Genomic DNA, 55,379 nt, shown 5'->3' with positions numbered 1-55,379 from the left:
GAGCCTGCCGCCCGCGCTCATGATCAAATCCGGCGACACGGTGGTCATCGAGACGCTGTCCGGCGAACCCGAGGACATGCCGGACCCCGCGCTCGGCTTCACGCCGGTGCCGGGCCAGGCGGAGGTGTTCGCCAGCACCTTTCGCGGCCCCGGCCCGCACATGCTGACCGGACCGATCTTCATCGAGGGCGCCGAGCCCGGCGACGTGCTGGAGGTTCGGCTGAAGGACATAAAGTTCCGCGCCGACTGGGGCTGGAACATCCAGATGCCGTTCTGGGGCACGCTGCCGGAGGATTTCCCGGATCTGCGCCGCCTGCACATTCCCGTCGATGCCGCGCGCGGCGTTGCCACCATGCCGTGGGGGCAGGAGCTGCCGCTCGAACCCTTCTTCGGCAATTTCGGCGTGGCGCCGGCGCCGCAATGGGGGCGGCTGTCCTCGACCGAGCCGCGCGTGTTCGGCGGCAACATGGACAACAAGGAACTGGGCGTCGGCTCCATCACCTATTTCCCCGTTTTCACCAAGGGCGCGCTGTTCTCGGTCGGCGACGGTCATGGGCGGCAGGGCGATGGCGAGGTGTGCCTCACCGCATTGGAGACCGCGCTGACCGGCACCTTCGAGTTCCATCTGCGCAAGGACATGAAGCTCACCACGCCGCGCGCGGAGACGGCCGACAGCTGGATCACCATGGGTTTCAACGTCGACCTCGACGACGCCGCCAAGGAAGCCCTGCGCGACATGATCGTGCTGATCCGCGAGGCGTCCGGCCTCTCGGCGCAGGACGCCTACACGCTGTGCTCGCTCTGCGCGGACCTTCGCGTGACCCAGACCGTCGACCTCAACAAGGGCATCCACTGCGTGCTGCCAAAGAAGTATCTGCCGACCGCGTTCCACCTGAAGGAGCACGGTGGTTGATGACGGTTGCCTTCTCCCTCTCCCCGTCGGGGAGAGGGCTGGGGTGAGGGGCCTTCGATGCTCCGCCATCGTGTCACCCCTCACCGACCCGCTTCGCGGGCCACCTCTCCCCAATGGGGAGAGGAATTGAAATCACCGCTCGCACCGGCGAGCCGGATTGTCAGGAGCCTTACGATGTCCGCCGTCACGGCCCATAAAGACCCCAAGCTGCCGCCTCCCGTGGACCTGCCGGAGGATGAAAGCTGGGTCGGTGCGCTCTCTTTGTTCGACGCGCATGCGGCCGAAACGCTGGTCGCGGCGGTGCGTACGCTCTACCCGCATGACGGGCTGCCCGAGCGCATCTACCGCCGCACCGTGTTCCATTTCGACGCCATGGCGGCGAAGGCGCCCGCGGCGGCGCAGTCGTTCGCTGAATTCGTCGACCTCGTCGACGGCGCCTTGCCGCTGCCCTTCCGCGAGCTGTCGGAGAGCTACCGCGTGCAGGTGCTGAAGGGCGTCGAGGGCACCTCGGCCTTCCGCCTCGTCCAGCGCTCGGCCGTCCGCTTCCTCTATGACGACATCGAGGTATGGCAGGCCTTCGGCTATGAAGGCGCGTCGGTCCATCTCGGCGGCTATGTGAACCGCGGCTTCAACGACCTCGACTGGCTGCCCGATCCGCCGTCCGGCGTCTGATCGCGAGCCCCTGCGTCCTGATTTCGGAGCGACATTCCATGACGGCCTACGAACTCGACGACGATGGCGTCGTCGTCATCATCGGTTCCGGCGCGGGCGGCGGCACGCTCGCCAACGAGCTGGCCCAGCGCGGCGTCAAAGTGGTGCTGCTGGAAGCCGGCAAGCACCTCACCGCCGACGACTTCGTCAATGACGAGTGGGGCGGCTACGAGATGCTGTCCTGGCTCGACAAGCGCACCTCGTCCGGCACGTGGCGTGTCGCCAAGGACCATCCGCTGACCCCGAGCTGGAGCTGCCAGGTTGTGGGCGGCACCACCACGCACTGGTCGGCCTGCTGCTACCGCTTCATCGAGGACGAGCTCAGGGCGAAGACCGTCTATGGCGACATTCCCGGCGCCACGCTGATCGACTGGCCGATTACGCTGGACGAACTGAACCCCTATTACGACCTCGCCGAAGCCAAGATGGGCGTGACCCGCACCAATGGCCTGCCCGGTCTTCCCGCCAACAACAATTTCAAGGTGATGTATGCCGGCGCCAAGGCGCTGGGGCTCAATGTCTCCACCGGCCGGCACGCCATTAACAGCGTGCCCTATGACGGGCGGCCGGCCACCATCCAGGACGGTTTCACCATCACCGGCGACAAGACCGGCTCGCGCTGGTCGACGCTGAATGTCGAGATCCCGCGTGGCCTCGCGACGGGCAAGCTGGAATTGCGCCCGCAGGCGCGCGCGGTCTTCATCGAGCATGACGCCGCCGGCAAGGCCTGCGCCGTGGTCTACGTCGATGGCGCTGGCGTCACCCAGCGCCAGAAGGCGCGGGCGGTGGTGCTGGCCGGCAATTGCGTGGAATCCTCGCGCCTGCTGCTGCATTCGAAGAGCGCGCGTTTCCCGGACGGTCTCGCCAATGGCTACGGCCATGTCGGCCGGCATTATCTGCGCCATCTCATCCAGACCGTGTGGTCGACCTTCGACAAGCCGGTGCACATGCATCGCGGCGAGATCATGGGCGGCATGATCGACGATTTCGTGCGCCACGATCCCTCGCGCGGCTTTGCCGGCGGCTACTATATCGAGATGAACTCGATGGGCCTGCCGACCACCGCCGCCTTCATGGACCCCGGCTGGTGGGGCCGCGACTTCGCCTCGGTGATCGAGCAATACTCAAAAATGGCCGGCATCTTCATGTCCGGCGAGGACATGCCGCAGGCGGACAACCGCATCACCCTGACGGACGAGCTCGACGCCTATGGCGTGCCGGTCGCCAACATCCATTATGACGACCACCCGAACGACCTGAAGCTGCGCAGCCATGGCTACAAGGTGCTGACTTCGATCCACAAGGCGGCCGGCGCGAAGCGCTCGGTCGAGGCGCCGGCCTATCCCGCCAGCCACAATCTCGGCTCCAACCGTATGGCGGGCAAGGCCGAGGACGGCGTGCTTGACGGGAATGGGCGGGCATGGGAGGTGCCGAACCTGTTCATCGCCGACGGCTCGAATTTCGCCACCGGCGGCGCCTGCAACCCGACGCTGACCATCGTCGCCCTCGCCATCCGGCAGGCGGATTTCATGGCGGGACGGATGGCGGCGGGCGAGCTCTGAGGCCGGAAAGGTGTCCGAAGACTTCACCGAACCGACGCTCGCCTACTGGCAGGAGCTGCATGACGCGGTGCCGGCGCGGTTCTCGCCCACGCCGCCCTACCGCTTCGGCTACCCGGTCACGTTGCCGGACGGGCGCATCCTCGTCCTGCCGCTACGCCGCCTGCCGGACGGCAAGCATGCCGTCGCCTCGCTGATCGCCAACCAGGCCTCGCATGCCGTCGTCGCGGCGCTGGCGGAGGCGATGGCGAACGAGGCGAGGGGGCTGGGCGCGCAGATCGTCATCGGCCTGCCGACGCTCGGGCTTGCCTTCGCCGCCGAGGTGGCGGAGCGGCTCGGCCAGCCTCGCTATGTCCCGCTCGGCTATTCCCGCAAGTTCTGGTACGCCGACGAACTTTCCGAGCCGGTCTCCTCGATCACCAGCCCCGAGGCCGGCAAGCGGCTGCGGCTGGATCCCAATCTCCTGCCCCTCATTGAAGGCCGGCGCATCGTGCTGGTGGACGACGCCGTCTCCACCGGGGCGACCGCCATCGCCGCCTGCCGGCTGCTCGCCCGTGCGGGAGCGCATGTCGCCGGCATGGTGGTGGCGATGAAGCAGACCAATCGCTGGGTGGCGGCGATGGCGGGCGTGCCGGTGCGCGCCGCCTATGGCTGCCCGCGCTTCGTGCTGCGCGAGGATGGCTGGTGGCCGGAGGAGGGGACGCTGCCGGTCGTGCCTTAGCCCCGCGCCGTCGTGATCGCCTCCCACACCCGCGAGGGCGTCAGCGGCATGTCGAGCTCGGTGATGCCGAGCGGGGCGAGTGCATCGATCACCGCATTGACGAAAGCCGGCGGTGCGCCGATGGCGCCGGCTTCCCCCGCGCCCTTGATGCCGAGCGGATTGGTGGTGCAGGGCGTGTTCTGCGTCGCGACGGAAAAGAACGGCAGATCGTCCGCACGTGGCAGGCCGTAATCCATGAAGGAGCCGGACAGCAACTGCCCGCTCTCGGCATCGTAGACCACGCGCTCCAGCATGGCCTGGCCGATGCCTTGCGCGATGCCGCCATGGATCTGCCCGCTCAGCACCAGCGGATTCAGCGTACGGCCGAAATCGTCGACCACGGTGTAGCGCTCTATGCGGATGGCGCCGGTTTCCGGGTCGACCGCGACCTCGCACACATGCGCGCCATTAGGGAAGGTGCCGGCGAGCTGCTCGAAATCGCCGACGCCCATCAGCCCGCCGACCTGTGCGGCGATGTCGAGCAGGCCGACATGCCGGTTGGTGCCCGGCACGCGGAAGGCGCCGTCGTCGAATTCCAGCTCGCGCGTGTCGACCTCCAGGTGCTTTGCCGCCGCTTCGCTCGCCTTGGCCAGCACCGCGCCGGTGGCGAGCTTGAGCGCGCCGCCGCCATGCACCATGGAGCGCGAGGCGACCGTGCCGCCGGCGGAAGGGATCGGCTGGTCGGTGTCGCCGGTCTTCACCGTGATGCGCGCGGGATCGATGCCGAGCGCCTCCGCGGTCATCTGCACATAGGTGGTCTCGTGGCCCTGGCCGGTGGACTGGGTGCCGACATGCACGGTGACGCGGCCGTCGGCGCCGATCTCCACCGCCGCGCCTTCCTTGCCCGGCACGCCGGTGCGCTCGATGTAGTAGCCGAGGCCGATGCCGCGCAGGAGGCCATCGTCCTTGTTCCGGCGCCCTGCAAAGCCGTGCCAGTCCGCCTTGTCCAGCGCGCTGCGCATGACATGGGCGAAGTCGCCGGAATCGTAGCTCACCCCGGTCGCCGTCTTGTGCGGCATGGCCTCGGGCGCGATCATGTTGCGCGCGCGCAGTTCCTCCGGCGGCAGGCCAAGTTCGCGCGCGGCTTTGTCGACGATGCGCTCGATCAGATAGGCCGCTTCCGGCCGCCCGGCGCCGCGATAGGCGTCCATCGGCGCGTTGTTGGTGTAGGCGATGCGCACATCGGTAGCGACGACCGGTATGTCGTAGACGCCCGGCGCCATGGGCGGGCCGGACAGTGTGGGGCAATAGACGCCGAAGGCCGAGAGCGCGCCGCCGGCGCTCGCCAGCGTCTCCACCTTCAGCGCGGTGAAGCGGCCCTCCGCGTCGAGCCCGAGCCGGGCGGTCGACTGATTGTCGCGGCCCTGCGTGTCGGAGAGGAAGGCCTCCGCCCGGCTCGACTGCCAGCGCACCGGCCGCCCGAGCTTGCGCGCGGCATAGAGCACCAGTGCCTGCTCGGGATAGGGGATCGCCTTCATGCCGAAACCGCCGCCGACATCCGGCGTGATGACGCGCAGCTTGGCGGAGGGCAGGCCGAACACGCCCTCGAACATGAAGTCGCGGATCATGTGGCTGCCCTGGCTGCCGGTGACGAGGGTGAAGCTCTCGCTCTCCGTGTCATAGAGGCCGATGGCGTTGCGCGGTTCCATTGAGGAGACGACGATGCGGTTGTTGACCAGCGCCAGCTCGACCACGCGGTCGGAGGCTGCGAGCGCGGCATCCGCCGCCTCCACGTCGCCCAGCCGCCAGTGCAGCGCGAGATTGCCGGGGGCTTCCGCGAAAAGCTCGGGTGCACCCTCGGCCAGCGCGCTCGCCGGCTCGACCACGGCCGGCAGGTCCTCGATGTCGAGCATCACAGCCTCCGCCGCCTCCAGCGCGGCGCGCGCGGAAGTGGCGACGACGAAGGCGACCGGCTCGCCGAGATAGCGGACCTTGCCGCTGGCCAGCAGCGTGTGTGCGGGCAGCGGCATGCGCCCGCCCTCCGCATGGTCGAGCACGATGATGACGGGGAGCGAGCCGATGCCGTCGGCCACCAGTTCGTCCGCGGTATAGACGGCGAGCACGCCGTCCATCTCGCGGGCTATGCTCGCATCCACGCCGTTCAGCACGCCATGCGCGACGGGAGCGCGCACCACGGCGGCATGGAGCTCGCCCTCATAGCGGAAATCGTCGGTGAAGCGGCCAGTGCCGGTGATGAAGCGCATATCCTCGACGCGCCGGAAGGGCTGGCCAACACCGAATTTCATCGTTCCCGCTCCACGTCGCTTGCCTGCATATTGGCCAATGATACTATTTGTGCAAAGATCAGCACATATCGTACGATAATGTCTATATCCGAATAAGATAGCTTATCGCATGAGTGGTTCCGCCGGGGGAGTTCATGGTCGGCCCGCACGCTGTTGACGAGCAGAAGGCGAAGGCACGCGGTGTCGGCGCGTCCATCCCGCGCAAGGAGGATGCCCGCCTCCTTGAGGGACGCGGACGCTTCATCGGCGACATGCGATTTCCGGGCCAGCTGGAAGCCGCCTTCGTGCGCTCCACCCTCGCCCATGCCCGCATACGGGCGATCCACATTCCTGCCCATCTGCAGGGCCGCGCCTTCACCCATGCCGACATGGTGGGCGTGAAGGACATCCTCGCCAAGACCGGCCTGCCGGGCTTCCGCGTCTCCGCCCAGCCCTCGCTGGCCAGCGACAAGGTGCGCTTCGTCGGCGAGCCGGTGGCGATGGTGCTGGCCGAGACGCGCGCGGAGGCGGAGGACCTCGCGGAGGAAATCACTGTCGACTACGAGGAATTGCCGGCCAATTTCGACATGCTGCGCGCGGTCGCGCCCGAGGCGGCGCGCATCCATGACGACTGGCCGGACAATGCCTTTCTCGTCTCGCAGACCGACCGGAATTTCGACGCGCGGCTGGCGGACGCCCCGATCAAGGTGACGCGCGAGGTGCGCACCAGCCGGCAGTGCATGGCGCCGCTGGAGGGCAAGGGCTGCATCGCCGTGCATGAGCGGCATACCGAGCAACTGCACCTGTGGACCTCGACGCAGATGCCGCACATCGTGCGCTCGGGGCTGGCCGAATGCCTCGGGCTGGACGAGCGCAAGATCCGCGTCGTGGCGCCGGATGTCGGCGGCGGTTTCGGCTGGAAGGGGCTGTTGCAGCCGGAAGAGGTGTGCTGTTCCTGGGCGGCCTTGAAGCTCGACCGGCCGGTCAAATGGCTGGAGGACCGGCGCGAGCACCTGATCGCCGCCGCCAATTGCCGCGAGCACCATTACATCATGACCGCCTATGCCGACGCGGACGGCATGCTGCTCGGCCTTGAGGCGGTGGCGCATGTCGATGCCGGGGCCTATTCGGTCTACCCGTTCTCGGCCTGCCTCGAAGGCGCACAGGTCGTCTCCAACCTGCCGGGGCCGTACAACCTGCCGGCCTATCGTTGCCGCGCGACCTCGGTCTGCTCCAACAAGCCGCCCATCGTGCCCTATCGCGGCGTCGCCCGCACCGGCGTGTGCACGGCGATGGAGCTGATGATCGACGCCGTCGCCCGCGCCGCCGGCCGAGACCCTTATGAGGTGCGGCTCGCCAATCTGGTGCGGCCGGAGCAGATGCCGTTCCGCTCCATCACCGGCAAGGATTTCGACATGGGCGACTATCCCGCGAGCCTGACGCGGGCGCACGCGATGATCGGCCATGCGGCGGTCCGTGCCCGCCAGAAGCTCGGCGAGGCGGACGGCCGGCGCATCGGCATCGGCTACGCCACCTATTGCGAGCAGGGCGCGCACGGCACCTCGGTCTATCATGGCTGGGGCATTCCCATGGTGCCGGGCTTCGAGCAGTGCGGCGCGCGGCTCACCCCGGACGGCACGCTGGAGGTGCGGGTCGGCAACCAGAGCCACGGCCAGTCGATGGAGACCACGCTGGCGCAGATCGCCTGCGAAATTCTCGGCATCGACCCGGACCTTGTGAACGTCGTGCATGGCGATACCGCGATGACGCCCTATTCCACCGGCACCTGGGGCTCGCGCTCAGCGGTGATGGCCGGCGGGGCGGTGGCAAGCGCCTGCGAGAAGCTGGCGGAACGCATCAAGCGCATCGGCGCGCATCTGCTGCAGGCGCCCCCCGAAGCCGTGCGCATCGAGGACGCCAGGGTGGTGGGGCCCTCCGGCTCGGTCACGTTCCGCGAAGTGGCGTTCACCTTCTACCGCGCGCCGCAGAACCTGCCGGCGGATGCCGATCCGGACGGGCTCGACCTCGTCGCCGGCTATCGGCCCGCGGTGGACACCGGCACCTTCTCCTATGCCAGCCATGCCTGCGTGGTGGCGGTCGAGCCGGACACCGGGGAAGTCGAAATACTCGATTACGTCATCGTCGAGGATGGCGGGGTGCTCTTGAACCCGATGGTGGTGGACGGCCAGATCTATGGCGGCACCGCGCAGGGCATCGGCACCGCGCTCTATGAGGAGATGGCCTATGACGAGAACGGCCAGCCGCTCGCCTCGACCTTCGCCGATTATCTGCTGCCGGGCGCCGGCGAGATGCCGCAGGTGCGCATCGCCCATATGGAAACGCCCTCGCCGAACACCCGCTTCGGACAGAAGGGCATAGGCGAGGGCGGGGCCATCGCGCCGCCGGCCGCCATCGGCAATGCCATCAACGACGCGCTGGCCGATCTCGGCGTCGAATTGACCTTCTCGCCGATGACGCCGCGCCGGGTGCGCGAGGCGGTCGAGGCCGCGCGGGCGGGGGCGGCATCGTGAAGCCGGCGCGTTTCGATTATCTCCGTCCCGCCGACCTGACCGAGGCCACCGCCGCGCTGGGCGATGGCAACGCCAAGCCAATCTCCGGCGGCCAGAGCCTCGGGCCGATGCTCAATCTGCGCCTCGCCCGGCCCTCGCTCCTTGTCGATGTGGCGAAGCTGCCTGAGCTGCGGCGGGTGGAGGAGAGGGCGGGCGGCATCCTCTATGGCGCCGCCATCACCCATGCCGAGTTCGAGGACGGCGCGGTGCCGGACCCCACGCCCGGCTTCCTCGCCCGCATCGCCCATGGCATCGCCTATCGCGCGGTGCGCAATCGCGGCACCATCGGCGGCAGCCTCGCCCATGCCGACCCGGCGGCGGACTGGCCCACCACGCTCATGGCGCTCGGGGCGGTGGTGCATCTCGCCGGCCCGGACGGGCGGCGCGAATTGCCGGTCGAGGACTTCATCCTCGGCGCCTTCGAAACGGCGCTGGCCGAGGGCGAGATCGTCACCGGGGTCTTCGTGCCGTGCCGTTCGCCCTCGGCGCGCTTCGGCTACCGCAAGTCCTGCCGCAAGGTCGGCGAGTTTGCGGAAGCCATGTGCGCGGTGCTGTCCGATCCCGAGCGCGGCGTGCATCGCCTCGTCATCGGCGCCACCGAGGCGCGGCAGCTGGTGATTCAGGATGCAAGCCGGATCGTCCAACATCCTGACAACGCTGATGAAGTTCTGCGTGAAGCGGGACTTGCCCATGATCCCGCCACCTTCCGCCTGCGCCGTGCCGTGATCCGTCAGGCCATCGCCGCGCTCGAGCCCGAGGGCCTGCCCGCATGAAGCCGATCCGTATCGAGATCAATGGCCGCGCCATCGACAGCGCGGTCGAGCCGCGCCAGAGCCTCGCCGATTTCGTCCGCGAGGAATTGCTGCTGACCGGCACGCATCTGGGCTGCGAGCACGGCGTGTGCGGCGCCTGCACCGTGTTGATCGACGGCGCGCCGGCGCGCTCCTGCATCGCCTATCCCGTCGCGCTGGACGGGGCGCGGATCACCACCATCGAGGGGCTGGCCGACGATCCCGTCATGGCGCGGCTGCGCGCGGCGTTCACGCGCGAGCATGGGCTGCAATGCGGCTTCTGCACGCCGGGCATGCTGGTGATGGCGCGCGACATCGTGCTGCGCCGGCCCGGCCTCGACGACGAGGCGATCCGCCACGAACTGGCGGGCAATCTGTGCCGCTGCACCGGCTATACCGGCATCATAAGGGCGATCCGTTCGGTGGCGGCCGAGCGCGCCGGCGAGGCGCCGGTGGTGACGCGCGGCTGCGCGGTAGCGCCGCCGGTGCAGGTCTCGCCGCTCACCTTGCCGGTGACGCCGTCGCGGATCGCCGCCGTCGCGCCGGCGCCGGTGATCGATGCCGCGCCGCTCGCGGCGGTGGACGTCCGGCCGGAGCCGCTGCGCAATCCGGTGGAACTGGTTGAGGAATTTGACGTTCCCGCGCCGCGTGAAAAAGTCTGGGCGCTGTTCCAGGACCCGGCGCGGGTCATCGCCTGCCTGCCCGGCGCACGGCTCGCCGCGCCGTCCGACGGGCGCAGCATCAATGCCGAGATGGTGGTGAAGCTCGGCCCGATGCAGGCCGCCTTCGGCGGCACAGGCATCATCGTGCCCGATCCCGAGAACTGGTCCGGCACCATCCATGGCCGCGGCATCGACACGCGCAGCGCCAGCCGGGTGCAGGCGCGGCTGAGCTATCGGCTGGGGAAGGTCGCGGACGGCGCCGGCACGCGGGTCGGCGTCGAGGTCGCCTATGTGCTGCAGGGGCCGCTGGCGCAGATGAGCCGCGGTGCCATCGCCCGCGACCTCGCGGCGCGTCTCACTGCCGCCTTCGCCGCCAATCTCGACGCGGCGCTGAAGGGGGAGGCGCCGGCAAGCGCCAGCGCGCCGCTCGATGCCGGCTCGCTGTTGCTGGCGATGATCAAAGGCTGGTTGAAACGGCTGTTCGGGCGCCTGAGCGGGTGAATCAGGTTGTGCGCAAGCGCCGCCAAGTCGCCGAATCAAGCTGTTTAAAGCACCACGCAAGCCGCTGATGCGACTCGTGCTTTCCGCTTCAGCGCAGCAGGTCGATATCCAGTTGAACGCAGTCGCCGCGATAGATGATGTCGGCGACGTAGACCACCACGTCATTCTCGTCGACGACGACGAGATGCGCCTCCACCGTGGGGAAACCGATGCCGATGGCGAGCAGGTTCGCCACGCGCGGTTCCACCGTGCCGACGATGAAGGACTGGCGCGCCTTCTTCACCTTCAGATCGCCGGCTTCCTCCAGCGTGGCGATGACGGCGATGGTGGGTTCGCGCTCGAAGCGGGTGGGGGCGAGGTCGAACAGCCGCGCATCGAAATGCACCCGCGCGAAGGAATAGGGCTGGCCGCGCCGCGACTGCACGCTTTCGAGATAGCGGTAATGCGGGGCGGCGACGCCATCCTCCGCCCGGATCGCCGGCGCGGGCGGGTTGCTCGGCACGGGCAGGAAGCGCGGCACGTTGGCGCCGATGGTGCCGGCGAGCGAGCGCCATTTCAGGTCGAGCTTGAGCCAGCGCTTTTCCTCGACCGAGCCGGAGACGAAGGTGCCCTTGCCCTGGATGCGGCGGACCAGGCCCTCGCTCTGCAACACTTCCACCGCCTGGCGGACGGTGACGCGGGCGACGCGGAACTCCGCCTCCAGTTCCTGCAGGGTCGAGATCTTCTCGTTGGGTCCCCACACGCCGTCCTCGATGCGGCGGCGGATGACGCCGGCAATCTGCAAATAGCGCGGCACCGGGCTGCGGCGGTAGTCGGGATTGGCCAGCGCGGCCGAGGAGTCCTTGAGCATGTCCGTGTCGGTTCCCGTGGCCGGCGCGCGATGGCCGGTCAGATTCGGTCGAGAGTTCCTATCTTCAGTATCATGTAATCCTATCCGCGGCTCCGCGCCGTTACTCGCTTTCCAAGCCTGAGACGACGCCGGAGATGAGATTTTCGCCCATGAGCGACGCCAGGTCGATTTCGGCGACCTCGCGGACCGGCGACAGCGTGCGCAGCAGGCGAGTAAGTTCCCGTTCCTGCTCGCGGCGTGCCTCCTCGGCCTCCGCGACGGAGAGGGCCTCAAAGCGGATTTCCGCCCCCGGCAGCAGGCGTCCGGCGGCGGGCAGATCGGTGGAAATCACCGTCGCCACCTTGGCGTAGCCGCCAATGGTCTGGTGGTCGGCGAGCAATACGATGGGAAGGCCGGAGCCGGGCACCTGGATCGAGCCGGTGGCGATGCCGTCGGAGACGATGTCGGCGCCGGCCCGGAACGCCAGCGCCGGGCCTTCGAGCCGCATGCCCATGCGGTCGGCCTCGCGCGAGACGCGGTAAGGCGAGCCGAGGAAGCTGGCCAGCCCTTCCTCGGTGAAGGCGTCCTGCTGCGGGCCGAGTACGACGCGCAGGGTCCCGGAAAAGCCGAGCGGAGGCGGGGAGGGCAGTTCCAGGCAAGGGCCGCCCGTCTTCGCCTCGCCAATGGCGAGCGTGTCGCCGGCCGCCAGCGCGCGGCCCTCATGCCCGCCGAAGCGGCCCTTGAGGTCGGTGGCGCGGGCGCCCAGCACCTGCGGAACATCGATGCCGCCGGCTACGGCGAGAATGGCGCAGCCGCTCTTCTTCAGCGCGCCGATGCGCACGCTGGCGCCGGCCGGCACGTCGATGGCGCGCCAGGCGGGGTAGCCGCGCGTGCCCTCGCCGGTGGTGACCTCAATCGAGACTTCCGCGCCCGTTACGGCGAGACGTAGGACGTCATCGGTGACCTTGAAGCTCGGCCCGGCGAGGCGGATCTCCAGCGCGGCCGCGTCTTCACCATTGCCGACCAGCGCATTGGCGAGGCGCAGCGCGACCGGATCGAGCGCGCCGCAGACCGGCACGCCGAACGCCTGGAAGCCGGTGCGGCCGAGGTCCTGCACACTGGTCTGCGGTCCCGGCTGGAGGATCGAGAGACGCGCGCTCATTCCGGCGCCTCGCAGACCGGCTCATAGCGACCCTCGTTCACCGCCTGCCGGATCGCCGCATGCTCGGCGGCCTCGATGGGCACGAAGCGCACGCCGTCGCCGGGCGAGAACAGGGTGGGCGGCGTCAGGCCGGGATCGAAGAAGCGCAGCGGCGTGTTGCCGATCAGCCGCCAGCCGCCGGGGGATTCGACGGGGTAGACGCCGGCCATGCGCTGGGCGATGGCGACCGAGCCGGCCGGCACCCGCACACGCGGGATGGTGAGGCGCGGCAGGTCGAGCGCGGCCGGCAGATCGCCGAGATAGGCGAAGCCCGGCAGGAAGCCCTGCACATAGACCCGGAACAGCGTGCCGGAATGAAGGGCCATCACCGCGTCCTGCGAGAGGCCGGTCGCCGCCGCGACCTCGGCGAGGTCCGGTCCCGCCTCGCCGCCATAGAGCACCGGGATGCGCCAGACACGGCGCGGCGCGTCGAGGGCGGCTTCGCCCAGTTCCAGCTCCGCCAGCGTGGCTTGCAGTGTCGACGCCGAGGTGAGGCGCGGGTCGTAATGCACCAGCAGGGAGCGGAAGGTCGGCACGGTCTCGGTCACACCCTCCAGCGTCGCATCCGTGACGAGGGCGGCGGTGCGGTGAACGAGGGCGTTGATCTCCGGGGCGATGCGCGCGCCGAATTCGATGGCGAAAGCGGTGTCACCCACGTCGAGAAAGCGCGCCAGCGTGCCGATCCGCCTGTCCCTGCCGTCCTGTTCCCTCACTGTCAGCCCTTCAGTCACATCGCGCGGCAAACATACTAATGTTAGTATCTTTGAGCTTGAATTCCATTATTATTTAATGTGTTAATAGGAAATTCCAACTGATCGAGGGAGACGGCGCCGTGGCTCAGCGTATCAATATCAATGCCGATATGGGCGAGGGCTACGGTCACTATAAGATCGGCAATGACGACGAGATCCTGAAGATCGTGCAGAGCGTCAATGTCGCCTGCGGCCAGCACGGCGGCGATGCCACGGTGATGCGCGACGTCTGCCTCAAGGCCAAGGCGAACGGTGTCTCCATCGGCGCGCATCCCGGCTTCAACGATATCTGGGGCTTCGGACGCCGGCAGATCCGCATGAACGCCAACGATCTCGAATATCTCGTCGCCTACCAACTCGGCGCGCTGGCGGGGATGGCCGCCTATGCCGGAGTGAAGGTGACACATGTGAAGCCGCATGGCGCGCTGAACAATATGTGCGCAGTGGACCGCGACTATGCGCTGGCCATCGGCCGGGCGATCAAGACAGTCGACAGCTCGCTGTATTATCTCGCTTTGTCCGGCACCGAGATGGAAAAGGCGGCGCTGGATGTCGGCGTGCCGCTGGCGCGCGAGGCCTTTATCGACCGGCTCTATGAGGATGACGGCAATCTGCGCTCGCGCACTTATGCCGACTCGATGATCCGCGACGCCAAATTCGCGGCGGAGCGCGTCGTGCGCATGGTGCTCGACGAGGAGATCATTTCGATCAACGGCAAGAAGATGCCTACGAAATTCGATTCGCTCTGCGTCCATGGCGATGAGCCCACCGCCATCGCCGTGGCCTCCGCCTGCTGCGATGCGCTGCGCGCGGCGGGCGTCGAACTCGTCACCCTGCCCGAGCTGATGAAGGCTTGACCATGGCTGGGGCGGGAGAACGGCCCGGCCGCGACGCGGCTCTCGCGCTTGCCGAGGAGGGCGACATCGCCGGGCTGATGCGGGAGGCGGCGCGGCTGCGCGACATCGGCTTCGGCGCTACCGTCACCGTCTCGCGAAAGGTGTTCATCCCGCTCACCCAGCTGTGCCGGGACGTCTGCCACTACTGCACCTTCGCCCACCCGCCGCGGAAGGGCCAGCGCGCCTTCCTCACCCCCGACGAGGTGCTGGAGATCGCGCGGGCCGGTGCGCGGGTCGGCTGCGACGAGGCGCTGTTCACGCTCGGCGACAAGCCGGAGCTGCGTTATGCCGTGGCGCGCGAGGAACTGGCCGCGCTCGGCTACGCTTCGACGCTCGACTACCTCGCCGCCATGGCCGCCCTCGTGCTGAAGGAGACCGGCCTGCTGCCCCACCTCAATGCCGGGGTGATGGGGGAGGCGGACCTCGCCCGGCTGCGCAAGGTCTCGGCCTCGCAGGGCACCATGATCGAGACCACGGCGGCGCGGCTTTCCGCCCGCGGTGGCCCGCATTTCGGCTCGCCCGACAAATTGCCGGCGGCGCGGCTTGCGACGCTGGAGGCGGCGGGGCGCGCGAACGTGCCCTTCACCACCGGCCTGCTGATCGGCATCGGCGAGACGCGGGCCGAGCGGATCGAGGCGCTGCTGGCGATCCGCGACAGCCATCAGCGGCACGGCCATGTGCAGGAAGTCATCATCCAGAACTTCCGCGCCAAGGCCGGCACCAGGATGGCCCACGCGCCGGAGCCCTCGCTGGAGGATCATCTGTGGACCGTCGCGGTGGCGCGGCTGATCCTGGGCCCGGCCATGTCGATCCAGGCGCCGCCCAACCTCCAGCCGGAGGGGCTGAAGGCGCTGATCGAGGCCGGCATCAATGACTGGGGCGGCGTCTCGCCGGTGACGCCGGACCATGTGAACCCGGAAGCGCCCTGGCCGGCGCTCTCCGCGCTCGGTGTCGCCACCGCCCGCGCCGGCAAGGTGCTGTCGCCGCGCCTCGCGGTCTATCCCGGCTATATCGAGGAGCGCGCTCGCTGGCTCGACCCGGAGGTCGCGTCGCTGGTGCTGCGGCGGGCGGATGCGGCCGGGCTGGCGCATGAAAGCGCCTGGCGGGTGGGCGAGGAGGAGCGCGCCAGCGTGGTCGACTGGCCGGCCGCGCCCGCGCTTGTCGGGCCTGACAGCGCGCTCGACGCGATCTTCGACAAGGCGTTCGCCGGGCGGGAGCTGGCAGAGGCGGAGATCGTCACGCTGTTCGACGCGCGGGGCAGCCGGGCGCAACGTGTGTTCGAGGCGGCGGATGCGCTGCGGCGCGAAAGCGTCGGCGATACGGTGTCCTATGTCGTCACCCGCAACATCAACTACACCAATGTCTGCGCCTATAAATGCGGCTTCTGCGCCTTCTCCAAGGGGCGCCAGCACGAACATCTGCGCGGAAAGCCTTACGAGCTGGACCTCGATGAGATCCAGCGGCGCACGCGCGAGGCGTGGGCGCGCGGGGCGACCGAAGTGTGCATGCAGGGCGGCATCCACCCGGATTTCTCCGGCGAGACCTATCTCGCCATCCTGCGCGCGGTGAAGCAGGCAGTGCCGGATATGCATGTGCATGCCTTCTCGGCGCTGGAAGTGCGGCACGGCGCGGCGACGCTGCGCCTGCCGGTGGCGGAGTTCCTCGCGCGGTTGAAGCAGGCGGGGCTGGGCAGCCTGCCGGGCACGGCGGCGGAGATCCTCGACGACGAGGTGCGGGCGGTCATCTGTCCGGACAAGCTGAACACCGGGGAATGGCTGGAGACCATCGGCGCCGCCCATCGCACGGGGCTGAAGACCACCTCGACCATCATGTTCGGCCATGTCGACGGCTACCGGCACTGGGCGCGTCATCTCCTGCGGCTGCGCCGGCAGCAGGCGGAGACCGGCGGCATCACCGAATTCGTGCCGCTGCCCTTCCTGCACATGGAAGCGCCGCTCTACCTCAAGGGCGGCACGCGGGCCGGCCCGAGCCGGCGCGAGGCGCTGCTGATGCATGCGGTGGGGCGGCTCGCGCTCAATCCGCTGATCCCCAACATCCAGGCGTCCTGGGTGAAGCTGGGCGAGGGCGGTATCGTCGCGGCGCTGAAGGCCGGCGCGAACGACATTGGCGGCACATTGATGGATGAATCGATCAGCCGCGCCGCCGGTGGCATGCATGGGCAGGAATTCCCGCCCGATCGCATGGAGGCGGCGATCCGCGCCGCGGGACGGCAGGCGCGCCAGCGCACCACGATCTATGGCGAGGCGCCCTCGCGGCAGAAGCAGCGCTCCTATGCCGCCGATCCGCTCGGCCCGCGGCAGGAGCCGGTGGCGGGCAAGTTCGCCAAGATCGGGAGCCTCACCGCGCTGCGCGGCTGAGGTCGCGGCTCGATGCCGCGACATGCCGGAGAGCCTATTGACCCGGCTCGCGGCGCGGGTTCCCTTAAGGCAAGCACGGCAGGCGATGCGGCGGGGGAAACGTCATGCAGGCAAAGAATGTGGGTTCGCTGCTCTGGAAAGGCGCGCTGGTGCTGATCACCATCTGGCTGGTGATCAAGCTGTTCAGCGCCTGAGCAAGCCCGGTTTGGGCGCTCCCTCCCACCGCTACTTGCGCAGTAGCGGCAGCACCTCGTGGGCCAGAAGGTCGATCTGCTCCTTCTCGTAGCGCCACGGCACGAAGACGATCTTCTTCACCCCGGTCTCGATGTGCCGGGCGATCTGCTCGGCGCATTCCGCCGGCGTGCCGACAATGGCGCTGTCGAAGGTGGAGAGCGAACCCTTGGACAGGTCCCATTCGGCGTTCAGCCACTCTGTCATCTTCGCCTGCCCGACCTCGCGCGGGCCGACATAGATCGGCAGCTGGTTGAGGCTGTAGAGCGAAGCAGGGTCGCGGCCGGCCTCCTCGGCATAGGCGGAGATCTTCGCCCACGCCTCGCGATACGCTTCCGGTGTGTAGAAATAGGTCAGCCAGCCGTCGCCCTTGGTGGCGGCACGCTTCAGCACGACATCGACATAGCCGCCAATGAGGATCGGCGGGTGCGGCTTCTGCACCGGCTTGGGGAACATCACCGCGTTGCGCAGGTTCAGTTCGTCCCACTCGCCGCTGACGGAATCCTCGGTCCACAGCCGCTTCAATATGTCGAGGTTGCGGTCCATGACCTTGCCGCGACGCTCATAGGGGATGCCGACCGCGTCGAACTCGCGCTTGTACCAGCCGACCGCCGCGCCGAGCATCAGCCGGCCATTGGAAATGAGGTCGAGCGAGGAGAGCTGCTTGGCGAGGATCACCGGATTGCGCAGCGGCAGCACCAGCACGCCGGTGCCGATCTTGATGGCTTTCGTACGCGCGGCGACGGCCGTGAGTAGCGACAGCGAGTCGATGATCGGGAAGTTCGGATCGGTACCGAGCAGGATGTGGTCCCACACCCAGAGCGAGGAGAAGCCGAGCTCCTCCATGCGCACGCCGTAGTCGATCAGCGCGCCCGCATCCGGCATTTCCGGGAAGCGGGTGAAGTTGCGCATCGCGATGCCGAAGGAGACGGGAGCGGGCATGGGGAGATACCTTCTTCTCACCTCTCCCCATTGGGGAGAGGTCGCCGCGCCGCGGCGGGTGAGGGGGCGGGCGATTGCGGAGCGAAGGAAGGCCCCTCACCCCAACCCTCTCCCCCACGGGGAGAGGGAGAAGGAACTACGCCGTGTAGAGCTGCTGCGGGTCGAGCTCGCGCAAAATGGCGAGCTCGGTCGGGGTCGGGGGCTCGGTGGTCGGCACTTCGGCCGGCACCGGCAGCTCGAAGCCGGTATTGGCCTGGATCGCCGCAGCCGAGACGCCGGGATGCAAGGCGAGCACGGTCATGGCGCGGCTTTCCTCGTCGAAACCGAGAATGCCCATGTCGGTAACGACGCGGAACATGCCGCCCGCCGGCAGGCCGCGCTCCGCGCGGGTCCGGCCGCCGTCGAGGAACCCGGGCGAGGTGATGAAGTCGACCTTCTCCACGAAGCGGCGCTTCTCGTGCTTCATGGCGACGATCATGTCGGCGAGCGAGGCGATGTCGTTGCCGCCGCCGGTGCCGGGCAGGCGGATCTTCGGGTTCGCGGGATCGCCGATGAAGGAGGAGTTGAGGTTGCCGAAGCGGTCGATCTGCGCGCCGCCCATGAAGCCGACATCGACATAGCCGCGCTGCAGCATCAGCAGCACCTCGGTGATCGACACCAGCATGTTGGCGCGCCGCGTGCAGCGCTGCTCATTGGTGGAAGGCGGCAGCTTGCCGGCCTCGACGAAGGGGCCGATGACGCCGCCCTCGAACAGGATGGTGAGGCCGGGCGCATGGGTCTTCTGCGCCAGGATCGCTGCCAGCAGCGGGATGCCGACGCCGGCGAACACGGTCTGCCCGTCCCTCAGGAGGCGGGCGCTCATCACGCCGAGCAGTTCGGAGGCGGTATAGGCCGGCACGGCGGAGAGGGAGGGCGCGCTGCGCGTGGCTTCAATCGTCATAGATGCTGCTCCCGCGGCGCTGGGCGTCGATCAGCTCGGCCATGCCGATGCGGCTGAGATAGTCCGCCCAGTCCTTCGGCTCGTGATAGAAGCGCTCGAGATAGGCCGCAGCCCCGGCCTCCGGATCGCGGCCGGTCATCTCTGCGTACATGTCCATGTGGCTGTAGAACGGCTCGTACAGGCCGTAGCACTCGTGCGGGGCGCATCCGAACGGCGCCTCGACCACCGCATCGACGGTGAAGAAGCCGATCTTGGTCTGGTCGGGATGGCGGCGGATCTGGTCGTTGGAGACGATGCGCTCGGTGGTGAGGATCACCTTGTTGGCGGCCATCGCGATGTCGATGTCCATGAAGGTCAGCCCGTCGAGCTGGGCGTTGCCATAGGCGTCGCAGCGCTGGACATGGATGATGGCGACATCCGGGTTCAGCGCTGGCACCAGCAGCAGCGTTTCGCCGGTGAACGGGCATTGCATGGTCTTGGCGCCCGCGAAGGCAGGATCCGCCGGTCCGGTGTCGCCGTTCACGCGGCCCAGCACGTCCGAGCCCAGCATGGAGCGCATCGGCATGAAGGGCACGCCCATGGCCCCGGCGCGGTAGCGCAGGCCCATCGCCATGTGGCTCCATTCCTCGAAGCGCGCGCGCCCGCTCTCGGTATAGGCGCGCATCACTTTCGAGACACCCCAGACGATGCCCTGGCTGAACCAGCTCGTGATCAGGTGTTTCGACAGGCCGGCGGCGTAGAAGATGTCGCCCTCGGTCGACATGATCGAGCGCGAGACGGTGAGACCGCTTTTCCGCGCCCGCACCAGCGCCCAGATCATGGCGAAGGGCGTGCGCGAGGCGGTGCAGCCGCCGACCGCGAGGTGGTCGCCGTCCTGCACCAGCCTCGCGGCCTCCTCCAGCGACATCACCTTGTCGCGCAGGCTGCGGTCACGCGCCTTGGTGCGCTGGCGGAGTTCGGAATAGGCGAGGGGCGTCGTCACAAGGCTCTCCTCACGCGGCGTCGGCGATGCCGACATCGCGGTTCATGCGATCGATCAGCTCGTCGAAAATGGGGAGCGAGGCGGCGAGGCCCTTCCAGAACGACTGGTGGCGACGGCGGTCGAAATCCTCGACCGAGATGCCCTGCTGCTCGACCCATGTGTAATAGCCGAGGTTGAACACGCGCTGGCGGTCGCGGTGGTCGAGTTCCAGCACATGGTCGGCATCGCCGCCGAGCAGGTGCTGGCCGAAGGCTTCCGCCGCATCGATCTGGTCGTAGCTTCCGCCCTTGCGGGCGAGATGGCCGGCGAGCTCGCTGGGGTAGAGCTCTGCGCCGTCGGTGGCGACGGTGATGATGACGTCGTTCCCGGAGAGGTCGAGGCGGCGCGCGGTCTTGATCGCGGCGAGCACATTGCCGATGCCGGACAGGCCGAGATTGGCCAGGCCCTCGATGGTCGCGGCATCGATGCCGCGCCGCCCGGCGAGATAGGCGCGCCCGGCCTCCGAGCCGAACAGCAAGGCGAGATCGTCGGTCGCCGCATCCGACACGCCGGCGATGAGGTCGGTATTGGTGACGTTGTGGATGAGTGGGACGTGCTTGTCGCCGATGCCTTGGATGTTGTGCTCGCCGAAGCCGTTATAGAGCAGCGTCGGGCACTCTTCCGGCTCCATGGCGACGATACGGGCGCCGTACTTCTCCTTCAGCCAGTCGCCCGCGCCGATCGTGCCGGCCGAGCCGGTGCCGGCGACGAAAGCGGCGAGGCTGAGCGTGCCGGAGGCGTTCAGCGCCTCGAACAGCGTGCCGGCCGCCGCACCGGTGATGGAATAATGCGCGAGGTAGTTCGGGAATTCGGAGAACTGGTTGAGGATGAAATTGCCCTCGTCCTTCGCCATCTCGGCGCAGGCGTCGTAGATCTCCTTCACATTCGATTCCGTGCCCGGCGTGCGCACGATGTCAGCGGGGTCGGTGACCCACTGCTCCAGCCAGTTGAAACGCTCAGCGCTCATGCCGCCCGGCAGCACGGCAACGCCATGGCAGCCGAGGATGCGCGAAATGGCAACGCCGCCGCGGCAGTAATTGCCGGTGGAGGGCCATACCGCACGGTGATGCGTAGGATCGAACATGCCGGTGACGAGGCGCGGGGCGAGGCACGCATAGGCCGCCAGCACCTTGTGGGCGTGGATCATCGGGAAATGCCGGCCCTGCATCACCACGATGCGGGCGGGTACGCCAGTGACCGAGGAAGGCAGTTCGATAAAGGACGGCACGCTTGCGCCGCCGACCGTCATCGCGTTGTTGAACCAGTGCACGCCGAACAGGTTCCGCGCGTCGGGCGCATCTTTGTCCGCTGCCGCGGCCTGCGCTCGCAAGGCTGAAGCGATGGTGCCGGGCGCGGCGAGTTCGGAGAAGCGCGGCAGCACGATGCCGCGATCACGCAGATGCGCCACGGTGCGGGCGTGGATGCCGGGGTCGACGATCTGGGAGGGAAGCTCGAACGGGTTCATGCGCACTCTTTGACGCTTGCGCGCCACGGGGCGCATCGACGATTTTCTATGATACTAATCATAGGACCAATGATGTAAATTCCTATTTATGCTCAATGATAATGAAGGCTGTTGATGCGTGAATTTTATGCAGCCGTCGCCAATCATGCAGGCATGCGGGGCGGCTGTCCTGCCTGCGGGATGCGCAGGGGCGGGACAAATGGCGGCGCCGCCGGGCTTGGCACAGGGGTTGCTGGACGGGACGCATGAAAGTTCGGGGTGAATCATGGATCTGACCGGCTCCCAGCGCATCGAGGCATCGCGCGAGGAGGTGTGGCGCGGGCTCAACGACCCGCATGTGCTGCGCCAGTGTATTCCCGGTTGCCAGGAACTGGTGCAGGCCTCACCGACCGAATTCACCGCCAAGGTCGTGCTGAAGATCGGCCCGGTGAAGGCGACCTTCACTGGCGCGGTGACGCTGTCCGATCTCGAGCCGCCGGCCGCCTATCGCATCACCGGCGAAGGGCAGGGCGGCGTCGCCGGCTTCGCCAAGGGCGGGGCAAAGGTCTGGCTGGTCGAGGAGGAGGGCGCGACCATCCTCAGTTACGAGGCGCAGGCCAATGTCGGCGGCAAGATCGCCCAGCTTGGCGCGCGCCTGATCGAGAGCACGTCGAAGAAGCTGGCGGGCGAATTCTTCGGCGCCTTCGGCCGGGTGCTGGCGCCGGCCGCGCCGGCCGAAGCGGCGCCGTGAGAATTGTGGCAGAGGCGACCGGGAGCAGCCGATGCAGACCATTACCCTGAACATCAACGGCGCGGCGGTGACCGCGACGGTTGATCCGCGCACGCTGCTGGTGCATCTGCTGCGTGACGAGTTGCGCCTCACCGGCACCCATGTCGGCTGCGACACCAGCCAGTGCGGCGCCTGCACCGTGCATCTCGACGGCGTCGCGGTGAAAGCCTGCGCGGTGCTCGCCGTGCAGGCCGAGGGGGCGGAGGTCGTCACCATCGAGGGCATCGGCAGTGCCGAGCAACTGCACCCGATGCAGGCGGCGTTCCGCGAGCATCACGGCCTGCAATGCGGCTTCTGCACGCCCGGCATGATCATGGCCGGCATCGACATGGTACGCCGCCACGGCACCGAGCTCGACGAGCCGACGGTGCGCGCGGAGCTGGAGGGCAATCTGTGCCGCTGCACCGGCTACCATAATATCGTGCTCGCCATCATGGCAGGTGCGCGCGACATGGGTACGCGGGATATGGCGGCGCTGCCCGCCGCGGCGGAGTGAGGCGCGATGTTTCCCTTCGCCTATCACCGACCCACCGATCTCGATGCCGCCTGCGCCCTTCTCGCAGGCAATGACGAGGCGAAACTGCTGGCCGGCGGCCAGACGCTCATCGCCACGCTGAAGCAGCGCCTCGCCAGCCCGAGCGACCTTGTCGATCTCGCCCGCGTGCCGGGCCTTGCCGGCATGTCGCGCGCGGGCGACGTGCTCGTCATCGGCGCGATGACCCGCCATGGCGAGGTGGCGGCCTCAAAGCTCGTGCGGGAGACGATCCCGGCGCTGGCGGCGCTTGCGGGGCTGATCGGCGACCCTGCCGTGCGCAATCGCGGCACGATCGGCGGCTCCATCGCCAATAACGACCCCTCCGCCGACTATCCCGCCGCCTGCCTCGCGCTCGATGCGACGATCCGCACCGACCGGCGGGAGATTCCCGCTGGCGTGTTCTTCCTCGGCCTGTTCGAGACCGCGCTCGCGCCGGACGAGATCATCCTCACTGTCTCCTTCCCCATCGGCGGCGTGGCGACTTACGAGAAATTCCCTAACCCGGCCTCGCGCTACGCCATGGCCGGCGCCTTCGTGTGGAAGGGGGAGGGCCAAGGGGAGGGCGAGGTGCGCGTCGCCATTACCGGCGCCGGGCAGGGCGGCGTGTTCCGCTGGGCCGAGGCGGAAGCGGCGCTGGCGGAGGATTTCAGCCCGGCGGCGCTGGAGGGGCTCGCGCTCGACGGCGACGAGATGATCGCCGATATCCACGGTTCGGGCGCCTATCGCGCCCATCTCGCCGGCGTTATGACGAAGCGCGCGGTGGCGCGCATTGTCGAACGAGGTTCCCCGTGACGGTCACGATCTACGGCATCAAGAACTGCGACACGATGAAGAATGCGCGCGCCTGGCTGGACGGGCACGGCGTCGCCTATGCCTTCCACGACTACAAGGCGTCCGGCATCGATGCCGCGCATCTGAAGGAGTGGGCCGGCAAGGTCGGCTGGGAAGTGCTGCTCAACCGCGCCGGTACCACCTTCCGCAAGCTCGACGAGGCCGACAAGGCGGATATCGATGCGGCGAAGGCGATCAGGCTGATGCAGGCGCAGCCCTCGCTGATCAAGCGGCCGGTGCTGGAGGTGGACGGCGCGCTGCTGGTCGGCTTCAAGCCGGAGACCTACGCGAAGCAGTTCGGCTGAGGGCCCGCATGGCGCGGGCCGACGCAAGAAAGCGTGTCACCCCTTGATCCGGGGCGGCTTCCCTGCCACATCCGCGCCCATGAACGTTCTCTCCAATTCCCTCGCGTCGCCCATCGCGCTCGAAGTCGCGCGCCGGCGCACCTTCGCGATCATCTCGCACCCGGACGCGGGCAAGACCACGCTGACCGAAAAGCTGCTGCTGTTCGGCGGCGCGATTCAGCTCGCCGGCCAGGTGCGCGCCAAGAAGGACCGCCGCTCCACGCGCTCGGACTGGATGGCGATCGAGCGCGAGCGCGGTATCTCGGTCGCGACCTCGGTCATGACCTTCGAGTTCGAGGACCACGTGTTCAACCTGCTGGACACGCCGGGCCATGAGGACTTCTCGGAGGACACCTACCGCACGCTGACCGCGGTCGACGCGGCGGTGATGGTGATCGACGCCGCCAAGGGCATCGAGGCGCGCACGCGCAAGCTGCTGGAAGTGTGCCGGCTGCGCGACATCCCGATCATCACCTTCATCAACAAGATGGACCGCGAGAGCCGCGACCCGTTCGAGATCCTCGACGAGATCGAGAAGACGCTGGCGCTCGACACCTCGCCGATGACCTGGCCGGTGGGCCGTGGTCGCGACTTCGTCGGCACCATGGATGTCGCCACCGGCGGCATGCGCCTGCTCGACGGCGACGAGGGCAAGACCGGGCCGCTGCGGCAGATGAGCATGAGCGAGATCGCCGCGCTCAACGTCACGCTGGACGAGGCGGCGCTGGCCGAGGAACTCGGGCTGGTGCGCGAGGGCTGCAACCCGTTCGACCTCGATTCCTTCCTCGAAGGCCATCTGACGCCGGTGTATTTCGGCTCGGCGCTGCGCAATTTCGGCGTCGGCGACCTGCTGGAGGGCCTCGGCAAATACGCCCCGCCGCCGCGCGCGCAGGATGCCGACAAGCGCCGGGTGGAAGCCGAGGAGCCGCGCATGACGGCCTTCGTGTTCAAGATCCAGGCGAACATGGACCCGAACCACCGCGACCGCATCGCCTTCGCGCGGCTGTGCTCGGGCAAGCTGTCGCGCGGCATGAAGGCCAAGCTGGTGCGCACCGGCAAGCCGATGAGCCTCGCCACGCCGCAGTTCTTCTTCGCGCAGGACCGCCAGCTGGCGGAGGAAGCCTATGCCGGCGACGTGGTGGGCATTCCCAACCACGGCAATCTGCGCATCGGCGACACGCTGACCGAGGGCGAGGAGCTGAACTTCGTCGGTGTGCCGAGCTTCGCGCCGGAAATATTGCGCCGGGTGAAGCTCGCCGACGCCATGAAGGCGAAGAAGCTGAAGCAGGCGCTGCAGGAGATGGCGGAAGAGGGCGTGGTGCAGGTGTTCCGCCCGACTGACGGCTCGCCGGCGCTGGTCGGCGTGGTCGGCCCGCTTCAGCTCGACGTGCTGAAGAACCGGCTGGAGGCGGAATACGGCCTCGATGTCGGCTTCGACATGTCCGAGTTCCAGCTGGCGCGCTGGGTGTCCTCCGCCGATCCCAAGCGGCTCGACGAGTTCGCCGCCGGCAACCGGCTGTCGACGGCGGAGGATCTCGATGGCGACCTCGTCTTCCTCAGCCCTTCGGCCTTCATGATCGGCTACACCGGCGATCGCTGGCCGGGCATTGTCTTCACTGATGTGAAGGACGTGAAGAAGGCGGCGTGATCGTCTGGCCGGATACGACACGGACCGTGGCGAGCATCGCCCGGTTCCGTCCGGCGTGTTTGGCCCGGTAGAGCATTGCGTCGGCCGCGCTCAACGTCGCCTCGAAAAGGTGGCCGTTCGGCCGGGCAAAGGCGATGCCGGCACTCGCGCTGCACTCAAGGGACTGAACTGCCCTCATCCGTCCGGCGAAGTCGCTCCGGATGGCCTCGACACGGGCGACGACCGATTCTGCCGTCGCGTGGCGCAGCACCAGCGCGAATTCCTCTCCTCCCATGCGCGCGGCAAGATCGTCGCCGGTGCAATGCCGGCGCATGGCCTGCGCGAACTCGACGATGGCGCGATCGCCCACGGCGTGACCATGCCGATCGTTGATCGCCTTGAAGCGGTCGATGTCGAACACGGCGATGGCGGCGTCGCCCGCGAGCGGCTCGGCGGCGATGGCGTCGAACAGGGCGCGACGGTTGAGCAGGCCGGTGAGCGAGTCGGTCATCGCCTCGCGCCGATGCGAGCGCGCGAGCCGGGTCTGGTTGAGCGCCAGGGCGAGCGCGCCGACGCCAGGGACGCCGGCCACGACGGCGATCGTATTGAACATCTCAGCCCAGTTCTCGGGTGGGGCGTCGAGCGTCCATCGACCCTCCGCCAGCAGCACCAGCGCGCAGCACGCGAAGGACAGGGCGACGACGAGATAGATGAGGCACATCGCGTTGATCGCGACCGGCGCCTCCGCCCGGCCGCGCCAATATTCCCACGCGGACAGCGTCAGCAGCACGGCCGCGAAGCCGTTGGCCAGCATGAACCCGACGGCGTCATAGCCGAGCAGTATCGGGAGTATCGTTATCGGCAGCGAGAGGGTGCCTATACAGATCCGCCGCAGCGGCGAGGTGCGGACGCGGAATTGCCGCGCGGCGCCGAACAAGATCGACATGCCCGTCGTCAGGAAGGAGAAGGACAGGATGACCAGCAGGTTCGAGGGATAGCGCACATAGACCGAATAGGTCGAAACCGCGCCGACGATCATCGCCGCGGCGACGGAGATCGTCAGCAGGAAGCCATCCGAGCGGGAAGCCAGCCAGCTGGAGAAGAGAATGGCGCCAAGGCAGAAGGCCGAGAAGCCGATCGCCGCGAGCAGTGACGAATAGTCGAACAGCATGGGGCCTCTGCGGCAGAGCGGTCGGTCAGCCCAAACGGCGGCGTTGCTACGCTAGGACCGGAAAGCGGCGCGTCACAGGGGATAGCGCCGCGTTCAACGGGTTATGACGATCTGGGTATTGCCTCGTCCGGCCTCGTTGACAAGCGCGAACAGCGCCGCAGCGTTGGCGGGATGGAGGCGGACGCAGCCATGCGAGGCGGGGCGCCCCAGCCGGCGCAGATCCGTGGTGCCGTGAATGGCATAGCCGCCGGTGAAGAAGATCGCGTGGGGCATCGGCGCGTTGTCGTATTTGCGGGAGAAATAGCGCCGGTGCATCCGGTACGGCCGGAAGCTGCCGACCGGCGTGCGGTAGCCCTTGCGCGCGGTGGAGATCGGCCAGGAATAGCGCCGCCAGCCATCCACCCACACTTCCATCCTCTGGCCGGAGAGGTCGATATGCACCACCAGCGAGGTGGCGGGCGCGCCGGCGAATGCCGAAGGGGCGCCGACAGCGGCCGTGACCACGGAAGGGGCGGGAGTGGTCGCGCCGACTACGCCCTGCGTTCGGGCCGAGGCGGGCAGTGCAAGAAGCATGAGCGCAATGCCGGCGCAGGCAAGGCGGACGCTCGTGGCACAGGCAAGGACGGCGCGTAACCCGCTCATCCCGATTGCTCCTCCTCGGGGGAAGTCGTTCGAGAAATGAAATAATTGCACGCTCGCAGCGCGAGCGGCAGGGGCGTCGCACTTTATGGTTTACATCCGTGCCGCGCCGGTGCCCCGCCGCTGTCCCCCGGCACGGTGTCACATCGCACAAAGGTACATGGCGCGGGGTTTGGAAACGCTCTAGCGTCACGCCGGAATCGATCCTGGGAGCGCTCACATGATCCTGATGCTCGTCGGCCTCGTGCTGTTCGTCGCCATCCATGTCTTCGCGGCGCGCCGCAAGGCCGGGGCGGTGGGCCAGCAACTCGGCACCACAACCTATCGCGCCATCCACGCCGTCCTCGCTACGGTGGGCGTCCTGCTGATCGCCTATGGCTTCGGCCAGTGGCGCGCGGAAGGTCCGGTGCAGCTTTACGATCCGCCGGTCGCGCTGCGCCACATCGCACTGCTCTTGATGCTGATCGCTTCCATCGCTGCGGTGGCCGCACTGGTGCCGAGCCATATCAAGGCGGTGCTGAAGTTTCCCTTCCTGGTCGCCATCAAGACCTGGGCGCTGGCACATCTTCTTGCCAATGGCGACGCCGCGACGGTGACGCTCGCCGTGGGCATTCTCGCCATGGCGGTAGTGCTGCGCATCCTCGCCAAGAAGCGCGGCGCGCCGGTGCCGGCCGCGCCCAAGGGCTGGGGCGGGGACCTCGTTGCGGTGGTCGGCGGTGTCGTGCTTTATGCCGTCCTCGCGTTCTGGGTCCACCCCTACATCGTGGGTGTGCCGGTGATGTGAGCGCCGGTATGGGCTGAAAAAGCCCAGCGAAAACAAGAGGAAGCCGTCCAACATGTCCGTCCAGTCCGCCGTTCGCCGCCTCACCGCTCCGGATATCCGCGCGAAGAAGGGCGGCGAGCCGATCGTCTCGCTCACGGCCTATCACGCCCATACCGCCCGCCTCATCGACCCGCATGTCGACTTCATGCTGGTGGGCGATTCGCTCGGCATGGTGATGCACGGCATGGAGACTACCGTGCCGGTGACGGTGGAGATGATGATCCTGCAGGGGCAGGCGGTGATGCGCGGCTCGTCGCGCGCGCTGGTGGTGGTCGACCTGCCCTTCGGCTCCTATGAGGGCTCGCCGCAGCAGGCCTTCGCCACCGCCTCGCGTGTGCTAAAGGAAACCGGCGCCGGCGCCATCAAGCTGGAAGGCGGGCGCCGCATGGCGGAGACCGTGCGCTTCCTCGCCGATCGCGGCGTGCCGGTGATGGGCCATGTCGGGCTGACGCCGCAGGCGATCAACACGCTCGGCTCGTTCAAGGCGCTGGGCCGTGACGAGGCGAGCGCGGCGCTCATTCTCGACGACGCTCGCGCCATCGCCGATGCCGGCGCGTTCTCCATCGTGCTGGAGGCGATCAGCGAGCCGCTGGCCCGCCAGATCACGCAGGAAGTGGCGCCGCCGACCATCGGCATTGGCGGCTCGGTCGCCTGCGACGGACAGATCCTGGTGCTGGAGGACATGCTCGGCCTGTCCGACCGGGTGCCGCGCTTCGTGAAGAAGTTCGCCGATATCGGCCCCGCCATCGGCGCGGCGGTGGAGTCCTACGCCAGTGAAGTGCGCGCGCGCAGCTTCCCCGGCCCGGAGCATGTCTACGCCCCGAAGAAGGGGTGAGGGGGGTATGTTGGCGTCCCCCGAATTAACCCACGCCCTTCGCAATGCTCACTTCGGCGCTATCAGGATTGCGACAAAGGCGGAGCTGCGTGGTTTTATCTCCGAGAAAAACAAATGCCACGAGAACGTTCGGCGCTTTGTTGAATTGAATCCCGATTACACTGCTGTCGGAGGCTGGCTCCGACAGGCGCCGACTATTTTTGCGAAGCATTCTGTCGTTCGTAGTCCGGCCGGCGAGTTGATTTGCATTACGTTGGAGGAACACGAGCGTCTCCCATTCGCTATGCACGCTGATGATTGGGATAGCCCACCCTTCGATAAACTTACGGGCCGGGTCTGTGCTCAACCCATCTAGCGTGGCGGTGCTGCCGGCCGATTTGCCTTGTTGAGGCCGCATCGCTAGTTTACGCGCCTTTCCGATACCGCCGCGCGCTCTGCGCGTGCGGCGCCGCCCCGCTCTTTGCCCGACGCTTTCCCAACGGACCTTCCATGGCTGACATTTTCCACGAGATCGACGAGGACCTGCGTCGCGAGCGGTTCCGCCGCCTGTGGAGCCGCTACGGCATCTACCTCATCGCGCTCGCGGTGCTGATCGTCGTCGGCGTCGCTGGCTGGCGCGGCTATGAGTGGTGGAAGCTGCAGCAGGATCAGGCGGCCGGCGCGCGCTTCGAGGCGGCCTTGCAACTCGCCGCGCAGGGCAAGACCGCGGAAGCCGAGGCGGCCTTCGCCGAGATCGCCAAGGACGCGCCGCGCGGCTACCGCACGCTGGCGCGCTTCCGCGCCGCGACCGAACTCGCCGCCACCGATCCGAAGGCAGCCATCGCCGCCTATGACGCGCTCGCGACCGATGCGAGCATCGGTCCGCTGATGCAGGATGCCGCCAGCGTCCGCGCCGGCCTCCTGATGGTGGATACGGCGCCGCTTGCCGAGATCGAACAGCGGATGAAGCCGCTCGACACGCCCGAAGGCGCCTTCCGCTTCTCGGCGCGCGAGATCATCGGCCTTGCCCAGTACAAGGCCGGCGACTTCAAGGCTGCCGCCGACAGCTTCACGTCGATCCTGAATGACGGCCAGACCCCGCCGGGCCTGCGCCAGCGCGCGGAACTGCTGCGCACGCTGGCCAGCGCGCAGGCTCCCGCCGCCCCGGCTGCGGCTGCCAGCGAGGCCGCGCCCGCCACGGCGGCGCCGGCGGTCCAGTGAGGGAGGCATCCATGAGCCCGTCCACCCGCCGGCTGCGCCGCACCATGCTGATGCTGCCCGTGCTCGGCCTCGTCCTGGCGACCGCCGGCTGCGAGACGCTGGATCAGATGAATCCCTTCGCCGAGAAGGAAAAGAAGCTGCCGGGTGCGCGGCAGGCCGTGTTCCCCGAAGGCGTGCCCGGCGTCGACTACAATGCCGAGCCACCGCAGCCGGCCAATTCCGCCAAGTACCAGATGCCGGCCGAAGAGCCGGTGCAGGCGGGGAGCACGGCTGCCACCGGCACGACGTCGCGCGCCGCGCCGCTGACGCCGCAGTGAGCGGCGCGGGGGCGCAGATTTCATGACCATCACCGTCGCCATCGTCGGCCGGCCCAATGTCGGCAAGTCGACGCTGTTCAACCGCCTCGTCGGCAAGCGCCTCGCGCTGGTCGACGACCGCCCCGGCGTGACCCGCGACCGGCGCGAGGGCGAGGGGCGGCTGGGCCATCTCAGTTTCCGCGTCATCGACACGGCGGGTCTCGAGGAGGCCAAGGCCGAATCGCTCGAAGGCCGCATGCGGGCGCAGACCGAGGCGGCGATCGACGACGCCGACGTGCTGCTGTTCATGATCGATGCCAAGGCCGGCATCACGCCGAGCGACCGGGCCTTCGCCCAGCTCGCGCGCCGCTCCGGCAAGCACACCATTCTCGTCGCCAACAAGGCCGAGGCGCGCGGCTCCGAAGGCGGTACTCTGGATGCCTATTCGCTCGGCCTCGGTACGCCGGTCGAGCTTTCCGCCGAGCATGGCGACGGCATGGGCGACCTGGTCCGCGCGCTCGCCGAGTTCGTCCCCGACGACGGGGATGAGGCGGACCTCGACGATGAGGGCGGGCGGCGCATCCGTGTCGCGGTGCTGGGCCGCCCCAATGCCGGCAAGTCGACGCTGATCAACGCGCTGCTCGGCGAGGACCGGCTGCTGACCGGCCCGGAAGCCGGCATCACCCGCGATTCCATCGCCGTCGATGTCGAGCGCCATGGCGTGGAACTGCGCGTGTTCGACACGGCGGGTATGCGCAAGCGCGCCCGCATTGACGACAAGCTGGAGAAGCTCTCCGTCGCCGACGGCCTGCGCGCCGCGCGCTTCGCCGAGGTGGTGGTGGTGCTGATGGACGCCACCCATCCCTTCGAGGAACAGGACCTGCGCATCGCCGACCTCGTCGAGCGCGAGGGCCGGGCGGTGGTGCTGGCGATCTCCAAGTCGGACCTCGTCAAGGACCAGCAGGGTTTCGTCACCCGCATGCGCGAGGATGCCGATCATTCGCTGCCGCAGGTGAAGGGCGCCCCCGTCGTGCTGGTCTCCGGTCTGACGGGCGAGGGGCTCGACCGGCTGGTGCGCGCCATCGCCCAGGTGCACGAGGTGTGGAACCGCCGCGTGGCGACCAACCCGCTGAACCGCTGGCTCGGCGAAGTGACCAGCGAGCATCCGCCACCGGCGGTGTCGGGCCGTCGCATCAAGCTGCGCTACATCACCCAGCCCAAGGCCCGCCCGCCGAGCTTCGTGCTGTTCTGCTCGCGCGCGGATGCGGTGCCGGAGAGCTATGTGCGCTACCTCGTGAACAATCTGCGCACCAGCTTCGACCTGCCCGGCGTGCCGATCCGCCTGACGCTGCGCGAGAAGGATAATCCTTACGCGGAGAAGGAGTAGCTCCTATACTGGGGCTTCCCTCCGCGACGCCTACTGGCGGCGCACCTTCCTCATCCTGTATCCGGCGACGCGCGCTTCGGCGCGGGCGCCTCATCGGTTGTCGCCATGCTCATCGGCATTCTTGCGGGCCTCATGACCGGGGCCTTGTGGGGGCTCACCTTCATTGCCCCGCGCGCCGTCCTGCCCTTCTCCGCCTTCGATCTCTCGGTGCTGCGCTATCTGATCTTCGGGCTGGTGAGCGTGGCGCTGATGGTCAGCCCGCATTTCCGTCCCACCGGCCTGTCGCGGCGCATGCTGGGCACCGGGCTGCTGCTCGGCGCCTTCGGCACGTTCGGCTATTTCCTCGCCATCTCCTACGCCGTGCTGCTTGCCGGCCCGGTCCTGCCGCCGCTGATCGCCGGGACCGCGCCGGTGCTGCTCGCCATCGTCGCCAATCTGCATGAGCGTTCCCTGCCATGGCGGCGCCTCGCCTGGCCGCTGGCGCTCATCGTGGCCGGCCTCGGCGTGGTCAATGTGGCGAGCCTGCAGGAAGCCCACCCCAATGAAGCCGGTGCCATTCTCGTCGGCGTCGGGCTCTCGGTGGTGGCGCTCATGGTCTGGGTCGCCTATGGCCTCGTGAACGCGATGGTGATGCGCGGGGCCGATGCGCCGGACGCACTGCGCTGGACGGGCCTTCAGGGGCTCGGCTGTGGGGCGCTGGCGCTGGTGCTGGTGCCGCTGCTCTCCGGCGGCCCGGCCATGCTGGACGTCGACAGCGCGGCCACGCAGCGCTTCCTCATCTGGGCGGTGGCGATGGGCGCCGTGGTGTCCTGGCTGGGAACCTATGGCTGGGTGGTGGCCTCCGAGCGCCTGCCCATGGCGCTTTCCGCCCAGCTTATCGTGGCGGAGACGGTGTTCGGCCTCGTCTATGGCCTTGGCTATGAGCAGCGCCTGCCGACCGCTCCTGAGGCGGTGGGCACGCTGCTTCAGCTGGTCGGCGTCGTGGTGGCGGTGGCGATCTTCTCCCGCCGCCGGATCATGCCGGAACCGGGAACGCCTTGAGAGTGCGGCTGGGGAAGTCGTAGAGCTTTCCGGTCTCGTCGAAATCCGGCAGGCACAGCCCGACAATGGCGGCGGCAATGTCCTCGGGCGCCGGCAGCGTATCGGGATCCTCGCCGGGAAACGCCTTGGCGCGCATGCGCGTGCGGGTCGGGCCCGGATTGAGCACGTTGACCCGCAGATTCGATATGTTGGCGACCTCGTTGGCCCAGGTGCGGGCCAGCATCTCCAGCCCTGCCTTGGTGATGGCATAGGTGCCCCAGAAGGCGCGCGCCTTGTGCGCGGCGCCCGAGGAGATCAGCACCGCGCGGCCGGCGGTGGAGACGCGTAGCAGCGGATCGAGCGAGCGCACCAGGCGCCAGTTGGCGGTGAGGTTCACCGCCAGTGCGTCGTCCCACTCCTTCGGCTCGACCTGAGCCAGCGGCGTCATCGGGCCGAGCACGCCGGCATTGCCGATGAAGATGTCGAGGCGGCCGAAGCGCTCGTAGATCGCGCCGCCGAGGCGGTCGATGGCGGGCGAATCCTTGAGATCGAGCGGCACCAGCGTGGCGGTGGAGCCGAGCTGGACGATGGCGTCGTCGAGTTCCTCGAGCGCGCCGGAGGTGCGGCCGATGGCGATGACATGCGCGCCGGCCTCGGCGAGGGCGAGGGCGGTCGCCTGGCCGATGCCGCGCGTCGCGCCGGTGACGAGGGCGTAGCGGCCCGCGAGCGGACGAGCAGCAAGGTTCGGCGCGGAAATGTCCGGCATTGGCGTGTTCCCTGGTGTCTCTCGAAGCTTATGAGGCGTCCGTCAGCACCACCGAGGGTGCGGAGCGCTTCGCCGGCCCGTGATAGACCGCTTCGATGTTATTGCCCTCGGGGTCGAGCACGAAGGCGGCATAATAGCCGGGGTGGTAGTCGCGCAGTCCCGGCGCGCCATTGTCGCGTCCGCCGGCCAGCAGCGCCGCGGCGTGGAAGCGCTGGACGGTTTTCTCGTCCGGCGCCTGGAAGGCGAGATGGGTACGCCCGGTGGTCGGCTCGCCGGCGGAGACGAAAAGCTCGTCGGCGAAGAAATAGCCCTCGCCATCGACCAGCGGCACGCCGAGCACCTCAAGGATGGCGCCGTAGAAGCGGCGGCAGGCGGGAAGATCAGCCACCACGAGCTGAATGTGGTCGATCAGCCGGCCCCTATGCCACTCGTTGAGCTCCACCATCGCCGCGCGCGCCTCGTTTCCTCGTGCCTCAGCTCGCTTCGGCCAGCAGCGAAAGCTGGCGCGGCGCGACCTCGCCGGTACGGTCGGTGAGCGGGGTGGGGTATTCGCCGGTGAAGCAGTGGTCGGTGAATTGCGGGTGCACCGGGTCGCGGCCCGCATAGCCCATCGACTTGTAGATGCCGTCGATGGAGAGGAAGGCGAGGCTGTCGGCGCCGATATAGCGGCGCATGCCTTCGAGGTCGTGCGTGGCGGCGAGCAGCTTGTCGCGGTCCGGCGTGTCGATGCCGTAATAGTCGGGGTGGGTGATCGGCGGCGAGGAGATGCGGAAATGCACCTCGCGGGCGCCGGCCTCGCGCATCATGCGCACGATCTTCACCGACGTCGTGCCGCGCACGAGGCTGTCGTCGATCAACACGATGCGCTTGCCCTCGACCACGGCGCGGTTGGCGGAGTGCTTCATGCGCACGCCCTGATCGCGCACCGACTGGGTCGGCTGGATGAAGGTACGGCCGACATAGTGGTTGCGGATGATGCCAAGCTCATAGGGCAGGCCGGAAGCCTGCGAGTAGCCGATGGCCGCCGGCACGCCGGAATCGGGCACCGGCACCACGAGGTCGGCATCGGCCGGGGCCTCGGCGGCGAGCTGGAAGCCCATGTTCTTGCGCACCTGATAGACAGAGTGCCCGCCCACCACCGAGTCCGGCCGGGCGAAATAGATGTACTCGAAGATGCAGGGGCGCGGGCGCACGGTGCCGAAGGGGCGCAGCGTCTCCACCTTGTCGGAGGAGAACACGATGACTTCGCCCGGCTCGATGTCACGCACGTGACGCGCACCAATTATGTCGAGCGCGCAGGTCTCGGAGGTGAGGATCGGGTGTCCGTCAAGCTCGCCCAGCACCAGCGGGCGGATGCCGAGCGGATCGCGCGCGCCCACCAGCTTCTTGTTGGTGAGGCCGACGAAGGCATAGGCGCCCTCGATGGCACGTAGCGCATCGACGAAACGCTCGGTGAAGCGCGGGCGCTTGGAGCGGGCGACGAGGTGGAGCACCACCTCGGTATCGGAGGTCGACTGGCAGATGGCGCCGTCGCGCACGATCTGCCGGCGCAGGGTCAGGCCGTTGGTCAGGTTGCCGTTATGGGCGATGGCGAAGCCGCCGCCGTCGAGTTCGGCAAACAGTGGCTGGACGTTGCGCAGGATGGTCTCGCCGGTGGTGGAATAGCGGACATGGCCGACGGCGATATGGCCTGGAAGCCGCTTGATGGCTTCGCCGTCGGAGAAGGCGTCGCTGACCAGGCCGAGGCGGCGCTCGGAGTGAAAACGCTGGCCGTCATAAGTGGTTATGCCGGCGGCTTCCTGTCCGCGATGCTGCAGCGCGTGCAATCCCAGCGCGGTGATGGCGGCGGCATCGGGGTGCCCGTAAATGCCGAACACGCCGCACTCCTCGCGCAGCGTGTCGCCGTAATCATCGTAGAAATCGTTCGCTTCGACCGATTTCGGCACCACGCCATCAACGGCAAAATTGGTCATGTGACCATCGCTCCGCTCTACGCAGTTCAAGGCTGCGCCGCTTCCCAAGCTGACCTGCAACGCACGTCGTCGAAACGCTGTGTCCCGAACACGCGGTCGAATTATGGCGTCGACGGAGCAGCCGGACCCGGATTGAACGGTTCGGGCGGCGGCTCGGTCGGCTCCGTATCCCGCGAGTTGCGAATATCGCGTATCAGGCTCTCGGGATCTTCCGGCAACACGGAAATGAGCCAGTCGCCCGCGCTTTGCAAGACCACCTTGGAGCGCGCGTCGCGAATCCATTCCGGCTGGCCCTGTTCATTCTGGACCAGCCAGTTGAAGAACAGATAGGCGACCACCATTATGAGGAATCCGCGTGCGAGGCCGAACAGGAAGCCCAGCGTGCGGTCGAGCGCGCCGATGCGGCTGTCGAGCACCAGGTCCGAGATGCGGACCGTGATGATCGAGACGATCAGCAATGTCAGCAGGAACACGCCGCCGACCGTCGCCGCCATGGCGAAGGTATCGTTGGTGATGTGCTGCTTCGCGTAGGGCAGCAGCAGCGGATACGCATAAAGCGTCACGCCCGCGGCGATAACCCAGGAGGCAATGGCGAAAATCTCCCGGACGAGACCGCGCACCATTGCGAGAAGGCCGGAAATCACCATCACGGCGATGAGAATGATGTCGAGCAGCGTCAAGTCTATCGCACCGTGACCATTGCAGCCTTCCAAGGGAAGAGCGGCGAATCCGCAAGCATCTCGCCCGAGCGAGGGCCGCGCGAGGTATAGCGCGGCCGGGGCGGGCCGTCATCCCTCTTGGTATCCCTGTTCACGCTCGCGCGCAGGTCTGCGCGGCCCGCGCGCGGCGATCGAGGCGACGATATCCCCAAGAGAGCCGACGGTCTCGACCGGGAGCGGGGTTTCCGGAGGCTCCTTGGCGGCGGCCTTGGCTGCCGGCGCCACGGCGCGGACGAAGCCGAGCTTGGCCGCTTCCTTCAGTCGCGCCACCGAGTGCGGCACCGGGCGCACCGCGCCGGTGAGGCTGATCTCGCCGAAATACACGCTGTCCGGGGGCAGCACCGCGCCCGACAGCGAGGAGACCAGCGCGGCGGCGACCGCCAGATCGGCGGCCGGCTCGGTAATGCGGAAGCCGCCGGCGACGTTGAGATGCACGTCATGCGCGCCGAGCTTCACGCCGCAGCGCGCTTCCAGCACCGCCAGCACCATGGACAATCGCGCGGGATCCCAGCCGACCACGGCGCGGCGCGGCGTGCCGAGGCTGGTCGGCACGACGAGCGCCTGCAATTCCACCAGTACCGGACGCGTGCCCTCCATGCCGGCATAGACGGCGGTACCCGGCGCGCCGCGGTCGCGATTCGACAGGAACAGCTCGGACGGGTTCGCCACCTCGGCGAGGCCGAGGCCGGTCATCTCGAACACGCCGATCTCGTCGGTCGGCCCGAAGCGGTTCTTCTGCGCCCGCAGGATGCGGAAATGGTGCGCGCCGTCGCCCTCGAAAGACAGTACGGCATCGACCATGTGCTCGACCACGCGCGGGCCGGCGATCTGGCCGTCCTTGGTGACATGCCCGACCAGGATGACGGCGGCGCCGGCGCGCTTGGCGTAGCGGATCAGGGTCTGCGCCGAGGAGCGCACCTGCGTGACCGTGCCGGGCGCGGATTCCACCGCGTCGGTCCACATCGTCTGGATCGAATCGATCACCACCAGCACGGGCCGCCGCCCCTCCGCGAGGGTGGCGACGATGTCCTCGACATTGGTCTCGGCGGCGAGCTCGACCGGGGCGCCGGACAGGCCGAGCCGCTCGGCGCGCAGGCGCACCTGCGCCACCGCCTCCTCGCCCGAGACATAGATGACGCGATGGCCCGCCTCGGCGAGCGCGGCCGAGGCCTGGATGAGCAGGGTCGACTTGCCGATGCCGGGATCGCCGCCGATGAGCAGCACCGAGCCCGGCACCAGACCGCCGCCGGCCACGCGGTCGAATTCCGAAATGCCGACGCGTACGCGCGGCGCATCCTCGGACGTGCCGGCGAGGCTTTCCAGCGCGATCAGCCGTCCCCGGCGCCCACCGCGCAGCGTCGCGGGCACGGCGTCAGAGGCGGTAGCTTCCTCGGCGATGGAGTTCCAGGCGCCGCAAGATTCGCATTTGCCCTGCCAGCGCGTGTGTGCGGCGCCGCAGATCTGACAGATGAAGGAGGCGGGGCGCTTGGCCATGATCTCGTCCAGAATAAAAATTGAAACTAAATCGAAATAAAATTGTAGGCTAGGTCTTTTGAATCATTATCAAGTAATTCCTACGATATGAGTTCGAATACGTATTCCTTCGCATTGCAATATTCTGCGCATCATCATACCGATCGGCGAAGGCGGCGCCCCGTGCATGGGCGGGTACAGAGGGCGTCGCATGTTGAGATCCATGAAGCTGGTCGTTGCACGCCCGAATCGGCGCTTCCTGTTGTGTTGCCTGATCCTGCTGCCCTGTACCCTGGGCGTAGGCAGTCTGCTGCTGTGGTTTTGGCGGCGCTCCTTCGTCTACAGCATCGATGCGAGGGGCATCGTTCTGTGGTCGGGCCGCGTCGAGTCCTGGAACGCGGTCCAAAGGTACAACATGCGCAAGCGGCAGGGGAACACCGCGTCCAAGACATCCCGGATCGATATCGTGTTCGCCGACGGCACTGCGACGATCCTGCCGCGCTGGTTCATGAACGGAGAAGAACTGCTGCGCGTGCTCCAGCACAATATGCGTCAGGCGAGGCCGTTGGGGGGAAAGATGCGCGTCAACCGCATTCCCAGGCACTGATGGCGACATCCGCAGGAGAGGACATGCGTCGCGGTGGTGTTCGTCTTCTGCCAGGTCACGTTTCCTCATGACCTGCCTGCCAAGCCCGTCCACGCCACAGATGATGTCCGCGTCAGGCGTCACCGGAGCGTGACAACAGAGCGTACAGATCGGCAAAAAGAACAACGAAAATCGAACTAATACAGAAGAATAAATGTCGGAGTTACGTTCGTGCGCGCTCCGATACGTAAGACATGATGTACCATTTGGCATCGAGGTGCGGTGAGTACATAATGCCAACAACAAAGTACGATGGTCGTTTCGATCGGCCGATCCGGGCGCGAGGCGCATTCCATGAATCAGGTCGTTGCTAGGTCTAACGGGCGCTTCCTGTTTTATTTTCTTATTATGATACCGATCACCTTCGGCGTCGGTAGCATCATCCTCTGGATCTGGCGTCGGTCCTTTGTATACAAAGTTGACGGGAACGGGATCTTGCTTCGCTCGGGACGGGAAATACCCTGGGCCGATGTGCAGAGCCTGCTGGCGCGCAAGGGCGCCGGAGAGAATTCCGGCACCGTGTCGCGGGTCGACATCGCCTATGCCGGTGGCCGCGCCCGCGTCATCTCGTCCTGGCTGGAAAACGGCGAGGAGGTGGCCGAAGCCCTGCGGACCGGACTGCGCGAATTCCGGCAGACCGGCACGCCGATGCGTAGCCACTACGTCCAGCGGCGCAGATAACGGCGGCCAAGCGAGGTCAGGATCTCGTAATCGATGGTGTGCGAGTGGCGCGCGAGGTCGTCAAGGCCCAGCCCCTCGCCGAGCAGCGTGGCGAAGCCGCCGGCCTCGACCGCGAATTCCGGCACGTCGGTGATGTCGACCGCCAGCAGATCCATCGAGATACGCCCGATCAGCGGGCAGCGATGCCCGCCGACCACCGCCTCGGCGCCGGGCCGCAGGTCCGACGCGCCGGCAAGCCGGGGAATGCCGTCCGCATAGCCCGCCGAGAGGATGGCGATGCGGCTCGGCCGCAGCGCAGTGTGGGCGCCTCCATAGCCGACAGTCTGCCCCTCATGCACGTTGCGGATCTGCACGATGCGCAGATCGAGCCGGACCACCGGCCGCAGCGGGGCGATATCGGCGCGTGGGCGGCCGCCATAAAGCGCGATGCCGGGGCGCACCAGGTCGAAATGCAGCGCCGGATCGCTGACGGCGCCGGCGGAATTGGACAGCGAGGCCCGCACATCGGGGAACAGCGCCGCGACCGCGCGGAAGTCTTCCAGCTGCTGCGCCGTGAGCGGATGGTCCGGCTCGTCGGCGCAGGCGAGGTGGCTCATGACGAGCACGAGCGGAAAGCCGAGCTCGTCGCGCCCTTCCGCGATGTTGATCGCCTCCGTGGGCGAGACGCCGAGCCGGTTCATGCCGGTGTCGACATGCAGCGCCGCCGGAAGCGCTTGCCCGATGCTCGCGCAGAAGTCGCGCCAGCGCTCGATCTCCGGCACGGAGCCGAGCACGGGCCGGAGCGCGAGGTCGCGATAGGTTGGCTCGGTGCCCGCGAACAGCCCGTTGAGCACGAAGATCTCGGCCTCGGGAAGCACCTCGCGCAGGCTGCGCGCCTCGCTCAGCAGTGCGACGAAGAAGCTGCGCGCGCCGGCCTGCCACAGCGCCGTGGCGGCCTGTACCAGGCCTATCCCATAGCCGTCGCCCTTGACCACGCCGGCGCAGACGGCCGGCGCGACGCGGCGGGCCAGTTCCTGGTAATTGGCGCGCAGCGCGGCCAGATCGATGGTGAGAACGCCGCCGGCCTCAGGCGGTGGGACAAGGTCGTGGGTCACGAAGGGCCACTCAGTGCTCGGGCATACGGTCCTGCTGGACCAGATTGGAGAAGCGCGTGTACTGCGCCTCGAAGGCGACCTTCACCGTGCCGGTGGGGCCGTGGCGCTGCTTGCCGATAATCACCTCGGCGATGCCCTGTGCCGCCTTCATGTCCTGGTCCCACTTGAACCATTCCTCGCTGCCTTCCTTCGGCTCGCGGCCCTTGAGGTAATATTCCTCGCGGAACACGAACATGACGACGTCGGCATCCTGCTCGATCGAGCCGGATTCGCGAAGATCGGACAATTGCGGACGCTTGTCGTCGCGACTCTCGACCTGACGCGAGAGCTGGGACAGCGCCATGATCGGCACGCCGAGCTCCTTCGCCAGCGCCTTGAGGCCGGTGGTGATTTCGGTGATTTCCTGCACGCGGCCCTGCGAGGCCTTGTTGGACGAGCCGGTCAGGAGCTGGAGATAGTCCACCACCATGAAGTCGAGGCCGCGCTGGCGCTTGAGCCGGCGGGCGCGGGCACGCAGCTGGGCGATGGAGATGCCGCCGGTGTCGTCGATATAGAGCGGGATCGTCTGCATCATCTGCGAGCAACTGGCGAGCTTGTCGAACTCGTGTTCGGAGATGTCGCCGCGGCGGATCTTGTAGGAGGCGATTTCCGCCTGCTCGGCGAGGATACGGGTCGCGAGCTGCTCGGCTGACATTTCCAGCGAGAAGAAGCCGACCACGCCGCCATTGAGCGCCCGGATCGAGCCGTCGGGCAGCGTCTCGGACTGGTAAGCTGCGGCGACATTGAAGGCGATGTTGGTGGCGAGCGAGGTCTTTCCCATAGCCGGGCGGCCGGCGAGGATGATGAGGTCGGACGGTTGCAGCCCGCCCATCATCTGGTCGAGATCGTCGAGGCCGGTGGCGGTGCCCGACAGATGCCCGTCGCGCTGGAAGGCGCGGCTCGCCATGTCGACCGCGTCCTTCAGCGCATTGCTGAAGCTGAGGAACCCGCCATCGTAGCGGCCGGTCTCGGCAAGTTCGTAGAGGCGCTTTTCCGCTTCCTCGATCTGGTCCTGCGGGGTGGCGTCGATATCGGCGTCGTAGGCCTCGTTGACGATCTCCTCGCCAATGGCGATCAGGTCGCGGCGCACCGACAGGTCGTAGATGGTGCGGCCGTAATCCTCGGCGTTGATGATCGTGGTCGCCTCGGCGGCGAGGCGCGCGAGATATTGCGGCGCGTTCATGCCGCCTACGTCGAAATCCGCCGGCAGGAAGGTCTTCAGCGTGACCGGCGTCGCCACCTTGCCGGCACGAATGAGCGCGGAGGCGGTCTCGTAGATGCCGACATGGATCGGCTCGAAGAAATGGCGCGGCTCGAGGAAGTCCGAAACCCGGTAGAACGCCTCGTTGTTGACAAGGATGGCGCCGAGCAGCGCCTGCTCCGCCTCGATATTGTGCGGCGCGCTGCGGTAGGGCGTTTCGGTCGCCGTCGGCGGGCGGGCAGGGGAATCGAGCATGTCTGTTCCGGGTGCGCAGGTGTCGGCCACCAGCTAACGCCACCACGGCAGGCGTGTCCGGGGCGAATCGCGCACGCCTTATTTTGTCCTGTGGAGGGCCTGTGGAAAGCACAATCGCACTTGACGCGATTCCGCCCCGATCAGGTCGCCTGCCGCTAGGTCACTCGCCGGCGAGGCGAAGGCCCGGACGATTGCGGTTCTCCGCCTTCTTCAGCACCGCCTCGTTCTCGGCGATGTAGCTGCGGGTTAGCGGCACCACGCCCTCGCGCTTGGCGAGCTGCACCTGGAACACCATCATGCCCTGATGGCGGAACGCCATCTCGGAAGAGGCGAGGTAGAACTCGAACATCCGCACGAAGCGCTCGTCATAGAGCCGCTCGACCTCCTCGCGATGGGCGAGGAAGCGCTCGCGCCACGCTTTGAGCGTCTCGGCATAGTGCAGGCGCAGAATCTCGACATCAGTGACGAACAGCCCCGCCCGCTCGATCGCCGGCAGCACTTCCGACAGAGCGGGGATATAGCCGCCGGGGAAGATGTACTTGGCGATCCAGGGATTGGTGATACCCGGCCCCTCCGAGCGGCCGATGGAGTGGATCAGCGCCACGCCGTCGTCCTTCAGCAGATCCGCGACCCTGGCGAAATACTCTTCATAGTGGCCGATGCCGACATGCTCGAACATGCCGACCGAGACGATGCGGTCGAACGGGCCGGGTGTGTCGCGGTAGTCCTGCAGGCGGAACTCGACGCGATCGCTCAGCCCCTTCTCCTCGGCGCGGCATTTGGCGACGCCGAGCTGTTCCTCGGAGAGCGTGACGCCGGTCACCCGCGCGCCGGCATTCTCGCCGAGATAAAGCCCCATGCCGCCCCAGCCGCAGCCGATGTCGAGTGCGGTCAGGTCGTGGCGGTCGAACAGCAGCTTGGCGGCGATGTGGCGCTTCTTGGCCAGCTGGGCGTCGTCCAGCGACTGGCCGGGCCGCTCGAAATAGGCGCAGGAATACTGCCGGTCGGCGTCGAGGAAGAGCGAATAGAGCCGCCCGTCGAGATCATAGTGATGGGCGACATTGTCCTTCGCCTTGCCCGGCGGGTTGAACTGGGCGAGACGCCGGAACCGGAAACGTAGCTTCATCAATGCCTTGGCGGTGACGCTCGGCACCTGCAGGCCGACCTGTGCCATGAGCAGGGCGAGAACCTCGGCGATGTCGCCCTGCTCGATGACGACGCCGCCATCCATATAGGCTTCACCGAATTTCAGCTCGGGATCGAGCGCGACCTGCCGCTGCCAGGCATCGGAGGTGAACCGGATTGCGAGGGGCGATCCGCTGCCGTCGCCATAGGTGGCGCGCCGGCCTGAGGCAAAAGTAATCGTCAGGGAGCCATGGCGCACAACGCGCCCGATGACCTGCAAGAGCAACCGTTCCATCGGCCAACTCCAAGGTGTCGGCCGCGGCTCGGTGGTCCGAGACGGCCTGCCCAGCTGCTGGGCATGTATTCGCGGATGCCCATCATTGCATCACAACATTTTCGGTGTCGCAATCTTCCCGAGAGTGAAAAAGCACGCAAAAAAGCCCGGTCGCGAACGACCGGGCTTCTTCTTTTGACCTATGCCGTTAGGTAAGTCGCTCAGGCCTGCTCGGCTTCGGCGTCGGTTTCGGCCTCGATTTCCTCGGCGGCTTCCTCGAACACTTCCTCGTCATCCTCGTCGCGGGCGACGGTCAGGTCTTCACCGCGGGCCTGACGCTCGGCTTCCTCGGCGCTGCGCGCAACGTTGGCGCGGACCGTGACCTCGACTTCCGGATGCAGGCTGACCGGCACGTCGTGCACGCCGATGGTCTTGATCGGGTGGTTGAGGACGATCTGGTTGCGCGCGACCGAGAAGCCGGCGGCGGTCAGGGCCTCGGCGATGTCGCGGGTCGACACGGAGCCGTAGAGCTGGCCGGTCTCGCCGGCCTGACGCACCAGCGCGACGATGGTGCCGGCGAGCTTCTCGCCGACCTTGGTCGCCTCGCTCTTGAGCTCGAGGTTGCGGGCCTCGAGCTGGGCCTTCATCGATTCGAAGCGGGTCTTGTTCTCCTTGGTGGCGCGCAGCGCCTTGCCGGCGGGCAGGAGAAAGTTGCGGGCGAAACCGTCCTTGACGCGGACGATTTCACCGATCTGGCCGAGCTTGGCCACGCGTTCCAGCAGAATGACTTCCATGTTCAGGTCTCCTAATCGTTCAATTCGAAGGGTTCAGGTGTCGTTGGCGGCGGGCGGGCGACCGCGCCGCGGGAAGCGGGTGCGAATGCCGAACACGAGGTCGGCAATGCCGAGGAGGGCCAGCACCGCAAAGGGCCAGCCCAGCGCCAGCGCGGCGATCCACACGGTGGCGATGACCAGCGTGCGACCGGCCGCGCCGCGGGTGATCCAGTGGATCGTGGCGAGGCCGAGGAAGGCGAACGCCATCACCAGCGTCGCCCCGAGCAGTTCGCAGACGAGGCCGATGAAGTCACCGGCGAGCGAGGCGCCGACGAGGGCGCCGACCAGTAGCGCGAGCGTCGCGCGCGGCACCGAGATCGCCGCAAGGTCCGGCCAGGGCCGCACCAGCCGGCCCGACAAGCGGGCGACATGGGCGGCCAGCCACAGATTGCCGATCTGCGTCAGCATGGTCACGACCGCCGCCGCCGGCGGCATGACCGCCACCAGCAGGTCGATCAGGCGCTCCATGTCCGCCCCGCCGGCCTCGGGATGCTCGACCAGCATGGCCTGGAACAGCGTGCGCAGCGCCGCCTGGTAGTCGGCGACGTTGCCGGCCACCAGCGGGATGAGGGCGGTGACGGCAAGGCAGCCGAGAATGGCGGCGGCGATCAGGATACGCCCGACCGGGAACCATTCCAGCGGGCCGTCGGCCGTCTCCTGCCGCGCCATCAAGGCGAGGTAGGCGAGTACATAGGCCGGCAGGCCGACGCCGGCGACATAGGCCAGCAGCAACTCGACGCCGAAGAACACGCCGATGGCGACCGACGCCGCGGATGCGGCGACGAGGGCAGCCACGTGCGACCAGCCGAGGCCGACGATGAGAACGGGCAGGGGGGCGAGGTAGAACAGCGGCAAAGCCAAAGCGCTGCCGGTGGCAACGGTCGCCACCAGAAGGGCCGACGCCGCACCGGCGCCGAAGGCTATGAGCCAGATCTGTACCATCGACGAGCTGTCCCGCTCCCAGCGGTTAGAGGTGGATCCGTGTCCACCCCAGCCGAGACCCGTGGGGCGAACCCGCGGGCCTGTCGGAATATGATTCGGTAGAGGCGTCCCCGGCGCGAGGCCGGGGCGCTTGTCGAACCATCCCGGCCAGGGCCGGGATGGGGAGTGTCACGCGATCAGCGGATCACGAAGGGCAGCAGGCCGAGGAAGCGCGCGCGCTTGATGGCCTGGGCCAGTTCACGCTGCTTCTTGGCGGAGACCGCCGTGATGCGCGAGGGGACGATCTTGCCGCGCTCGGAAATGTAGCGCTGCAGCAGGCGAACGTCCTTGTAGTCGATCTTCGGCGCATTGGCGCCCGAGAACGGGCAGGTCTTGCGACGACGGAAGAAGGGACGACGCGCGCCCGACGTATTGGCGGAAGGACCGCCGGTGCCACCGAAAGCCATCACTCAGTCTCCACGTTGGCCGGAGCCTCTTCACGATCACGGCGCGGGCCGCGATCACCGCGATCCCCACGGTCGCCGCCGAAGCCGCGGCCACCGCCGCCGAAGCCACGGTCGCCGCCGAAGCCACGATCACCGAAGCCGCGCTCGCCACGGTCGTCACGGTCGCGCTTCTGCAGCATGACCGACTGGCCTTCCTCAAGCTCCTCGACGCGGATGGTGAGAACGCGAAGCACGTCCTCGTCAATGCGCTGCTGGCGCTCCAGCTCGGCAACCGCCGCCGCCGGGGCGTCGATGTTGAGCAGGGAGAAGTGGGCCTTGCGGTTCTTGCGAATGCGATAGGTGAGGGTCTTCACACCCCAGTATTCGACCTTGGTGACCGAACCGCCATTCGCCTCGATAACGCCCTTGAAGCGGGCGGTGAGTTCCTCGACCTGCTGCGCCGTAACATCCTGGCGCGCGAGGAACACGTGCTCATAAAGAGCCATGTCTCGTACCTTTCCATTGATTCCGCACGATTGCGGACCGCCCTCCCGACGCCGAGCCCTTCGAGCCCGGGAAAGGCTCGAACAATCTCGAAGGCGGGGACACGGGACGGCGGAAATCCGTGGATTGCCTGCCGCGCCTTTCGCAAAAATGCCAAAGCGCAGCCGTCCGTTCAGCCCCCGGCCGGGACTGACAGTGCGCGGGCTTATACCGGGAATGGCCGGAAAATCAAGGGCTCGACGAGGCTTCTGCCGGCAGGGTGAGGTCGTCTTCCGTGCACACGCGGTTACGACCCGTGCGCTTGGCCAGGTAGAGCGCCTCATCGGCGCGGTTGGCCAGCGAGGGGCCGTCGTCCTCGCAGCGAAGCGCGGCGACGCCGAAACTGACGGTGATCGCCGTCTGCCGGTTGTCGCTGGCGAGCGGGGAGCTTTCGATCACCAGGCGCAGCCGTTCTGCCGTCGCCCGTCCCTGCGCGACCTGCGTATGCGGCGCGAGGATGGCGAATTCCTCCCCGCCGATGCGGAAGACGGTGTCGCCCTTGCGCTTGTGGGCTGCGAGCAGCTTTCCCAGGTGGGCCAGCACCCTGTCGCCCCATTCATGGCCGTTCTCGTCGTTGACGCGCTTGAAGCGATCGATGTCGAGCATGATGAGCACGAGCGGCTGGTTGCGGCGCCGGGCGATCTCGACCTGATCCGGGAAGGCGCCGTCGAAGCTGCGGCGATTGGGCAGGCCGGTCAGCTTGTCGGTGTAGGCGGCACGTTCCAACTCGGCGACCTTGAGAACATCGTCGGCGGTGAGGCGGGACAGCAGGATGGCGGCGAAGATGATGGCGGCGCCGAGCAGGTTGACGGTGGCATCGACTATGACCGCGGCATCGACGACGTGGGAGAGGAGGCGGTGGACGGTGCTATAGGTGCCGAGCCCCAGCACGACGATCAGCAGCCCGACCATGGCAAGCCACGCGCGGCGCAGCCGGACCTTGGGGGCGATGCGTGCCAGATATACGGCGTGGAAGGAGGCCACAGAGACGAGACCGAGCGCGATCAGGTCGCTGAACAGAATCACGAAACTCATTCGATGACGATCCAGAGGGGCGATAGGCGTTAAGAACGTGACGCCCGCTTGGTTGCTCGCGCCGTTGCGGCTTGACACGCGGCGCGGGGCGGTGTTCCTGCGCCCGCCAATTCTCAATGTATCAGGTTTCGTTACGTCATGAGCAGCGCCTTCGTTTTCCCCGGTCAGGGCAGTCAGGCTGTCGGCATGGGCAGAGCCCTCGCCGATAACTTCGCCGTTGCCCGCGAGGTCTTCGAGGAAGTGGACGAGGCGCTCGGCGAGAAGCTTTCGGCCGTCATGTGGGATGGGCCGATCGAGACGCTGACGCTGACTGCCAACACCCAGCCCGCGCTCATGGCAGCCTCGCTCGCCGCGCTGCGCGTGCTGGAGGCCGAGGCCGGCGTGAATCTCGCCCGCGACGCCGCCTTTGTCGCGGGGCATTCGCTGGGCGAATATTCGGCGCTGGCAGCGGCGGGCAGCCTCTCCCTGGCGGATACCGCCCGCCTGCTGCGGCTGCGCGGCACCGCCATGCAGGCGGCGACCCCGGTCGGCACCGGCGCCATGGCGGCCATACTCGGGCTCGATTTCGACAAGGTGGCCGCCGTCGCCGCCGAAGCGGCCCAAGGCGAGGTTTGCGAGGTCGCCAACGACAACGCGCCCGGCCAGGTCGTGGTCTCCGGCCACGCCGCCGCGGTGGAGCGCGCCTGCGAGATCGCCAAGCGCGAGGGCGCCTCGCGCGCCATCCTGCTGACGGTCTCCGCGCCGTTCCATTGCAGCCTGATCGCGTCCGCCGCCGACGCGATGCGCGAGGCGCTGACCAAGGTCGCGGTGCACGCGCCGAAGGTGCCGCTGGTCGCCAACGTCACCGCCGCGCCGGTGACCGACCCCAATGAAATTCGTGCCCTGCTGGTGAAGCAGGTCACCAGCACTGTGCGCTGGCGCGAATCCGTTGCCTTCATGGCGGAGCAGGGCGTGACCCGGCTCGTCGAGATCGGTACCGGAAAGGTGCTCTCCGGCCTAACCAAGCGCATCGCGCGTCAGGTGGCCTCCGCCAATGTCGGTACGCCCGAGGACGTCGCGGCCTTCGCCGCCGCCCCCGCGACGGCCTGACTGTTTCAGGAGATTCCCGTGTTCGATCTGACAGGCAAGACCGCCCTCGTGACCGGCGCCACCGGCGGCATCGGCGGGGCCATCGCCAAGGCGCTGCACGCGCAGGGGGCGACCGTTGCGCTTTCCGGCACGCGCCGCGAGGTGCTGGAGGCGCTGGCCGCCGAACTCGGCGAGCGCACCCATGTGCTGCCCTGCGACCTCTCGAATACCGAGCAGGTCGAGGCGCTCGTCCCGCAGGCTGAAGAGGCCATGGGCGAGATCGACATCCTCGTGAACAATGCCGGCATCACCAAGGACGGCCTGTTCGTGCGCCTCACCGACGAGATGTGGGACGCCGTCATCGCCGTGAACCTGACGGCGGGCTTCCGCCTGACCCGCGCCGCCGCCCGCTCCATGATGCGCCGGCGCACCGGCCGCATCATCGGCATCACCTCGGTCGTCGGCGTCACCGGCAATGCCGGCCAGGGAAACTATGCCGCCGCCAAGGCCGGCATGATCGGCATGTCCAAGTCGCTGGCCAAGGAAGTCGCGGCGCGCGGCGTCACCGTGAACTGTATCGCGCCCGGCTTCATCGCCACGCCGATGACGGATGTCCTCAACGAGAAGCAGCGGCAGATGATTCTCGGCGCCGTTCCGGCCGCGCGTCTCGGCACGCCGGAGGATATCGCCGCGGCCGCCGTCTACCTCGCCTCGAACGAGGCGGCGTACGTTACCGGCCAGACTCTGCATGTGAATGGCGGAATGGCCATGATCTGATAAAGCTGCGGAAACCGGCGGTTCCGGCGCCCCCGTGGGCGCTGGTTTTGCCGGATGAAGTGTGCTAACGACCGCCTCGGCTCACAGGGTCGGGCGCTGCCGAAGAGAGGCAGCCGCTCGGGCAGTTCCTGTAACTCGGGGCAGGAAACAGACCTTCCAACCGCACTGTGATGCGGAGGGGGGCCAAATGGAACAATTAGCAACCTCCGGATATTCGGACGAGGGTGAACCGATGAGCGATATTGCCGAGCGCGTGAAGAAGATCGTAGCCGAGCACCTTGGCGTTGAGGCCGAAAAGGTCACCGATGGTGCCAGCTTCATCGACGATCTCGGCGCCGACAGCCTCGATACGGTCGAGCTGGTCATGGCTTTCGAAGAAGCCTTCAACGTGGAAATTCCCGACGACGCCGCCGAGACGATCCTGACCGTCGGCGACGCGATCAAGTTCCTGGAAAAGAACGCGGCCTGATAGCGCGTTTCGACGCTGCGGCGGCCGAGCCGTCGCAGCGCTACCTGCCATGGCGCTATCTGCCATGAAGTTCTCCGGAGATATCGGATGAGGCGTGTTGTCGTTACCGGCCTCGGCATGGTGACGCCGCTTGGCTGCGGCGTTGACGTCACCTGGAAGCGGCTGCTTGCCGGCCAGAGCGGTGCCAACCGGGTCGAGAATTTCGATGTCTCCGACCTGCCGGCCAAGATCGCCTGCCAGATTCCGCGCGGCGACGGCACCGACGGAACCTTCAATCCCGACCAGTGGATGGAGCCGAAGGAGCAGCGCAAGGTCGACGAGTTCATCGTCTATGCGATGGCCGCCGCCACCCAGGCGCTGAACGACGCGGACTGGCACCCTTCGACCTATGAGGACCAGTGCGCTACCGGCGTCATGATCGGTTCCGGCATCGGCGGCCTGCAGGGCATCGCCGAGACCAGCCTGGTCCTGCAGGAACGTGGCCCCCGCCGTGTGTCCCCCTTCTTCATTCCCGGTCGCCTGATCAACCTCGCCGGCGGCTATGTGTCGATCGAGCACGGCCTCAAGGGGCCGAATCATGCGGTCGTCACCGCCTGCTCGACCGGTGCTCATGCGATCGGCGACGCCGCGCGCCTCGTGGCTTTCGGCGATGCCGACGTGATGGTAGCCGGCGGCACCGAATCGCCGATCAACCGCCTCGCGCTGGCGGGCTTCGCCGCCTGCCGCGCGCTGTCGACCGGCTACAACGACACGCCCGAAAAGGCGTCGCGCCCCTATGACCGGGACCGCGACGGCTTCGTGATGGGCGAGGGTGCCGGCGTGGTGGTGGTCGAGGAACTCGGCCATGCGCTGGCGCGCGGCGCCAAGATCTATGGCGAGATCATCGGCTACGGCCTGTCGGGCGACGCCTACCATATCACCGCGCCTTCGGAGGACGGCGACGGCGCCTTCCGCAGCATGCAGGCGGCGCTGAAGCGGGCGGGCATTTCTGCGTCCGAGGTCGACTACATCAACGCCCACGGCACCTCGACCATGGCCGACGAGATCGAGCTCGGCGCGGTGCAGCGCCTGCTGGGTAATGCGGCGGCGACGGCGTCGATGTCCTCGACCAAGTCGGCGATCGGCCATCTGCTCGGCGCGGCCGGCGCGGTGGAGGCGATCTTCTCGCTGCTGGCAATCCGCGACCAGATCGCGCCGCCGACGCTGAACCTCGATAATCCCTCGGTCGAGACGCCGCTCGACCTCGTTCCGCACACGCCGCGCGCGCGCAACATCGACTACGCGCTGTCGAATTCCTTCGGCTTCGGCGGCACCAATGCCTCGCTGGTGTTCAAGCGCTACATGAACTGAGGGCTCCCGGCTCGACGGGGCGGTCGCGACCGCTCTCGACCCTGAAAGGGCGGGTGTAAACCCGCCCTTTGTCGTGTCTGGATTCCCGCTTTCGCCATATTTGGGGGTAGTCTGCCTGTGCGTTGCGCGGACTGCGGACGCCAGAGCCCTTTCGGCTCGGACGGAATCAGCCGATTCTGCGCAACCTGCTCCAGGCGAGGCACCCGATGACCGACGAGACTCCCCCGGGGGTGACGCCCACGCCCGCCGAGAACCCGGCTCCCGCCGAGACGACGCCGGCGGCGCAGACGACGGCGACGACCCCGGTGCCGCCTCCGGCCAAGCCCGCGCGCAACCGCCGGGCCTCAAAGCGTGCCGGCCATCCGCTGGTAGTTGCCGGCAGCGCGGTGTTCACGCTTCTGCTGGCCGCCATCATTCTCGGCGGCGGCGCGCTGTGGCTGGGCAAGAAGCGCTACGACGCGCCCGGCCCGTTGGCGCAGGACACGGCGATGATCATCTCCAGCGAATCCGGACTGATCGACATTGCCGACCTCCTGGTGAAGCGCGGCGTCATAACCGACAAATGGGTGTTCATCGGCGCCGCCGTGGGTACGCGCTCCTCCGGCAAGCTCAAGGCCGGTGAGTACGAGTTCGCCGAGCATGCCTCGATCCGCCAGGTGCTCGACACGCTCGTCTCCGGCAAGGTGATCGAATACAACGTCACCATCCCGGAAGGGCTGACCAGCGACCAGATCGTCCAGCGGCTGCTGGAGGTGGAGGAGCTTTCGGGCTCGATCCGTCAGGTGCCGCGCGAAGGCAGCCTGATGCCGGACACCTACAAGGTGACGCGCGGGACGTCGCGCGAGGATGTGCTGCGCCGCATGGCGCGCACGCAGGATGCGGCGCTGAAGGAGATCTGGGCCAAGCGCGACCCGAGCCTGCCGCTGAAATCACCCGAGGAGCTGGTGATCCTCGCCTCCATCGTGGAGAAGGAAACCGGCGTCGCCGAGGAGCGGCCGCAGGTGGCGGCGGTGTTCGTCAACCGCCTCAACAAGAAGATGAAGCTGCAGTCCGACCCGACGATCATCTATGGGTTGGTGCGTGGCAAGGGGCGGCTCGACCGGCCGATCACCCGCGCCGACATCACCACGCCGACGCCGTTCAACACCTACACGATCGCGGCGCTGCCGCCCGGCCCCATCGGCAATCCCGGCAAGGCCTCGTTGGAGGCGACCGCCAATCCCGCCAAGACACGCGACCTGTATTTCGTCGCCGACGGTACAGGCGGGCACGCCTTCGCCGAAACGCTGGACCAGCACAACAAGAACGTCGCCCGCTGGCGGCAGACGGAGCGCGACCAGAAGATCGACCCTTCGCGCCTTCCCGCTGGCACCGCCGGCAACACCGGCGCGACCCCGGGCATCGACTGATCCGGCCGCATCCGGCGATGCCCGCTTGAGGGGGAGGCTCCCCGCCGTTATGTTCCGGCCGCCGCCGAGGTCGCGGCAAGGGGCGGCAGGGGAGACAGCATGGCGCTTGCCAGTATGACGGGCTTTGCCCGCACCCAGGGAAGCGCGGGTGCGTGGAGCTGGGCCTGGGAAATCAAGTCGGTGAACGGCAAGGGGCTCGACGTGCGCCTGCGCCTGCCGGCGGGCTGGGAAGGGCTGGAAGCGGGCCTCAAGCAGATCGCTTCGCGCGTGCTGGGGCGTGGCAACGTCAACGCCAATCTCTCCATGACCCGCGCTGACGCGGCGGTGAGCGTGCGCGTCAACGAGGATGTGCTGCGCGCCATCGCGCTGTCCGTGCGCAAGGTGGCGGCCGATCTCGACGCCCCGCCGGTGCGGCTGGAGGGCTTGCTCAACCTCAAGGGCGTGCTGGAAGTCGCCGAATCGGAGGACAGCGAGGACGAGCGCCGCGCGGTCGAACACGCAGTGACCGCCGGATTCGAGGCGGCGCTGGGCGATCTCGTCGCCATGCGCGCGCAGGAAGGCGCGGCGCTCGGCCTGGTGCTCAACGAGCGGCTCGACGGCATAGCCGCGCTGACCGCGCAGGCGGAGGCCAACCCGACGCGGCAGCCCGACGCGATCCGCGGCAAGCTGGCTGAGCAGATCCGCGTGCTTATGGACACCGGCGCGAATTTCGATCCCGACCGGCTGCACCAGGAAGCGCTGATGCTGGCCTCCAAGGTCGATGTGCGCGAGGAGCTGGACCGTCTGGTCGCCCATGTCGCAGCGGCGCGCGCCATGCTGGGCGAGGGCGGTGCGGTCGGGCGCAAGCTCGACTTCCTGGCTCAGGAGTTCAACCGCGAGACCAACACGCTGTGCTCCAAGGCGAACGACGTGTCGCTGACCGCCATCGGTCTTGAGCTGAAGGGGCTCGTGGAGCAGTTCCGCGAGCAGGTCCAGAACATCGAGTGAGGCGCGCATGAAGCACTCCCACGTTGCCCGCCGAGGCCTGATGCTGATTCTGTCTTCGCCTTCGGGCGCGGGAAAATCGACGCTGGCGCGCCTGCTGCTGGAGCAGAACCCCGACATCTATCTTTCCGTCTCGGTGACGACCCGTGAGCGTCGTCCGAGCGAAGTGGAGGGGGTGCACTACCATTTCCATGCGCGCGAGCGCTTCGAGCGCCTGCGCGACGCCGGCGACCTGCTGGAACATGCCGAGGTGCACGGCAATTTCTACGGCACGCCGCGCGAGCCGGTGGAGGCCGCTCTGGCGGCCGGCCGCGACGTCCTGTTCGACATCGACTATCAGGGCGCTGAGCAGCTCTATTCCAAGATGCGCGAGGATATCGTCGGGGTGTTCATCCTGCCGCCTTCCGCAGCCGAGCTGAAGATGCGGCTGGAGCGGCGCGCCGAGGACGCTTCCGGCGTCATCGAGAAGCGGCTGAAGAACGCGCGCACCGAGATCGCCCACTGGCAGGATTACAATTACGTGCTGGTCAATGAAGACCTGAACAGCACCTTCGCCAATCTGCGCAACATCTTGCTGGCCGAGCGGCTGCGCCGCGAGCGGCAGGTCGGGCTTGCGCCCGTTATCGAGCGGCTCGACGAGGAACTGGCGACGCTCACCGACTGACGGGCGCGCCCGCCGCGCGCATGGCGACCCAGTGGTTTGCCAGCGCCACGAAGCCTTCCACCGGCACCTGCTCGGCGCGCTCCGTCGGCTCGATGCCGGCGGCCTCCAGCAGCGCCGTGGTATCGACGCCGAGGCTCTTCAGGCTCTGGCGCAGCATCTTGCGGCGCTGGCCGAAGGCGGCTTCCGTCACCCGCTCCAGCGCCTTGAGCGCGCAGGGCAGGGGAATGGTGCGCGGCACGAGGTGCACCACCGAGGAGACGACCTTGGGCGGCGGCACGAAGGCGGAGGCCGGCACGTCGAAGGCGATGCGGGCGACGGCCCGCCAGCCGGTGAGGATGGCAAGGCGCCCGTAATGCGCCGTGCCCGGCGCTGCGACGATGCGCTCGGCCACCTCGCGCTGGAACATCAGCGTCAGGCTTTCATACCAGGGCGGCCACGGATCGGTGGAGAGCCAGCCGATCAGCAGCGGCGTCGCGACATTGTAGGGCAGGTTGGCGATGACGGCAGCGCGGCCGCCGGCGGGCACCAGTGCCCGGTAGTCCGCTTCCAGCGCGTCGCCCTCGATGACCTCCAGCTTACCCGGATAATGCGCCGCCACCTCGGCCAGCGCAGCGATGCAGCGGACGTCGCGCTCGATGGCGACCACCTTCTCCGGGCCGAGCGCCAGAATGGCGCGGGTGAGGCCGCCGGGGCCGGGACCGACCTCGACCACCGTCACACCGTCGAGCCGACCGGCGGTGCGGGCGATCTTCGAGGTCAGGTTGAGGTCGAGCAGGAAGTTCTGGCCGAGCGATTTCAGCGCCGACAGGCCGTGGTCGCGGATGACCTCGCGCAGCGGGGGAAGATCGTCGATGGCGCTCATGGTTGGCCGCTCATGGCTGGCCGCTCACGCCAGCCGGCCGGCAATGGCGAGCTCGGGCTCGGCGGCGGCGCGATTGCGCGCGTCCACATCGGCCAGCCGGCGGGCCAGACGAAGCGCCTCGACGAGGCTGGAGGGATCGGCCCGGCCGGTGCCGGCAATGTCAAAGGCGGTGCCGTGGTCGGGCGAGGTGCGCACGAAAGGCAGGCCGAGCGTGACATTGACCGCGCGGTCGAAGGCTAGCGTCTTCACCGGCGCCAGCACCTGGTCGTGATAGGCGCCGATCACCACGTCATAGCCGGCCCGCGCCTTGGCGTGGAACAGCGTGTCGGCGGGGAAGGGGCCGCGCGCGTCGATGCCCTCATGGCGCAGCGCCTCGATGGCGGGACGAGTGATCTCCTCATCCTCGCGCCCGATGGTGCCCTGTTCGCCCGCATGCGGGTTGAGCCCGCAAAAGGCGAGGCGTGGGTGCGCGATGCCGAAGCGCTCGCGGAGGTCGTGGGCAGCGATGCGGCCGGTCTCGACCAGAAGCTCGCGGGTGAGCCGCCGGGAGATATCGGCGACGGGGATGTGGATCGTGGCAGGAATGACCGCGAGCTCCGGCGACCAGATCATCATCACTGGCCGCGGCGGCGGATCGCCGGCGAGATGGGCGAGATATTCGGTGTGGCCGGGAAAGGCGAAGCCGTCGGCGTAGAGCACCGCCTTGGCGATCGGGTTGGTGACGACGGCGGCCGCCCGCCCGGCCTGCACGAGCCGTACGGCGGTGTCGATCGCCGCCTTGGCGGCCGGGCCGCTGCTGGTGTCCGGCACGCCGGGTTCGGCGGTCACCCGCGGACCGGCCGGCACCACCGGAACGACATCGGCGAACAGGCGCACCGCGTCTTCCGGCACGCATTCGCGGATCACCGCCGGTACGCCGAGCCGCGCGGCCCGCGCCGTCAGTAGCTC

At 67.8% G+C, this 55,379-nt stretch carries 54 protein-coding genes (2 of these 54 running past the window's edge); 29 read left to right on the top strand and 25 right to left on the bottom strand.

Annotated features, from left to right (window positions below):
• The 4 genes from ACO2RV_RS08880 to ACO2RV_RS08865 all read left to right on the top strand — a co-directional run.
• Positions 1-913: the 3' portion of an acetamidase/formamidase family protein gene (locus tag ACO2RV_RS08880; RefSeq protein ID WP_423291966.1), read on the top strand. 59 nt of this gene lie to the left of the window's left edge; only the last 913 of its 972 coding nucleotides appear in the window; its start codon lies off the left edge, out of view; its stop codon occupies positions 911-913.
• 174 nt (positions 914-1,087) lie between these two features.
• Positions 1,088-1,585: a hypothetical protein gene (locus ACO2RV_RS08875; protein ID WP_423291964.1), complete on the top strand. Its 498-nt coding sequence runs from the start codon at positions 1,088-1,090 to the stop codon at positions 1,583-1,585.
• Between the two features lie 38 nt (positions 1,586-1,623).
• Positions 1,624-3,186, top strand: coding sequence for a GMC family oxidoreductase (locus ACO2RV_RS08870; protein WP_423291962.1), 1,563 nt, complete (start codon positions 1,624-1,626; stop codon positions 3,184-3,186).
• Between the two features lie 10 nt (positions 3,187-3,196).
• Positions 3,197-3,904, top strand: a complete 708-nt coding sequence (locus ACO2RV_RS08865; protein ID WP_423291960.1) for a phosphoribosyltransferase — start codon at positions 3,197-3,199, stop codon at positions 3,902-3,904.
• Here ACO2RV_RS08865 and ACO2RV_RS08860 read toward each other — a convergent pair.
• Entirely contained in the window at positions 3,901-6,189 is a 2,289-nt protein-coding gene (locus ACO2RV_RS08860) for a xanthine dehydrogenase family protein molybdopterin-binding subunit (RefSeq protein ID WP_423291958.1), read from the bottom strand. The two genes, ACO2RV_RS08865 and ACO2RV_RS08860, sit on opposite strands and share 4 nt — an antisense overlap.
• Before the next feature lie 134 nt (positions 6,190-6,323).
• Between ACO2RV_RS08860 and ACO2RV_RS08855 the strand changes: the two genes are divergently transcribed.
• Genes ACO2RV_RS08855 through ACO2RV_RS08845 form a run of 3 tightly spaced genes read left to right on the top strand, consistent with a single transcriptional unit; the run spans position 6,324 to position 10,692 of the window.
• Entirely contained in the window at positions 6,324-8,699 is a 2,376-nt protein-coding gene (locus tag ACO2RV_RS08855; protein ID WP_423291956.1) for a xanthine dehydrogenase family protein molybdopterin-binding subunit, read from the top strand.
• Positions 8,696-9,511 (top strand): FAD binding domain-containing protein, encoded by an 816-nt coding sequence (locus ACO2RV_RS08850; RefSeq protein ID WP_423291954.1) that lies wholly within the window; start codon positions 8,696-8,698, stop codon positions 9,509-9,511. Before ACO2RV_RS08855 ends, ACO2RV_RS08850 begins: the two co-directional genes overlap by 4 nt.
• Entirely contained in the window at positions 9,508-10,692 is a 1,185-nt protein-coding gene (locus ACO2RV_RS08845) for a xanthine dehydrogenase family Fe-S subunit (protein WP_423291952.1), read from the top strand. Before ACO2RV_RS08850 ends, ACO2RV_RS08845 begins: the two co-directional genes overlap by 4 nt.
• 88 nt (positions 10,693-10,780) lie before the next feature.
• Here ACO2RV_RS08845 and ACO2RV_RS08840 read toward each other — a convergent pair whose 3' ends face one another.
• The 3 genes from ACO2RV_RS08840 to pxpB form a co-directional block, all read right to left on the bottom strand.
• Entirely contained in the window at positions 10,781-11,542 is a 762-nt protein-coding gene (locus ACO2RV_RS08840) for a GntR family transcriptional regulator (RefSeq protein WP_423291950.1), read from the bottom strand.
• Between the two features lie 100 nt (positions 11,543-11,642).
• Positions 11,643-12,683 carry a biotin-dependent carboxyltransferase family protein gene (locus ACO2RV_RS08835; protein ID WP_423291948.1) on the bottom strand — a complete coding sequence of 347 codons (1,041 nt, stop codon included), beginning with the start codon at positions 12,681-12,683 and terminating at the stop codon, positions 11,643-11,645.
• Positions 12,680-13,435 (bottom strand): 5-oxoprolinase subunit PxpB, encoded by a 756-nt coding sequence (gene pxpB, locus ACO2RV_RS08830; RefSeq protein WP_423291946.1) that lies wholly within the window; start codon positions 13,433-13,435, stop codon positions 12,680-12,682. Before pxpB ends, ACO2RV_RS08835 begins: the two co-directional genes overlap by 4 nt.
• A gap of 119 nt (positions 13,436-13,554) precedes the next feature.
• Between pxpB and ACO2RV_RS08825 the strand changes: the two genes are divergently transcribed.
• Together ACO2RV_RS08825 and cofH are read left to right on the top strand one after the other, a co-directional pair.
• Complete coding sequence (locus tag ACO2RV_RS08825; protein ID WP_423291944.1) at positions 13,555-14,331, top strand: LamB/YcsF family protein; 777 nt, start codon at positions 13,555-13,557, stop codon at positions 14,329-14,331.
• A gap of 2 nt (positions 14,332-14,333) precedes the next feature.
• The gene (cofH, locus tag ACO2RV_RS08820; protein WP_423291942.1) at positions 14,334-16,748 is read left to right on the top strand and encodes a 5-amino-6-(D-ribitylamino)uracil--L-tyrosine 4-hydroxyphenyl transferase CofH; all 2,415 of its coding nucleotides are present in this window, start codon (positions 14,334-14,336) and stop codon (positions 16,746-16,748) included.
• A 225-nt stretch (positions 16,749-16,973) separates the two neighbouring features.
• On the opposite strand, the gene ACO2RV_RS08815 is transcribed toward cofH, so the two are convergent.
• The 4 genes from ACO2RV_RS08815 to ACO2RV_RS08800 all read right to left on the bottom strand — a co-directional run bounded on the left by ACO2RV_RS08815 (position 16,974) and on the right by ACO2RV_RS08800 (position 21,347).
• Positions 16,974-17,921 carry an LLM class flavin-dependent oxidoreductase gene (locus ACO2RV_RS08815; protein WP_423291940.1) on the bottom strand — a complete coding sequence of 316 codons (948 nt, stop codon included), beginning with the start codon at positions 17,919-17,921 and terminating at the stop codon, positions 16,974-16,976.
• A 136-nt stretch (positions 17,922-18,057) separates the two neighbouring features.
• The gene (locus ACO2RV_RS08810; RefSeq protein ID WP_423291938.1) at positions 18,058-18,861 is read right to left on the bottom strand and encodes a CoA-transferase subunit beta; all 804 of its coding nucleotides are present in this window, start codon (positions 18,859-18,861) and stop codon (positions 18,058-18,060) included.
• Positions 18,851-19,768 carry a CoA transferase subunit A gene (locus tag ACO2RV_RS08805; RefSeq protein ID WP_423292061.1) on the bottom strand — a complete coding sequence of 306 codons (918 nt, stop codon included), beginning with the start codon at positions 19,766-19,768 and terminating at the stop codon, positions 18,851-18,853. Before ACO2RV_RS08805 ends, ACO2RV_RS08810 begins: the two co-directional genes overlap by 11 nt.
• An 85-nt stretch (positions 19,769-19,853) precedes the next feature.
• Positions 19,854-21,347 (bottom strand): pyridoxal-phosphate dependent enzyme, encoded by a 1,494-nt coding sequence (locus tag ACO2RV_RS08800; RefSeq protein ID WP_423291936.1) that lies wholly within the window; start codon positions 21,345-21,347, stop codon positions 19,854-19,856.
• Positions 21,348-21,612: 265 nt separating this feature from the next.
• Between ACO2RV_RS08800 and ACO2RV_RS08795 the strand changes: the two genes are divergently transcribed.
• The 5 genes from ACO2RV_RS08795 (at position 21,613) to ACO2RV_RS08775 (ending at position 25,474) form a co-directional block, all read left to right on the top strand.
• Positions 21,613-22,077: an SRPBCC family protein gene (locus tag ACO2RV_RS08795; protein ID WP_423291934.1), complete on the top strand. Its 465-nt coding sequence runs from the start codon at positions 21,613-21,615 to the stop codon at positions 22,075-22,077.
• A gap of 31 nt (positions 22,078-22,108) precedes the next feature.
• Complete coding sequence (locus ACO2RV_RS08790; protein WP_423291932.1) at positions 22,109-22,612, top strand: (2Fe-2S)-binding protein; 504 nt, start codon at positions 22,109-22,111, stop codon at positions 22,610-22,612.
• 6 nt (positions 22,613-22,618) lie between these two features.
• Positions 22,619-23,443, top strand: a complete 825-nt coding sequence (locus tag ACO2RV_RS08785) for an FAD binding domain-containing protein (RefSeq protein ID WP_423291930.1) — start codon at positions 22,619-22,621, stop codon at positions 23,441-23,443.
• Positions 23,440-23,787, top strand: a complete 348-nt coding sequence (locus tag ACO2RV_RS08780; protein ID WP_423291928.1) for an ArsC family reductase — start codon at positions 23,440-23,442, stop codon at positions 23,785-23,787. Before ACO2RV_RS08785 ends, ACO2RV_RS08780 begins: the two co-directional genes overlap by 4 nt.
• A gap of 79 nt (positions 23,788-23,866) precedes the next feature.
• The gene (locus tag ACO2RV_RS08775) at positions 23,867-25,474 is read left to right on the top strand and encodes a peptide chain release factor 3 (protein ID WP_423291926.1); all 1,608 of its coding nucleotides are present in this window, start codon (positions 23,867-23,869) and stop codon (positions 25,472-25,474) included.
• Here ACO2RV_RS08775 and ACO2RV_RS08770 read toward each other — a convergent pair.
• Both ACO2RV_RS08770 and ACO2RV_RS08765 read right to left on the bottom strand, forming a co-directional pair.
• A complete protein-coding gene (locus ACO2RV_RS08770; RefSeq protein WP_423291924.1) occupies positions 25,440-26,624 on the bottom strand; it encodes a diguanylate cyclase in 1,185 nt (394 codons plus the stop codon). The genes ACO2RV_RS08775 and ACO2RV_RS08770 overlap by 35 nt on opposite strands.
• 93 nt (positions 26,625-26,717) lie before the next feature.
• Positions 26,718-27,266 carry a L,D-transpeptidase gene (locus tag ACO2RV_RS08765; RefSeq protein WP_423291922.1) on the bottom strand — a complete coding sequence of 183 codons (549 nt, stop codon included), beginning with the start codon at positions 27,264-27,266 and terminating at the stop codon, positions 26,718-26,720.
• Between the two features lie 217 nt (positions 27,267-27,483).
• Here ACO2RV_RS08765 and ACO2RV_RS08760 point away from each other — a divergent pair, with 217 nt between their 5' ends.
• The 6 genes from ACO2RV_RS08760 (at position 27,484) to ACO2RV_RS08735 (ending at position 32,845) form a co-directional block, all read left to right on the top strand.
• Complete coding sequence (locus ACO2RV_RS08760) at positions 27,484-28,047, top strand: NnrU family protein (protein ID WP_423291920.1); 564 nt, start codon at positions 27,484-27,486, stop codon at positions 28,045-28,047.
• A gap of 52 nt (positions 28,048-28,099) precedes the next feature.
• Entirely contained in the window at positions 28,100-28,921 is an 822-nt protein-coding gene (panB, locus tag ACO2RV_RS08755; RefSeq protein ID WP_423291918.1) for a 3-methyl-2-oxobutanoate hydroxymethyltransferase, read from the top strand.
• A 489-nt stretch (positions 28,922-29,410) separates the two neighbouring features.
• A complete protein-coding gene (locus ACO2RV_RS08750; protein WP_423291916.1) occupies positions 29,411-30,121 on the top strand; it encodes a tetratricopeptide repeat protein in 711 nt (236 codons plus the stop codon).
• 11 nt (positions 30,122-30,132) lie between these two features.
• Positions 30,133-30,438 (top strand): hypothetical protein, encoded by a 306-nt coding sequence (locus ACO2RV_RS08745; protein WP_423291914.1) that lies wholly within the window; start codon positions 30,133-30,135, stop codon positions 30,436-30,438.
• 22 nt (positions 30,439-30,460) lie between these two features.
• On the top strand, positions 30,461-31,804 hold the full coding sequence (gene der / locus ACO2RV_RS08740) for a ribosome biogenesis GTPase Der (RefSeq protein ID WP_423291912.1): 1,344 nt from the start codon (positions 30,461-30,463) through the stop codon (positions 31,802-31,804).
• Positions 31,805-31,909: 105 nt separating this feature from the next.
• Positions 31,910-32,845 (top strand): DMT family transporter, encoded by a 936-nt coding sequence (locus tag ACO2RV_RS08735; protein ID WP_423291910.1) that lies wholly within the window; start codon positions 31,910-31,912, stop codon positions 32,843-32,845.
• On the opposite strand, the gene ACO2RV_RS08730 is transcribed toward ACO2RV_RS08735, so the two are convergent.
• The 5 genes from ACO2RV_RS08730 to radA form a co-directional block, all read right to left on the bottom strand.
• Complete coding sequence (locus ACO2RV_RS08730; protein WP_423291908.1) at positions 32,820-33,590, bottom strand: SDR family NAD(P)-dependent oxidoreductase; 771 nt, start codon at positions 33,588-33,590, stop codon at positions 32,820-32,822. The genes ACO2RV_RS08735 and ACO2RV_RS08730 overlap by 26 nt on opposite strands.
• A gap of 28 nt (positions 33,591-33,618) precedes the next feature.
• Positions 33,619-34,035: a VOC family protein gene (locus ACO2RV_RS08725; protein WP_423291906.1), complete on the bottom strand. Its 417-nt coding sequence runs from the start codon at positions 34,033-34,035 to the stop codon at positions 33,619-33,621.
• Between the two features lie 28 nt (positions 34,036-34,063).
• Positions 34,064-35,563, bottom strand: coding sequence for an amidophosphoribosyltransferase (purF, locus tag ACO2RV_RS08720; protein ID WP_423291904.1), 1,500 nt, complete (start codon positions 35,561-35,563; stop codon positions 34,064-34,066).
• 101 nt (positions 35,564-35,664) lie between these two features.
• Positions 35,665-36,243, bottom strand: coding sequence for a CvpA family protein (locus tag ACO2RV_RS08715; RefSeq protein WP_423291902.1), 579 nt, complete (start codon positions 36,241-36,243; stop codon positions 35,665-35,667).
• 108 nt (positions 36,244-36,351) lie between these two features.
• Positions 36,352-37,776 carry a DNA repair protein RadA gene (gene radA / locus ACO2RV_RS08710; RefSeq protein ID WP_423291900.1) on the bottom strand — a complete coding sequence of 475 codons (1,425 nt, stop codon included), beginning with the start codon at positions 37,774-37,776 and terminating at the stop codon, positions 36,352-36,354.
• 202 nt (positions 37,777-37,978) lie between these two features.
• On the opposite strand from radA, the gene ACO2RV_RS08705 reads away from it, so the two are divergent.
• The gene (locus tag ACO2RV_RS08705; RefSeq protein WP_423291898.1) at positions 37,979-38,362 is read left to right on the top strand and encodes a hypothetical protein; all 384 of its coding nucleotides are present in this window, start codon (positions 37,979-37,981) and stop codon (positions 38,360-38,362) included.
• A gap of 333 nt (positions 38,363-38,695) precedes the next feature.
• The gene (locus tag ACO2RV_RS08700) at positions 38,696-39,082 is read left to right on the top strand and encodes a hypothetical protein (protein WP_423291896.1); all 387 of its coding nucleotides are present in this window, start codon (positions 38,696-38,698) and stop codon (positions 39,080-39,082) included.
• On the opposite strand, the gene alr is transcribed toward ACO2RV_RS08700, so the two are convergent.
• The 8 genes from alr to ACO2RV_RS08660 all read right to left on the bottom strand — a co-directional run bounded on the left by alr (position 39,061) and on the right by ACO2RV_RS08660 (position 46,848).
• Positions 39,061-40,176 (bottom strand): alanine racemase, encoded by a 1,116-nt coding sequence (alr, locus tag ACO2RV_RS08695; RefSeq protein WP_423291894.1) that lies wholly within the window; start codon positions 40,174-40,176, stop codon positions 39,061-39,063. The genes ACO2RV_RS08700 and alr overlap by 22 nt on opposite strands.
• A gap of 10 nt (positions 40,177-40,186) precedes the next feature.
• Complete coding sequence (locus ACO2RV_RS08690) at positions 40,187-41,671, bottom strand: replicative DNA helicase (RefSeq protein WP_423291892.1); 1,485 nt, start codon at positions 41,669-41,671, stop codon at positions 40,187-40,189.
• A gap of 160 nt (positions 41,672-41,831) precedes the next feature.
• Positions 41,832-43,091, bottom strand: a complete 1,260-nt coding sequence (locus tag ACO2RV_RS08685; RefSeq protein ID WP_423291890.1) for a class I SAM-dependent methyltransferase — start codon at positions 43,089-43,091, stop codon at positions 41,832-41,834.
• Between the two features lie 200 nt (positions 43,092-43,291).
• Entirely contained in the window at positions 43,292-43,864 is a 573-nt protein-coding gene (gene rplI / locus ACO2RV_RS08680; protein ID WP_423291888.1) for a 50S ribosomal protein L9, read from the bottom strand.
• Positions 43,865-43,897: 33 nt separating this feature from the next.
• Complete coding sequence (locus tag ACO2RV_RS08675) at positions 43,898-44,845, bottom strand: DUF2232 domain-containing protein (RefSeq protein WP_423291886.1); 948 nt, start codon at positions 44,843-44,845, stop codon at positions 43,898-43,900.
• Positions 44,846-45,021: 176 nt separating this feature from the next.
• Complete coding sequence (rpsR, locus tag ACO2RV_RS08670; protein ID WP_423291884.1) at positions 45,022-45,291, bottom strand: 30S ribosomal protein S18; 270 nt, start codon at positions 45,289-45,291, stop codon at positions 45,022-45,024.
• On the bottom strand, positions 45,291-45,776 hold the full coding sequence (gene rpsF / locus ACO2RV_RS08665) for a 30S ribosomal protein S6 (protein WP_423291882.1): 486 nt from the start codon (positions 45,774-45,776) through the stop codon (positions 45,291-45,293). Before rpsF ends, rpsR begins: the two co-directional genes overlap by 1 nt.
• Positions 45,777-46,002: 226 nt before the next feature.
• Positions 46,003-46,848 (bottom strand): GGDEF domain-containing protein, encoded by an 846-nt coding sequence (locus ACO2RV_RS08660; protein ID WP_423291880.1) that lies wholly within the window; start codon positions 46,846-46,848, stop codon positions 46,003-46,005.
• 138 nt (positions 46,849-46,986) lie between these two features.
• Between ACO2RV_RS08660 and fabD the strand changes: the two genes are divergently transcribed.
• The 7 genes from fabD to gmk all read left to right on the top strand — a co-directional run bounded on the left by fabD (position 46,987) and on the right by gmk (position 53,569).
• Positions 46,987-47,937 (top strand): ACP S-malonyltransferase, encoded by a 951-nt coding sequence (fabD, locus tag ACO2RV_RS08655; RefSeq protein ID WP_423291878.1) that lies wholly within the window; start codon positions 46,987-46,989, stop codon positions 47,935-47,937.
• Positions 47,938-47,955: 18 nt separating this feature from the next.
• Positions 47,956-48,693 (top strand): 3-oxoacyl-[acyl-carrier-protein] reductase, encoded by a 738-nt coding sequence (gene fabG, locus ACO2RV_RS08650; protein WP_423291876.1) that lies wholly within the window; start codon positions 47,956-47,958, stop codon positions 48,691-48,693.
• Between the two features lie 232 nt (positions 48,694-48,925).
• Positions 48,926-49,162: an acyl carrier protein gene (locus tag ACO2RV_RS08645; RefSeq protein ID WP_423291874.1), complete on the top strand. Its 237-nt coding sequence runs from the start codon at positions 48,926-48,928 to the stop codon at positions 49,160-49,162.
• A gap of 87 nt (positions 49,163-49,249) precedes the next feature.
• Positions 49,250-50,512: a beta-ketoacyl-ACP synthase II gene (gene fabF, locus ACO2RV_RS08640; RefSeq protein WP_423291872.1), complete on the top strand. Its 1,263-nt coding sequence runs from the start codon at positions 49,250-49,252 to the stop codon at positions 50,510-50,512.
• Positions 50,513-50,718: 206 nt separating this feature from the next.
• Positions 50,719-51,921, top strand: coding sequence for an endolytic transglycosylase MltG (gene mltG / locus ACO2RV_RS08635; protein ID WP_423291870.1), 1,203 nt, complete (start codon positions 50,719-50,721; stop codon positions 51,919-51,921).
• A gap of 99 nt (positions 51,922-52,020) precedes the next feature.
• Positions 52,021-52,908, top strand: a complete 888-nt coding sequence (locus tag ACO2RV_RS08630; protein ID WP_423291868.1) for a YicC/YloC family endoribonuclease — start codon at positions 52,021-52,023, stop codon at positions 52,906-52,908.
• 40 nt (positions 52,909-52,948) lie between these two features.
• A complete protein-coding gene (gmk, locus tag ACO2RV_RS08625; protein WP_423291866.1) occupies positions 52,949-53,569 on the top strand; it encodes a guanylate kinase in 621 nt (206 codons plus the stop codon).
• Here the strand turns inward: gmk and rsmA are convergent.
• Both rsmA and pdxA read right to left on the bottom strand, forming a co-directional pair.
• Positions 53,559-54,431, bottom strand: a complete 873-nt coding sequence (gene rsmA, locus ACO2RV_RS08620; RefSeq protein WP_423291864.1) for a 16S rRNA (adenine(1518)-N(6)/adenine(1519)-N(6))-dimethyltransferase RsmA — start codon at positions 54,429-54,431, stop codon at positions 53,559-53,561. The two genes, gmk and rsmA, sit on opposite strands and share 11 nt — an antisense overlap.
• Before the next feature lie 24 nt (positions 54,432-54,455).
• Positions 54,456-55,379, bottom strand: the 3' portion of a protein-coding gene (pdxA, locus tag ACO2RV_RS08615) for a 4-hydroxythreonine-4-phosphate dehydrogenase PdxA (RefSeq protein ID WP_423291862.1). 150 nt of this gene lie beyond the right edge of the window; the window shows 924 of its 1,074 coding nt (coding positions 151-1,074); its start codon lies beyond the right edge, outside the window — the gene reads right to left on this strand; its stop codon occupies positions 54,456-54,458.

Origin of the sequence: Ancylobacter sp. VNQ12 (assembly GCF_049445835.1) — a bacterium.
In the GTDB taxonomy this organism is placed as follows: Bacteria; Pseudomonadota; Alphaproteobacteria; order Rhizobiales; family Xanthobacteraceae; genus Ancylobacter.
The sequence above is the reverse complement of the archived record's forward strand: the minus strand, read 5'-3'. Positions and strand labels throughout refer to the sequence as shown.

What these genes read in the sequence shown, in the direction of transcription:
- ACO2RV_RS08875 (WP_423291964.1), top strand. Translation starts at nt 1,088, where the DNA reads ATGTCCGCCGTCACGGCCCATAAAGACCCCAAGCTGCCGCCTCCCGTG.
- ACO2RV_RS08870 (WP_423291962.1), top strand. Translation starts at nt 1,624, where the DNA reads ATGACGGCCTACGAACTCGACGACGATGGCGTCGTCGTCATCATCGGT.
- ACO2RV_RS08860 (WP_423291958.1), bottom strand. Translation starts at nt 6,189, where the DNA reads ATGAAATTCGGTGTTGGCCAGCCCTTCCGGCGCGTCGAGGATATGCGC.
- ACO2RV_RS08855 (WP_423291956.1), top strand. Translation starts at nt 6,324, where the DNA reads ATGGTCGGCCCGCACGCTGTTGACGAGCAGAAGGCGAAGGCACGCGGT.
- ACO2RV_RS08845 (WP_423291952.1), top strand. Translation starts at nt 9,508, where the DNA reads ATGAAGCCGATCCGTATCGAGATCAATGGCCGCGCCATCGACAGCGCG.
- ACO2RV_RS08840 (WP_423291950.1), bottom strand. Translation starts at nt 11,542, where the DNA reads ATGCTCAAGGACTCCTCGGCCGCGCTGGCCAATCCCGACTACCGCCGC.
- ACO2RV_RS08835 (WP_423291948.1), bottom strand. Translation starts at nt 12,683, where the DNA reads ATGAGCGCGCGTCTCTCGATCCTCCAGCCGGGACCGCAGACCAGTGTG.
- cofH (WP_423291942.1), top strand. Translation starts at nt 14,334, where the DNA reads ATGGCTGGGGCGGGAGAACGGCCCGGCCGCGACGCGGCTCTCGCGCTT.
- ACO2RV_RS08815 (WP_423291940.1), bottom strand. Translation starts at nt 17,921, where the DNA reads ATGCCCGCTCCCGTCTCCTTCGGCATCGCGATGCGCAACTTCACCCGC.
- ACO2RV_RS08810 (WP_423291938.1), bottom strand. Translation starts at nt 18,861, where the DNA reads ATGACGATTGAAGCCACGCGCAGCGCGCCCTCCCTCTCCGCCGTGCCG.
- ACO2RV_RS08805 (WP_423292061.1), bottom strand. Translation starts at nt 19,768, where the DNA reads ATGTCGCTGGAGGAGGCCGCGAGGCTGGTGCAGGACGGCGACCACCTC.
- ACO2RV_RS08800 (WP_423291936.1), bottom strand. Translation starts at nt 21,347, where the DNA reads ATGAACCCGTTCGAGCTTCCCTCCCAGATCGTCGACCCCGGCATCCAC.
- ACO2RV_RS08795 (WP_423291934.1), top strand. Translation starts at nt 21,613, where the DNA reads ATGGATCTGACCGGCTCCCAGCGCATCGAGGCATCGCGCGAGGAGGTG.
- ACO2RV_RS08790 (WP_423291932.1), top strand. Translation starts at nt 22,109, where the DNA reads ATGCAGACCATTACCCTGAACATCAACGGCGCGGCGGTGACCGCGACG.
- ACO2RV_RS08785 (WP_423291930.1), top strand. Translation starts at nt 22,619, where the DNA reads ATGTTTCCCTTCGCCTATCACCGACCCACCGATCTCGATGCCGCCTGC.
- ACO2RV_RS08775 (WP_423291926.1), top strand. Translation starts at nt 23,867, where the DNA reads ATGAACGTTCTCTCCAATTCCCTCGCGTCGCCCATCGCGCTCGAAGTC.
- ACO2RV_RS08770 (WP_423291924.1), bottom strand. Translation starts at nt 26,624, where the DNA reads ATGCTGTTCGACTATTCGTCACTGCTCGCGGCGATCGGCTTCTCGGCC.
- ACO2RV_RS08765 (WP_423291922.1), bottom strand. Translation starts at nt 27,266, where the DNA reads ATGAGCGGGTTACGCGCCGTCCTTGCCTGTGCCACGAGCGTCCGCCTT.
- ACO2RV_RS08760 (WP_423291920.1), top strand. Translation starts at nt 27,484, where the DNA reads ATGATCCTGATGCTCGTCGGCCTCGTGCTGTTCGTCGCCATCCATGTC.
- panB (WP_423291918.1), top strand. Translation starts at nt 28,100, where the DNA reads ATGTCCGTCCAGTCCGCCGTTCGCCGCCTCACCGCTCCGGATATCCGC.
- ACO2RV_RS08750 (WP_423291916.1), top strand. Translation starts at nt 29,411, where the DNA reads ATGGCTGACATTTTCCACGAGATCGACGAGGACCTGCGTCGCGAGCGG.
- ACO2RV_RS08745 (WP_423291914.1), top strand. Translation starts at nt 30,133, where the DNA reads ATGAGCCCGTCCACCCGCCGGCTGCGCCGCACCATGCTGATGCTGCCC.
- der (WP_423291912.1), top strand. Translation starts at nt 30,461, where the DNA reads ATGACCATCACCGTCGCCATCGTCGGCCGGCCCAATGTCGGCAAGTCG.
- ACO2RV_RS08735 (WP_423291910.1), top strand. Translation starts at nt 31,910, where the DNA reads ATGCTCATCGGCATTCTTGCGGGCCTCATGACCGGGGCCTTGTGGGGG.
- ACO2RV_RS08730 (WP_423291908.1), bottom strand. Translation starts at nt 33,590, where the DNA reads ATGCCGGACATTTCCGCGCCGAACCTTGCTGCTCGTCCGCTCGCGGGC.
- ACO2RV_RS08725 (WP_423291906.1), bottom strand. Translation starts at nt 34,035, where the DNA reads ATGGTGGAGCTCAACGAGTGGCATAGGGGCCGGCTGATCGACCACATT.
- purF (WP_423291904.1), bottom strand. Translation starts at nt 35,563, where the DNA reads ATGACCAATTTTGCCGTTGATGGCGTGGTGCCGAAATCGGTCGAAGCG.
- radA (WP_423291900.1), bottom strand. Translation starts at nt 37,776, where the DNA reads ATGGCCAAGCGCCCCGCCTCCTTCATCTGTCAGATCTGCGGCGCCGCA.
- ACO2RV_RS08705 (WP_423291898.1), top strand. Translation starts at nt 37,979, where the DNA reads ATGAAGCTGGTCGTTGCACGCCCGAATCGGCGCTTCCTGTTGTGTTGC.
- ACO2RV_RS08700 (WP_423291896.1), top strand. Translation starts at nt 38,696, where the DNA reads ATGAATCAGGTCGTTGCTAGGTCTAACGGGCGCTTCCTGTTTTATTTT.
- ACO2RV_RS08690 (WP_423291892.1), bottom strand. Translation starts at nt 41,671, where the DNA reads ATGCTCGATTCCCCTGCCCGCCCGCCGACGGCGACCGAAACGCCCTAC.
- ACO2RV_RS08685 (WP_423291890.1), bottom strand. Translation starts at nt 43,091, where the DNA reads ATGGAACGGTTGCTCTTGCAGGTCATCGGGCGCGTTGTGCGCCATGGC.
- rplI (WP_423291888.1), bottom strand. Translation starts at nt 43,864, where the DNA reads ATGGAAGTCATTCTGCTGGAACGCGTGGCCAAGCTCGGCCAGATCGGT.
- ACO2RV_RS08675 (WP_423291886.1), bottom strand. Translation starts at nt 44,845, where the DNA reads ATGGTACAGATCTGGCTCATAGCCTTCGGCGCCGGTGCGGCGTCGGCC.
- rpsR (WP_423291884.1), bottom strand. Translation starts at nt 45,291, where the DNA reads ATGGCTTTCGGTGGCACCGGCGGTCCTTCCGCCAATACGTCGGGCGCG.
- rpsF (WP_423291882.1), bottom strand. Translation starts at nt 45,776, where the DNA reads ATGGCTCTTTATGAGCACGTGTTCCTCGCGCGCCAGGATGTTACGGCG.
- ACO2RV_RS08660 (WP_423291880.1), bottom strand. Translation starts at nt 46,848, where the DNA reads ATGAGTTTCGTGATTCTGTTCAGCGACCTGATCGCGCTCGGTCTCGTC.
- fabD (WP_423291878.1), top strand. Translation starts at nt 46,987, where the DNA reads ATGAGCAGCGCCTTCGTTTTCCCCGGTCAGGGCAGTCAGGCTGTCGGC.
- ACO2RV_RS08645 (WP_423291874.1), top strand. Translation starts at nt 48,926, where the DNA reads ATGAGCGATATTGCCGAGCGCGTGAAGAAGATCGTAGCCGAGCACCTT.
- fabF (WP_423291872.1), top strand. Translation starts at nt 49,250, where the DNA reads ATGAGGCGTGTTGTCGTTACCGGCCTCGGCATGGTGACGCCGCTTGGC.
- mltG (WP_423291870.1), top strand. Translation starts at nt 50,719, where the DNA reads ATGACCGACGAGACTCCCCCGGGGGTGACGCCCACGCCCGCCGAGAAC.
- ACO2RV_RS08630 (WP_423291868.1), top strand. Translation starts at nt 52,021, where the DNA reads ATGGCGCTTGCCAGTATGACGGGCTTTGCCCGCACCCAGGGAAGCGCG.
- gmk (WP_423291866.1), top strand. Translation starts at nt 52,949, where the DNA reads ATGCTGATTCTGTCTTCGCCTTCGGGCGCGGGAAAATCGACGCTGGCG.
- rsmA (WP_423291864.1), bottom strand. Translation starts at nt 54,431, where the DNA reads ATGAGCGCCATCGACGATCTTCCCCCGCTGCGCGAGGTCATCCGCGAC.